This window comes from Youxingia wuxianensis (assembly GCF_014385085.1).
GTDB classification, from domain to species: domain Bacteria; phylum Bacillota; class Clostridia; order Oscillospirales; family Ruminococcaceae; genus Youxingia; species Youxingia wuxianensis.
Genome location: NZ_JACRTD010000010.1, coordinates 1 through 57,671 on the forward strand (window position 1 = coordinate 1; position 57,671 = coordinate 57,671).

Here is a 57,671-nt window from a genome sequence, read left to right on the forward strand (position 1 = left end):
TACAGTGGGATGTATTGACGGCGGGTGGAATTGTAACGATCATCCCTGTATGTATTATGTTCTTCTTCGCTCAGAAGAGACTGGTGGAAGGGTTAACCGCTGGTGCTGTCAAAGGATAACTACTAATCTCCCATAATACTAAAAGCAGCAGGGCGCCTTCCTTTTTGTGGAAGGCGCCCTGCTGCGTAAAAGGATGGTTTTTAGATGAGTTATATAAATCTTTTTTTTAATTGTGTAGAGATAAAGCGGGAGGGAGACTGGTACATACCTTACCGCTTTACCCAGGAACAAAGGGAGAGGTATGTAAAAGAACTTCCCTCTTTTTTGCCGCGGGTGATGGATAGTTCCGGGATTATACTGGATTTTATCACCGATCAGCCGGAAATTTCTTTTGAATATGAAGCGGATTATTTCACCCGGCAGTTTAGCGGACTAGATATTTATGAGGATGGAAAATTAGAAAAAAGCATATATTTCTCCCCGGAACAAAGCTGCAGGGATAAAGTTTTCTACCGGCGCCGAAGTCAGGAAAACTCCAGAATTACCATTTATCTTCCAGTGCTGGCAAGGATGAAACTGCGAAATTTTTCTTTGGGGAATTATCTTCCGGCGGTGCAGCCAAAACGAAAGCTAGTAGCTTACGGCGATTCCATTACTCAGGGGATGTGCGCTGCCCGTCCTTCCCTGAACTATGTGGCAAGAATTGCAAGAGCTTTGGACTGCCGTTTTTTAAATCAGGGGGTAGGAGGCTATTGGTTTAATGAGCAATCGCTAATGGAACCGGTGGCCGGCGCGGACATTGTCACAGTTTCTTACGGCGGTAACGACTATACCTATAAGCCGGATAACCAGGTGGTTTTCCGGGATATAAAGGCTTATTTTGAAAAGGCGGCGGCATTGTATCCGTCGGCGGATAAATATGCCATTACTCCAATCTGGCGGGAGGATCTGGACATACAGGGGCGCCGGCGATATGATCTTATTAGGGATGTGATTGCCCAAACTGCACAAGAAAACGGGTTTACAGTGATTTTAGGAAATGATCTGGTGCCGCATGACGTAAACTATTACCAGGACCTGACGATCCATCCCAATGAACGAGGATTTGCCTGGTATGCCCAGGGTCTGTTGAAAATTATAAAATAAGGTTGACGTTCCTAGAAAGCGAGCTTTCTGGGAACGTTTTTTTACAATGAAATAGTTGATTTTACCAGGGTTAGTGCTACAATAGAAATATAGTTACTCCCGATATCCCAGAAACTACTTTATATTTTACTAAGATAGGCTATGAAGGAGGACAATATTTATGCTGGAGAAAGTAAACCTTCAAAGGATGATTATGAAAGACGAATACAAACAGGAAAGTGCTGGATTAAAGCTGCAGCTGGCGAATTTGCAGCGGGCGATGAAAGAAGCGGGCTTTCCGGTAATCATTCTGTTCGACGGCTGGGGCGCTTCCGGAAAAGGAAGTATGATTTCAGATATTATTCTGACGCTGGATCCCCGAGGCTATAAGGTGTATTCCACGCTTCCCCCTACCCAGGAAGAGGCCAAACGTCCGTTTTTATGGCGTTTTTGGAACAAAATCCCAGCAAAAGGCCAGTTCAGTATTTTCGATAGAAGCTGGTACCAGGATGTCACTGTAGGCCGGATTGAAAATGGGATGACCGATGAGCAGGCTTTTAAAAAGATGGACAGCATAAAAACATTTGAACGCCAGCTTACTGACGACGGTTATTTGATTATCAAATTTTTCCTGCATATCAGTAAGAAAGAACAAAAACAGCGGTTCGACAATTTGGAATCGTCCAAAAATACCAACTGGAGAGTAACCGCTATTGATAAAAAACGCAACCGTCAGTACAGCAAATATTACGTTGCTTTTGATGATATGCTGGAATATACGGATGTGGATTATGCCCCCTGGCATGTGATCGGATGCCATAACCGCAACAGCGCGCTTTCAGAAATTTATCGCGTATTGGTAAAAGAGATCAGCAAAGGAATACAGATCAAAAAGGAAAAAGATCTGCAGGCACAAACAACTGCCTTGCCGGAGATAGACTTTCTTTCCCGGTTTCATTTGGTAGAAGCGCCCAAATTAAAAGAGATTGACCTGGACCGCACTTTGGAAGAAGAACGGTACAAGGATTTGCTGAACAAGGAGCAGAAAAACTTAAAGAAACTGCACAACCGGCTTTATCGAAAAAAGGTGCCCCTTGTAGTGGTATACGAGGGATGGGATGCGGCCGGCAAAGGGGGAAATATCAAACGTCTTGCCGCCAGCCTGGACCCCCGGGGGTATGAGGTTATTCCTATCAGCGCGCCTACAGAAATAGAAAAAGCACACCATTATTTGTGGCGCTTTTGGCAGGGCGTTCCAAAAGCGGGACATATCGCTATTTTTGACCGCTCCTGGTACGGCAGGGTTATGGTGGAACGGGTAGAAGGATTTGCCTCTCCCCAGGAATGGTCCCGGGCATACAACGAAATTAACGAATTTGAACGGGAACTGCGCAGCGCGGGGGCTATCATTGTAAAATTCTGGCTGCAGATTGATAAGGACGAGCAGCTTCGCCGGTTCCAGGAAAGAGAAAATACGCCAGGCAAGCAGTGGAAACTGACGCAGGAAGATTGGCGCAACCGGGAAAAATGGGATCAGTATGAAGAGGCGGTGGACGACATGCTCAAATACACCTCTACTGATTTCGCCCCTTGGACAGTAATTGAATCTCAGGATAAAAAATTTGGCAGAATCAAAGCGATCCGTACGGTAATCAACGCAATAGAAGAAAGGCTGCTGTAACATAGAAAAAGGGACCTGTCAATTTGACAGGTCCCTTTTTTTGGACGAAATATTATAGACCCTATGAGCGTTTTCGCAGGTGATATCCAACAGCTTTTGAATATCCACCCCTTTGATCTGGGCCAGTGTTTGAGCGGTGTACTGGATCATAGCAGACCAGCAGCGGGTGCCTCGGAAGGGTTCCGGCGACATATAAGGGCAGTCGGTTTCCACCAGCAGGCGATCCAGCGGGACAGCGGCGGCGGCCTCCAGAATTTTACGGGCGTTTTTAAAGGTGACTGCCCCAGTAAAACCGATATACATCCCCAGCTTGACAATTTCCTTTGCCATGTCCGCGCTCCCGCTGTAACAATGGACAATTCCTTTAGGGGAATATTTTTTTAACAATTCCATCGTATCCCCATGGGCTTCCCGATCGTGAACAATAATGGGCAGGTTGAGTTCTTTTGCCAGTTGGATTTGTTTTTCAAATACTTCCAGCTGCAGCGGACGCGGGGAAAAATCATAGTGGTAATCCAGCCCAATTTCCCCGATGGCCACCACCTTTGGGTGGTTTGAATATTGGGCGAGTAAGGAGAGATCCTCTTCTTTAAATTCTTTGGCGCTGTGGGGATGCACCCCCACCGAGCACCAAAGAAAATCATAACGCTCCGCAAGCGTTATGCCAAATTTGGCACTTTTCATATCGCAGGCGGCGTTCACCACTCCGCACACACCCTGTTCCGGCAGCGCGTCCAAAGTCTCTAATCGGTCCGCATCGAAGCGTTCATCATCATAATGGGCGTGGGTGTCAAAAATGTTATGAACCATGTGGGGTTCTTCCTTTCTAAAAGCCGCCCCGCCAATGGGCGGAGCGGCTTACAACTTTTATAGTTAGCGGACGGTAGAGCCGCAGGGGACAGCGTCGTCTACAAAGATAACTTTCACGTCGTTTTCGCCCGCATCCGCCGCCAAGATCATGCCGTTAGATTCTACCCCGCGCAGCTTGACCGGCTTTAAATTGGCTACCACAATAACTTTTTTACCTATTAGATCCGCCGGTTCGTACCAGGTATGGATTCCGGAAACTACCTGACGGGGCGTTTGTGTCCCATCGTCCAGAAGCAGCCTTAGCAGCTTGTCCGCCTTGGGTACTGGCTCGCAGGCGGTAACCTTTGCCACTCGGAGCTGCACTTTCGCAAAATCGTCGATGGTGACGAAGGAGGCCACACCCTGGGGTTTTTCCTCTTTCGTCTCCGGTTGGGCCGCCTTTGGCTCCTGTTTTCCAACGTCTTGGTTTTCCAACTCAGCCAGTTCCTTTTTAATATCGATCCGGGGGAATAGGGTTTCTCCCTTTTGGACGGTTACGGTTTGGGAGAGCAGACCGTATTTTCCCGCAGATTCATAGGTAGTATTGTCCTTATCCGCACCGATCTGCTGGAAAATTTTTGGCGTGGTCTGAGGAATAAATGGGGTGAGCAGAATAGAAGAAATTCGTACACATTCCAGCAGGTTATACAATACCGCCGCCAGCCGGGGAAGATTAGCCTGGTCTTTTGCCAACACCCAAGGGGCGGTTTCGTCAATATATTTATTGGTGCGGGAAATCAGCTTAAAGATTTCCATCAGCCCATTCTGGAAAGCGAATTTTTCCATCTGAGCGTCATAGCGTTCCTTTAGGGAAGAGGCCAGGGCAATTAATTCGTCGTCTAACGGTTCAGGCTTCTTTTGGGCAGGCAGGGTGCCTGCGAAGTATTTTTCCACCATGGCCACCGAACGGGAGACTAAGTTGCCCAAGTCGTTTGCCAAATCGGCGTTAATACGGTTAATCAGAGCCTCGTTAGAGAAAATTCCATCTGAGCCAAAGGGGAACTCCCGAAGCAGAAAATAGCGGATGGCGTCCACCCCATAACGGTTGCACAGTACGACCGGATCCACTACATTGCCTTTGGATTTGCTCATTTTTCCGCCTTCCAGCAGAAGCCATCCATGGCCGTACACCTTTTTAGGCAAAGGCAGGTCCAAAGCCATCAGCATGGCCGGCCAGATAATTGTATGAAAACGCATGATTTCCTTGCCTACGATATGCACATCCGCCGGCCAGAATTTTTCAAAATCATGATACTTCTCATTTCCATAGCCCAAAGCGGTAATATAGTTGGAAAGGGCGTCCACCCACACATACACAATATGACCCGGATCAAACTCGATGGGAACTCCCCAGGTGAAAGAAGTACGGGTAACGCACAGATCTTCCAGTCCGGGTTTGATAAAGTTATTGACCATCTCATTGAGGCGGGAGGACGGCTCCATAAAATCGGGATTTTCCTCGTACAGCTTTAAAAGACGGTCGCCGTAAGCGGAAAGACGGAAGAAATACGCTTCCTCCTGGGCGTCAATCACTTCCCGCCCGCAGTCGGGACATTTGCCATCCACCAGCTGGCTTTCCGTCCAGAAAGATTCGCAAGGGGTGCAGTATTTTCCTTTGTAAGTGCCTTTGTAGATTTCCCCTTTGTCATAAAGCTGTTTAAAAATCTTTTTTACGGATTCCTGATGGTAATCATCCGTCGTGCGGATAAACCGGTCGTTGGAGATGTTCATTAATTTCCACAGTTCTTTTATTCCCGCCACTACGTTGTCCACATACTGCTGCGGAGTAATCCCAGCGGCCGCAGCCTTCTGCTCAATCTTCTGACCATGTTCGTCCGTTCCGGTAAGGAACATTACATCAAACCCCTGCATTCGCTTATATCTCGCCATAACGTCGGTCGCAACGGTACAATAGCTGTGTCCAATATGCAGCTTGTCCGATGGGTAATAAATCGGCGTAGTAATGTAATATGGTTTTCCTTTTGCGTTCATTGCAAAATCCTCCTTGCATGTCCAGAGTTTGATGTTTTATTTTTCTAAAAGGGGAAGCGTCACGCTTCCCCTTTTGGATGGCAGATTTATTTTCCTTCCCTGTGGTTCAGGGCCGCCGCTACAAAGCCGTTAAATAATGGATGAGGACGGTTGGGGCGGGATTTAAATTCCGGATGGAACTGTACGCCTACAAACCAAGGATGTTGGGGTATTTCTACGATTTCAACCAGTTTGGAGTCAGGGGACAGACCGGCAATTTTCATTCCGCCCTGCTCAAAATCTTTTCTCCACTGGTTATTAAATTCATAGCGGTGACGATGACGCTCATAAACCAATTCGTCATTATACGCGGTCTGGGAGAGGGTGCCTTCTGTCAGCACACAAGGATATAAACCCAAACGCATAGTGCCGCCTTTTTCAGTGATCTCCTTTTGTTCCGGCATAATGTGAATTACCGGATATGCGCACTGTTCGTTAAACTCTGCAGAATTGGCGTCCTCAAAATGGAGTACATTCCGGGCAAATTCAATCACAGAGATCTGCATCCCCAGACAGATGCCAAAATAAGGAATATTATTCGTTCTGGCATAATGGGCAGCGGCCACTTTACCTTCAATGCCGCGGTCGCCAAATCCGCCGGGGATTAAAATACCGTCACACTCGCCTAACATATCTTGTGCGTTCTCGCTAGTAATATCTTCCGAGCTGATCAGGCGGATATCCACTTTCGCATCGTTGGTGATGCCCGCGTGACGAAGGGATTCCGCAATGGAAAGATAGGCGTCCGGCAGGGCTACATATTTGCCCACTACACCGATTGTAACGTTACGGTAAGCATTTTTGCTGCGGTCCACCATCGCTTTCCACTCCGCCAGATCAGGAGTACGGTTTTCCAGGCCTAAATGATGGCATACAGCCGCCGCCAGACCTTCTTCTTCCAGCATCAGCGGAACTTCATATAAAGTAGGGGCAGTCAGGTTTTGGATAATGTCCTGGGGGCGGGTGTTGCAGAACAGCGCGATTTTACTGCGCATCTCATCCGGCAGGGGCAGCTCGCTGCGGCAGACAATAATATTAGGCTGGATACCCTGGGAAAGCAGTTCCTTCACCGAGTGCTGGGTGGGTTTGGATTTCAATTCATTGGAACCAGCGATAAAAGGAACCAAAGTGACATGGATAAAGATAGCGTTGTCCTTTCCCACTTCGGTTACCACCTGGCGGATGGCTTCCAGGAAAGGAAGACTTTCGATATCGCCCACGGTACCGCCAATTTCCGTGATAACCACATCGGTATCGCCGGAATTGCCCAGACGGTAAACCCGTTCTTTGATTTCATTGGTAATGTGGGGAATGACCTGGACAGTGCCGCCCAGATAATCGCCCCGGCGTTCTTTATTTAAGACATGCCAGTATATTTTGCCGGTGGTGATATTGGAGTTGACTGACAAATTTTCATCAATAAAACGTTCATAATGTCCCAAGTCCAGATCGGTTTCCGCTCCGTCGTCAGTGACAAAGACCTCTCCATGCTGATAAGGACTCATTGTACCTGGATCAACATTTATGTAGGGATCGAATTTTTGCATAGTGACCCGGTATCCCCTGCATTTGAGAAGACGTCCAAGAGACGCCGCAGTAATTCCTTTTCCCAGGCCGGATACTACGCCTCCTGTTACGAAAACATACTTGACTGACATGGTTCCCTCCGTTCCGCCGACTGATACGGCAATCCAAACATTTTTATAAAAACTGCAACAAACATAAACAGTATTATCATGCCAAAAAGCCGCCGACATGATAATACATACATCTACATATTTTACTATCTTTTTAAGATAAAATCAATATGGGAAACCCACTCGCACACGGAAAACTTTTTAAAATTACAGAGGACATTTACACACATCCGCTAAAATAATATACAGCTTGGAGAATTTATCGCACAGATAATCAACCGGTTCGCAATGCACCGCATAGGGCAGAGAGGGATCATCTGTAACAGGAAGGGTAAATACCACCGTAGTACCTTCTCCACAAATGGACTGGAGAGCGATAGTACCTTTGTGGCAGGCGATTGCCTGTTTAGCCACCGTAAGTCCCAGCCCATTGCCGGAGAAAGGCTCCCCAGTATGGTCGTAGGAGAAGAACGGCTCAAATACCCGAGGCTGAATGTGGGTAGGGATCCCCAGCCCCTTGTCCGAGATAGAAACACTGACGTTATTGGTTATATTACGTACCTTGACATAAATCGCGTTGCCATTTTTGGTATAATGGCTTGCGTTGGAGATGATATTGAGCAGGGCGCAGGAAAGCTTGTCCGTATCACAAACCATAATCACGCTCTCTTCTGGAATATCATAAAGCAGAGGAATGCCCAAAGGCTCCAAAAGGACCCGGGCGGCGTCAAAGATATCCGACAGATATTTAAAGATATTGACCCGGGAAAAGGCCATCTCATTGAGTCCATTAGTATATTTGGTATATTCTGAGATGTTTACACAGCTGCGCAGCATTTTATAGGCGTTTATATTGATAGTATCGATGTAGTCCATACATTTGTTATCCACTTCCGAGGGGTCGGCACAGGAAATGTTATGCGCCAGCAGCGACAGCATAGAAAAGATCACTGTCAAAGGGGTGCGGTACTGGTTGGTAAAAGTGGAAATCACACGGGTGACCCCTTCCGGCTGCAGGGCGGTTCCCTGGTCGGAGATAGGGGAAAAAAACACACAATAATAATCTTCTCTCCCCACGATAGCGGGGGAAAAGGTCATTGAAAAATCAGAATAGGGCATACCGAGACTTTTATAAACAAACACGCCATTTTTACGGATTTCCGCCTTGATATATTCTGCGTTAAATCCAGGCATAATAGATAACACGCCATCTGGCAGCTCAATGCCGGTATGGTCCTTTTTGGCTGCATCATTACACCAAATTACCCGAAATGTGCCATCCAATATGGCAATAGCTATATGGGAAGCCTGATACATGGACTTAATGTTCTGTATGAAGCCTTTTGCGCTATTTTGTTCCATATTTAAATCCTTTCACCACGTAAGTAAATACTATTATTTGTCACACGCTTTCCTAATATTAATATCACCCCAAATATATATAGATTTATTATATAATATCAGTTGGTGGTTTTCAATAAAAACAAGGGAATAAAAGAGAGTAGTTTGAAAAAAATAAAAGAAAATCGTTTTTATTTTATCAAAGATATTGTAGTTTTATCAAAAGTGTTATAGAATAAGATTATAATAAAATACAGGAGGTTGTTTCCAATGGCAATAAAAGTGGGTATTAACGGTTTTGGTCGTATCGGCAGACTGGTTTTCCGCGCGGCGGTTGCACAGCCTGAGGTCTATGAAATTGTAGGTATCAACGATCCGTTTATTGATGTTGATTACATGGTTTATATGACGAAATACGACTCTATCCATGGCCGCTTTGACGGCGAGGTTTCTCAGAAAGACGGCAAACTGGTTGTAAATGGCAAAGCCATCAGCGTTTACGCCTGCATGAATCCGGAAGAAATTCCGTGGGGCGAATGCGGTGCTGAGTATGTGGTGGAATCCACCGGTGTGTTCACCACTATCGATAAAGCTTCCGCTCACCTGAAAGCTGGCGCGAAAAAGGTTGTAATTTCTGCGCCTTCTAAAGACGCTCCGATGTTTGTAATGGGCGTTAACAATGAAAAATACACCAAGGATATGGACGTTGTTTCCAACGCTTCCTGCACCACCAACTGCCTGGCTCCTCTGGCCAAAGTTATCAACGACAACTTTGGTATCGTTGACGGCCTGATGACCACCGTTCACTCTACTACCGCTACTCAGAAAACAGTAGACGGCCCGTCCAAAAAGGACTGGAGAGGCGGACGTGCGGCTGCTGGCAATATCATTCCTTCCTCTACCGGCGCTGCAAAAGCGGTTGGCAAGGTTATCCCGGAACTCAACGGCAAACTGACTGGTATGGCATTCCGTGTTCCTACCCTGGATGTTTCTGTTGTTGACCTGACTGTTAACCTTGGAAAATCTGCGACTTATGATGAAATCTGCGCTGCTGTGAAGAAAGCTTCGGAAAATGAAATGAAGGGGATCCTGGCTTATACCGAGGATGCCGTTGTTTCCTCCGACTTTATCACCGATCCTCATACCTCCATCTTCGATGCGAAAGCGGGTATCGCGCTGACCGATAAATTCGTGAAGCTCGTTTCCTGGTATGATAACGAGTGGGGTTACAGCAACAAGGTTCTTATGTTGATCGCTCACATGGCGAAAGTGGATGCAAAATAAGAAACCGTTAATATAAAATGGTGAAGCAAGGCCGCTGCGTTTACGCAGCGGCCTTTTGCATTTGAGTGATTAACACAATTTACCGCTTCGTTTCGACAGGAGGGGTATGATATAATAATTCGTGGACCTTTTTGGGAGCCAAGCAGGTGACTTTTCCCTGGGGGGAAAGAAGAAGGGAAATAGGAGAATAGTAAATCTTTCCAAGATTTTTTTGTGAAAAATCACAAATTGACAAACATTTTACCATTCTTTTTACTGGATATTTCACAATAAATACTTGAAATATCATAGGAATACTGATAGAATATAGAAAAAGGGAGGTGAGTACAATGGCAAAGAAGGATTTACCATTGTATTTGTTCCATCAAGGAACCAACTATAAAACATATGAGTTTTTGGGAGCACACCCCGCGAAAAAGGGGAGAGCGCAGGGCTATGTTTTCCGTACCTGGGCGCCCCATGCCCAAAGCGTATCTGTGGTAGGCGATTTTAACGGATGGAATCCACAGGCCAATCCCATGGTTATGTTGGGAAGTCATGGGGTTTGGGAATGTTTTGTACCCGGACTTAAACGATATGATCTTTATAAATTCAACATCAAGGCCGCGGACGGCCGAGAAATTTTAAAAGCGGACCCTTATGCGTTTCATGCCCAGACCGCGCCGGAAACCGCTTCAAAAATTTACGATATTGAAGGCTATGAGTGGAATGATGGAGAATGGGCTGAAAGCCATCGGGGAAAAAATCCATACCGAAGCCCGATGAATATTTATGAGGTTCATTTGGGCTCCTGGAAGCGGTATGAGGATGGAAACAGTTTCAGTTATCGCAAATTTGCGGACGAATTAGTGGAATATTTAACTCATATGGGGTATAACTATGTAGAGTTGATGCCTTTGATGGAGTATCCCTATGACGGCTCTTGGGGTTATCAGGTCACCGGTTACTATGCCCCTACTTCCCGCTACGGCACCCCCCACGATTTTATGTATTTGGTGGACAAGTGCCATCAGGCGGGCATAGGGGTAATTATGGATTGGGTACCGGCCCATTTTCCAAAGGACGCCCATGGGCTGTATGAATTTGACGGACAGCCTTTGTATGAATATGAGGAGCCCCACAAGCGGGAACATCCTCACTGGGGGACTAGGGTGTTTGACTATGGAAGAAACGAGGTAGTTTGCTTCCTGGTTTCCAACGCCATGTTCTGGGTGGAAAAATATCATATTGACGGTCTGCGGGTGGACGCGGTGGCTTCTATGCTTTATTTGGATTATGGTCGGCAGGATTGGGAGTGGGTTCCCAATATGAACGGCGGCCGGGAAAATCTGGAAGCGGTAGCCTTTTTACAGAAGCTGAATACAGCGGTGCTTACTGAACACCCCAGCGCGTTAATGATCGCGGAAGAATCCACCGCCTGGCCGTTAGTGACAAAACCCGCCTATGTAGGAGGGCTTGGTTTTAATTTTAAATGGAACATGGGGTGGATGAACGATATGCTTCATTACACCTCTCTGGATCCTATTTACCGCAGTTATAATCATGATAAATTGACATTCAGTCTGTTTTACGCATTTTCCGAGAACTTTATCCTGCCCATTTCCCATGATGAAGTGGTCCATGGAAAAGCTTCCTTGATCAATAAGATGCCCGGTGATTACCAGATGAAATTCGCCGGGGTACGTACCTTTTTAGCGTATATGATGTCCCATCCGGGCAAGAAGCTTCTGTTTATGGGTTGTGAGTTCGGCCAGTTTATCGAATGGAATTATAAACAGCAGCTGGATTGGCTGTTGCTGGATTATGAATCCCACGGAAAGCTTCAGGAGTTTACCCGCCGGCTGAATCATTTCTATCTGGAGAACCCGGCTATGTGGCAGGTAGAGGACAGTTGGGAAGGGTTTAACTGGATCGCCCATGACGATCATCAGCGCAATATTGTTGTGTATAAGCGCATAGATGAGGGGGGCGAGGAAGTGTTTGTGGTGTGCAACTTCGCGCCGGTGCTCCGGGAAAATTACCGGATAGGCGTTTCCCCCGCCAGAATGTACGAGGAGGTATTTAATACTGACGACGTAGATTTCGGCGGAAGCGGTATTACCAACGGAAAATCTATCAAGGTGCAGAATATTGCGGATCACGATATGAAACAGTCGATTTCAATTACGCTTCCGCCTCTTTCGGTGCTTTACCTAAAGGCCAAAGGCAGAAGAAACAAGGCAGGAGGAAAAAAGCTGGAGACGCTTGTGGAAAAATCTTCTGCGTCAGCGAAAAAACCGGCGGTAAAAAAACCTGCCGCTAAAAAAACGGCGGGAACAGCCAAAACGCAAAAATCCTCGGAATCGCCAGAGATAAAAACGGCTTCCGACCCAAAAGCGCCGGCGAAAAAAGCTGCTGGGCCGAAAACACAAAAGAAGACTTCAAAAGCGAGTGTGGATAAGAAATCGTCTGAAAAATGATCCTGGCTGCCCAAGAGAATTTGGTAGAGAATGGAAAGTTTGATATAAAGGGGGACCAACCATGTTTCGCAAGAAGGAATGGATAGCAATGCTGCTGGCCGGGGGGCAGGGCAGCAGGCTGTACACCCTGACGCAAAACCTAGCTAAACCGGCGGTGCCGTTTGGCGGAAAATACAGGATTATCGATTTCCCGTTGTCCAACTGTGTCAACTCAGGGATCGATACGGTAGGAGTGCTTACCCAGTATCAGCCTTTGGTGCTCAATGAGTACATAGGCAACGGGCAGCCCTGGGATTTGGACCGCAATGACGGAGGAGTATTTGTGCTTCCGCCATATCAGAAGAGTTCTGGTTCCGACTGGTACACCGGCACGGCCAACGCCATCTATCAGAACATCAATTTTATTCAGCGGTACGACCCGGAATACGTCCTTATCTTATCTGGGGACCATATCTATAAAATGGATTATGAGAAGATGCTCGCGTATCACAAAGAAAAAGAGGCGGACTGCACTATCGCCGTATTCCAGGTTCCTATGGAGGAAGCGCCTAGATTCGGTATTATGAATACCTATCCGGACGGCACTATTTTTGAATTTGAGGAAAAGCCGCCCAAGCCTAAGAGCAACCTGGCTTCTATGGGAATATATATTTTCACCTGGAAAAAACTGAAAAAGTATCTGGAAAACGACGCCAACGATCCGATCTCCTCCAAAGATTTCGGAAAGGATATTATTCCTGCTATGCTGGGGGACGGGCAGAAATTAGCCGCCTATCCCTTTGAAGGTTACTGGAAAGACGTAGGAACGATTGACAGTCTGTGGGAAGCAAATATGGACTTGCTGGACCCGAATGTTCCTTTGGATTTATATGATGACTCTTGGAAGATTTACGCCAGAAATCCGGTGATGCCGCCCCATTATATCGCGCCGGGGGCTACTGTACAGAATTCTATGGTAACCGAGGGATGTTATATTGCCGGGCATATTGATTTTTCCATCGTGTTCTCCGGGGTTACTATTGAAGAAGGGGCGATCGTCCGGGATTCGATTGTCATGCCGGGTGCGGTGATCAGATCCGGCGCTTTGGTAGAATATGCAATTATCGCGGAAAACGCTGTGATTGGTGAAAATGCGGTTGTGGGGCAACGTCCGGAAAATGCACAGGACAAATCCGCCTGGGGGGTGGCGGTCATTGGAAACGCCGTCACTATTGGCGCAGGGGCTGTCGTGCCTGCAAAAGCTATGATTGATAAAGATGTGGAGGGGGTGTAAGCTGCTATGAGAGAAAATAAGGCGTTAGGAATTTTATTTTCCAATATGCATGACAGTATTTTAGGGGAGCTTACAGAACTTCGTACCACCGGATCTGTACCTTATGGCGGCAGATATCGTCTGATCGATTTTGCTCTGTCCAGTATGGTAAACTCCGATATTATGGATATTGGTATTATCACCAAAAGCAACTATCAATCCCTGATGGACCATGTGGGCGCAGGGCGGGCATACGATCTGGCACGAAAACGGGGCGGGCTTCGGATATTGCCGCCTTTCGCTTCCACCAACGCCTCCGGGATCTACCGCGGCAGACTGGAGGCGCTGACCAACGCTACGGAATTTATCCGGCGCAACGACGCAAAATATGTAGTGTTGGGAGACTGTGACTTGATCGCCAATATCGATTTGCGTCAGGTAATTAACCAGCATATTCATACCGGAGCGTACGCTACCTTAGTGTATAAAAAAGAAGAAGTGTTTCCGGAAGATATCCGTGACACCATTGTACTTGGGATAGAGGAACAGACGGATAATATCATCGATATCCGCCATCATCCGGACGTCAAGGGAGAACAGAATGTCTTTTTGAATCTTGCTGTCTTTGAAAAGAACGTGCTGGAAAAGATTATTTCCGACGGCAAAAGCCATGGCCATTATTCTATGATGCGCAGCGTGCTTCAGCCGGGAATAGGGAAGCTTAATCTGAAAGGATATGAGTTTACCGGCTACTCCCACAAAATTTCCAGTATGAAGTCTTATTTCGCCGCCAACATGGAACTGCTGGATTTGGAAGTCAGAACCGCTCTGTTCCCGAAAAATAAGCCGATTTATACCAAAGTCAGGGATCAGGTGCCGGTAAAATATGGGTTAAACGCTCAGGTAAGCAATTCCCTGATCGCCGATGGATGCGTAATTCATGGAAAAGTGGAAAATTGCGTTGTATTCCGCGGAGCGAAAGTCGGCCGGGGAGCTACAATTAAAAATTGTATTGTTATGCAGAATACTATTATCGGCGATAACGCCTATTTGGAATATGTTATTACAGACAAAGATGTATTAATCAGCGATTCCCGGACTTTGGTGGGATACGAAACCTACCCTACTTATATCACCAAGGGCAGCAGAGTGTAAAATGCAAACGCCCGCCGCCTGTGAAAATTGTTTTTCAAGCGGTGGGCGTTTATTCATTCTCACAAGAGTCTGCCACAGCAGGAAATAATGGAGGTACACCAGTGAAAATTTTATTTGTAGCATCAGAAGCCAACCCTTTTATCGCTACCGGAGGCTTAGCGGATGTAGCGGGTTCTTTGCCCCGGGCAGTCCGCAATTACCATCAGGCGTGCAGAGTGGTAATACCGCTTTACAGCACCATCGATCCTGAACTGCGCTCCAAGATGAAATTTGTATGTAACTTTGTGGTTCCTTTGAGCTGGCGCAACCAGTATTGCGGGGTTTTTGAAGCCAACCACAATGGGGTGATCTATTACTTTATTGACAATGAGTATTACTTCAAACGGGATAAAGGCATTTATGGGTACTATGATGACGCGGAACGGTTCGCATTTTTCTCCAAGGCAGTATTGGAAATGCTTCAGTATATTGATTTTACCCCAGATGTGCTTCATTGTAACGATTGGCAGTCCGCGATGGTGCCGGTTTATTTAAATTTGTTCTACCGGGACATTGAAAAATATAAAAATATCCGCACGGTCTTTACTATCCATAATATTCAGTATCAGGGAAAATATGGGATGGAAATTGCCTCAGATGTATTGGGACTTCCTTATTATGCTGCGCCTACCGTCATGTATGACGGCTGTTTAAACATGATGAAAGGTGCGGTTGAAATGGCGGATTATGTGACTACCGTCAGCCCCACCTATGCCAAGGAGATTACAGATCCGTGGTATTCCCATGGACTGGACCGGCTGCTGCGGGCAAACCAGCATAAGCTGGTGGGCATTCTCAACGGAATTGACACCGCAAGTTACAATCCGAAAACGGATCCGGCTTTGTTTGTTAATTATGACGCCGCCTCCTTGGAGAAAAAAGCAGAGGGGAAGGTAGCGCTGCAGGAATATATGGGACTTGCCAAGAACAAGGATGTACTGCTGTTGAGCATTGTCACCCGGTTTGTTTCTCATAAAGGGATCGATCTGATCCAATATATTTTTGACGAGCTGATGCGTCGGGAAATTCAGGTAGTGGCATTGGGGTCGGGAGATTATATTTTTGAAAGCTTCTTTGAGGAGATGCAGAGAAAATATCCAGGACGTATGGCGGTAAAGATTGGATTTATCCCCGACTTAGCGCGCAAAATTTATGCAGGCTCGGATGTATTCCTGATGCCCTCAAAAAGCGAGCCCTGCGGGCTGGCCCAGATGGTGGCTTTGCGCTATGGCACTCTGCCTATTGTCCGGGAAACCGGCGGGTTGAAGGATTCTATTATCGATATGGGGGCAGAGGGCGGAAACGGCTTTACCTTTAAAACCTATAACGCCCACGATATGCTGGGCGCCATTGACCGCGCAGGCGGACTGTATTATAACCGGGAGCTTTGGCCTGGGGTGGTGGAACACGCTATGGCATGCGATTTTACCTGGGGGCGTTCCGCGGTACAGTATATTGACCTGTATAAAAATATCACCGGAAATCAATAAAATAATAAAAGCGGCAGTGCTTCTGCCGCTTTTATTATTCTTTTTTTCCGATAGTTACCCGCTCTATTCCTGCCAGATCGGGGATGGACTTAATTTGTACATACCCATTTTCTTTCAGCAACCGCCGCACCGAAGGCGCCTGCTGATATCCTGCTTCCAAGGCCAGCCAGCCGCCTGGTTTGAGGTAAGGATAATAAAGCGCCGGCAGACTGCGGTAAAAAGTAAGGCCGTCCTCTCCGCCGCATAGGGCTGATGCAGGCTCTTGTTTTACCTGCAGCGGCAAAGAAGCCATCTCATGTGCTGAGATATAAGGAGGATTGGATACAATCAAGTCTGCGGAAGGCAGCGGCGGCGGAGACAGAACATCTGCGAGAAGAGGGGAGAGGTTGGAACAGCCGCTGCGCCGGATGTTCTTTTCAAGATAAGCATACGCCTGCTCATACAGCTCCAGGGCATAGACCATAGCGTCCCGGCGATTATGGGCCAGAGAAACCGCCACGCATCCGCTGCCGCTGCACAGATCATAAATTGTCGGTCCGGTTATCCCCTGTATCAGTTTTAATCCGGTTTCCACTAAAATTTCCGTGTCCGGCTGTGGAATCAGCACGCCAGGTCCTACATAGAAAGGAAGGCCGAAAAATTCCCACTCTCCCAGTAAATACTGAAGGGGTTCGCCGTCTAAATACCGGCGGCATAAGGAGAAAAATAATTCGCAGTCCTGCTTTAAGGCGGGTCCGTCCTCTGGGGATAAGCGCCGCCGGTCCCTGTGGAACACTTTCTCAAAAAGACAGGAAATATCAAACACACAGGTATCAGCCTGTGTGTTTGTTTTTACCAAAGTTATTCCCTTTTGATACGCTTGAAGAAAGGTCATAGCTCACCATTTATCCTCATCTTGGTTTTCAGGAATACAGGGAAGCAGCGCAGCGATCGCCACTTCCAGCTGGCTGTCGTCCGGCTCAAAGGTAGTCAGGTTCTGCAGCCACAGTCCCGGCGCAGAAATCGCCCTGGTAAACGGATTGCGATAGCGTCCCGCCCAGCGGATAATTTCATAGGAGATACCGATCACCACCGGCAGCAGTAAAATTTTTAACGCCACCCGCATGGCCACGCTTTCCCAAGTAACCACGGAGAATACGATAATAGAAACGATCAATACAATTAACAGGAAACTGGTACCGCATCTGGGGTGGAAACGGGTGTATTTCCGGGCGTTTTCCGGGGTAAGCTCCTCTCCCGCCTCATAACAGGCGATGGTCTTATGCTCCGCCCCGTGGTAGGCAAAGACCCGTTGGATATCCTTCATCCGGGTAACCGCATAAAGATAAGTGATAAATATGGCAATCTTTAAAACGCCTTCGATCAGGGTAAGCACCCACGGAATGGTAACAACGCCGCTGAGCAGCTTCACTACAAAAGCGGGTAAAATCATAAACAGCCCGATTACAATAACTAAGGATAAAACGGTTACAATTGCGTTAAACAGATAGGTTACCTTATCTCCCAGATGATCATTGAGCCACTTTTCAAACTTACTTTCTTCTTCCTCGTCCGCCATCCCGGAAAGATCGGCGGAGCGCATCAGACACTTATAGCCGGTTGCCAGGGTGGAGATCATGGTGAAGATACCGCGCACTATGGGAACTTTACTATACCATTTAGGAGCGCCGGTATCCCAGACTTCCGTTTCAATCTCACCGTCGGATTTTCGCACAGCCATAGCGCTGCAGCGGGGGCCCTTCATCATGATTCCCTCGATCAATGCCTGTCCGCCGATGGTTGTCATTTTTTTGCAACTATTTTCTGACAAACTTTTCACCCAGCTTTTTCTCAAATTATTGAAATGCACACTCTGAGAGTGTGCTGTTTTACACAACAAAACTATTATACTATCCTAATTATGAATAAATCAACCTTTCATTAAAGGAAGTAAAATAGTCACTCTGGTGCCTACATTTTCCTTGGAGGTAATCTCCAAGGCCCCGCCATGCATGGAAACGATCTCATCCGCGACTGCGAGCCCGATCCCAGAACCCCGGCGGGTAGAATTTGCCTTGAAAAACTTGTCTTTTACCTTCGGCAGATCTTCCGCTTTGATACCGCAGCCGGTATCCGCCACATTGATACAGATGTATTCTTCTGTCACCGCCCCCTGTATGGTAACGGTGTCTCCTCGGTCGGAATATTTCAGGGCGTTATCAATCACATTGATAAATACCTGCCGCAGCCGATTGCGATCCCCAAAGAACGGAGCAATCGTATCCGGCTCGTCATACACCAGCCGCTTGCCCTCGTGTTTAGCCCGCTCTTCGAACATGAGCACCGCGTCGGACAACTCGGCGATCACATCCATTTTTGTTTTATTCAGCTGCATCCGCCCACTTTGCAGACGGCTGAAATCCAAAAGCTCCTCCACCATCTGGCTGAGCCGCTCGGTCTCTCCAAGAATAACTTTCATCCCTTTGTGCACCATTTCAGCGTCCGGAGGGGTAGAAGGATCATCCAAAGTTTCCCCCCAGCCTTTAATGGCGGTCAGCGGAGTACGCAGCTCATGGGAAACAGAGGAGATAAAGTCATTTTTCATTTTTTCGTTGGTGGAAAGCTCTTCCGCCATGTAATTGATAATATCACACAGCTCCCCGATCTCGTCATCGTTTTTCTTCTGCAGGCGGGCGTTAAAATCTCCCTGGGCAATTTTACGGGCGGTTTTCCCTACCTCGCCTACAGGATTTACAATAGAATTAATAAAATAGGAGCTGGAAAAAATAACAAAGAAAATAATCGCCATGCCCACAAGGGTAACCACTAAAATCAGCATTACAATTTGAGCGTCCACCCGATCCAGGGAAACGGCGAAACGCATAGCCGCCAGACTTCGGTCCACTACAGGAGACACCACCGTAATCGCCATGACATTTTCTCCATTGACCGTGCCGATATACTCCCCAACGCCGTCATTGCTTTGCAGGGCTTTGGCAAAGTCGGGCATATAGGTATCCGAATTTGGTTCAAAACCGCTGGAGGTGAAGGTAACCTTACCGTCCGGGTCCACCGCCATCAGCTCCATCTTATCCCGCTTTTCAAAATTTTCCACCAAGCTTCGCACCTGGGCGGGGAAATTAGAAGAACTGTCTTCTGAATAGCCGGTAAGGAGCGTTTTTACCACATTGGCCTGGGCCATAATGGTAGAACGCACGCTGTTATAATAAAACGTCCGAATACCCAGAGAAAAGGCGATTTCCAAAGCGATCAGGATCACCAGAATAACGCCCAGGTTATTAAACAGCCAGCGTTTGGTAATTTTCTTTACCGCCGTGGGAACCACCTCCGTTTTCTGCAATATAGTTTAGAAATTTTAGTCCTCTTTATTCCACTTATATCCAAATCCCCAAACGGTCAGCAGATATTTGGGGTTGGACGGTTCGTCCTCAATCTTCATGCGCAGCCGCCGAATATTGACATCCACAATCTTAATGTCCCCGAAATAATTGTCTCCCCACACCTTGTCTAAAATGTCCTGCCGTTCCAACGCGGTATTAGGATTTAAAAAGAAAAACTCCATAATCTGATATTCTACCTGGGTAAGATCGATGGGAACGTCGTTTTTCGTCAGGGTACGGCTTTTCTGATTGAGCACAAATGGACCGGATTTTAATTCTGCCCCCGAGGAGGCTTTTTCCGCCGCCATAGTAACCCGGCGGTGGATTGCGTCCACTCGGGCGACCAGTTCAGAAGGGGAAAAAGGTTTGGTAACATAGTCGTCCGCCCCCAGCATCAGACCGCTGACCTTATCCATCTCCTGGCTTTTGGCTGAAAGCATGATAATGCCGATGGAACTGCTGCGCTTGCGAATCTCCTTACAAACAGCAAAACCATCCATCCCCGGCATCATAATATCCAGCAACGCTACATCAAAGTCCCCGTTATTTTTATCGAATACCTCCAGGGCGGTTTCCCCATCTGGGACATCTACCACATCATATCCTGCCCTTTTCAAATTGATTACGACGAAATCTCGGATAACGTCCTCATCCTCTACTACCAGAATACGTTTCATTACACTACCGCCTTTCGTTATATAAGCTCAAACATAGATTTCAGCTCAACTGCGCTAATTTTTAAATCGCTGGTGACATTTTCCGGAATATAACCATAATAGGTAAATAAACCCTTGACGTCCAGTTCAATATAATTTTCCAGGAATTTGTCCTGGTAATCATTTTGGGAGACCACCCGAATCCGGGCTAACTCCTCCGAAATATCGTTAAGACTATGTTTTAATTCGTTGTTATAACGGATAAATCGCCATTCTCCGTTCTCCACCTGATTGACGACGGTTACGTTGTCAATCCAGTTTTCCGGAAAACGGATCATATAACCTGCCGTGCGGTTAATTACCGCGGAAAATACACGAGCAAAGCTCTCGTCTTTCAAATGGGAATATTGGGTGAGGTATAACTTGTCCGCCTCGGCGAGCTCTTCATCTTCATAGCCCGGAAGGGAGCGGCTGATGGGAATTTCAACCACGGAATCGTTGTTGATATCCGTACAGAACACTTGTTCCGAGCGTATCGTCTGCTCATAGAGGGAAAGGGTTGGCTTGAGCTCCTCCGAGGGCTGCTCTTCCTCCAAATCCAGCTCCGCCATTTCCCAGCTGATCAGAGGGATGAGGCCGTTGGAGGTGATAGTGAATACCTCTGTCGCATAAGAAGAACCAGAAATCAATTCGTCGATAAAAAGCGCTTTCTGCCCGGAATCTGAGCGAAACCGGCCGGTAATCAGGTGAGAAAACTCCACGATTGCATCCGAAAGGGAGATCTCCGAAACCACATCCACCTCATAGCCGTTAAAGCTGATCTGCAATAAGGAAGCAGAACGGGAATTACCGCTCTTATGGACGATAAATATATCATCTCGGCCGTCCCGGTCCAGATCATCCAGGATATATTCACTGTAAGTTTCCGAGTGCTGCAGAGTTAGGGTGTTATCCACCATAGAATAGACGCAGAGCTCTTTTTCCTCTTGATCCGGAGAACTCCAGCCGATAATCACATCGTCCGCAGGATTGTCTGTGATATTGGCAAAAGAGATAAACTCTACATCCTCGCTGGCCCCCGGCAGTTCGTACACCGCCACCCACTGACCTTCTTTCTGGTCCAAAAGGGAGACGCGGGTATAATCAGAGGATTCCACAGAATAAAAAGCGATGGCCTCCTGTTCATCGTCCCCGTCGATATCATGGAATACAAAAGAAGAACGGTAATCGCCGGTTTTCGGATATTTCAGCCGGATCGTGCTGGAGATAACCGATTGCTTTAGCGCATTGTTGATCGCCGTCTGCTCCGCCGTCAATTTGGGCGGATCCATCAAATCCTCAGTGACTACGGAAAAACCGGTACAGGAAGATAAGGTGACAGCCGCCCACAAAGCTGCCGCTGCCAGAAGAAGTTTCCGAAACATCAGCCCGTCCTCCTTTCCTGAAATTTTCCATAAAGGGACGGTCAAAATAAATAATTACAGGTATACTTATAGTATAGCAAAAACCCCGTTCTGTCAACGATTCCGATGATTGGCCAAAGTAAAAAAACCGGAGAAAGGCATTCTTTCTCCGGTTTGCATATTTAACAATAACAATTGAATTTTCATGTTAAATCTGCTACAATATCCCTATGTCATTTTCCCCTTCCAACTTTTGCCGGAAAAGAGATACGAGATTCGGAATTTTGGATCAGATTGAGCAGGGAAGAAGCGAACAAAGGATATTCCTCTGATAACATTTCGGTGGTTACCGATAGTTTGTCTATGTTGACAATCGCGTCCAGATCATGCACTGGTTCCCCCATGGCGATAGAGGCGGCGTTTGCAGCACAGATTTGCATGGCCGCGTCAGAATACTGTTGGGAAACCCCCTCGGGAATCGTAAACATGGCGGACTGGTTCTTCGAGTTAGCGGAATACACCAGACGGAACATCCGGTAAACCGCCAGCATCAGAAAGGAAGAAACCTCCCCTACCAGAGACTTGCAGCCGCTTTTAGCCAACAGGTCGTAAAGTATATTTAACGAATTAGCGATCAATTTCTTATTAAGAACCGGCAGAACTCCCGACTTAAAGACATTTTCCTTTCCCATAGTATCCGGTTCTGGAATGTCCTCTACTGTCAGTTTGGAGCCGGTACGATCGGGGGAGCGCCCCAGCATATAATCGCAGGAAACTCCATAGAAATCAGCGCAGCGAATTAAAAAATCCAGCCCGCATTCACGGATTCCCTTTTCATAATGGGACAGCAAAGCCTGCGATATCCCCAGTTGAGATGCGGCGTGCTTTTGGCTGATGCCGCGTTCTTTGCGCAACAAAGTAAGGACTCGTGGAAAATCAGCATTCATATGTTAAAACCCCTCAAAAACCTTATTCTATCTTTATAAAGGATCCCCTGTTACCCGGGAATCCCAAGGTTCTTTACGTAGTGTAAATTATATAATAATAAAAACGTTTTGTAAAGAGAGAAGTTGGAATATTGCAAATCTTTGTCGAATTAATACACTCTGTAAATATAAGTTTGTTAAAATTTGCCTTTTATTTGCAACAAAATTTAGGCTTTTATCTACTTAATAAAATTAAAGGGATGTGAATTTATATGCGTACCTATCGGGTCCACTTTATCCGTCACGGTCTGACGAAAGGTAACCTGGAAGGCCGGTATATCGGAAGCACTGATCTTCCCTTGTGCCAGCAGGGGGTAGAACAACTGGAGGATTTGATCGCTTTGAAGGAGTATCCTTCTGTGGATAAAGTATACACCAGCCCTCTTGTACGCTGCCGGCAGACAGCGGATATTTTATTCCCTGACCGGGCGGTGGAAGTGGTGGACAACCTGCGGGAATATGACTTCGGAGAGTTTGAAAACCGAACGGTGGAAGAACTGGAAAAAGATCCCCGGTTTTGCCAGTGGGCGGCCGCGTCCATGCAGGCCAGCGCCCCGGGAGGGGAAAGCGGTATGGACCTTTTGAAGCGGTCGGTACAGGCGATGGCATATATTTTTGGGCAGATGATGGAAAATAACATCTACTCCGCTGCAGTAGTAACCCATGGAGGATTGATTATGACCCTGCTTGCCAATATGGGACTGCCCCAGAGGGAAATGATCTATTGGAACGCCCAGCCGGGCTGTGGTTATACCGCTCTTTTAACCGCTCAGATGTGGATGCGGGATCAAAAGTTTGAAGTGTACGGAACGATACCGGTGGGCGGCGACAATTATGACGTGGACTTTTCTTATGAAATGCCGCAGGAGGAACAATGACATCCTATTTGAAAAGTGCTATAATCAACGGGAAATATATTTATAATTGAAGTTAGGGTGATGAAAGAATGGAAAGAATGAAGATATGTGTGCTTAAAGGGGACGGAATCGGTCCGGAAATTGTCGATCAGGCGTTAAAGGTGCTCAAAGCCGTCTGCGATGCGAGCGGGATAAAATTGGAACTGGATTTTGCCCTGTTGGGCGGAATTGCCATAGATCAAACAGGGGAGCCTCTGCCCCAGCAGACCATCGACAAGTGCAAAGCGTCCGACGCGGTGCTGTTAGGAGCTGTAGGCGGAGAAAAGTGGGATCATCTGCCCGCCCGGCCGGAAAAGGGGCTTCTGGGCATTCGAAGCGCACTGGGGCTGTACGCAAACCTGCGGCCGGCGAAAATATTTCCAGCCCTCAAGACAGCCTCTCCTTTAAAGGACAGCGTTATCGGAGAAGGGGTGGACATCTTAGTGGTCCGGGAGCTGACCGGCGGGATTTATTTCGGGGAGCATAACCGAAAGACTGAAAATGGGATGGAAATCGGTTATGACGTGATGCAGTACAGCACGGCGGAAGTGGAAAGGATCGCTAAGACTGCTTTTGAACTGGCTAGAAAGCGAAATCATAAAGTGACCTCGGTAGATAAGGCAAACGTCCTGGAAGTCTCCCGTTTGTGGCGGGAGACGGTAATTCGTGTCCATGAAGAATACAGGGACGTGGAGTTAAACCATATGTATGTGGACAATGCCTCCATGCAGCTAGTAAGAAATCCGGCCCAGTTTGATGTAATTGTCACCGGCAACATGTTTGGGGATATCCTTTCAGACGAAGCATCCATGATCAGCGGTTCCATCGGTATGTTGGCCTCCGCCAGTCTGGGCGTTGGTTCTCTGGGGCTATACGAACCGATCCATGGAAGCGCTCCGGATATCGCCGGCAAGGGAATTGCCAATCCCTTGGCCACCGTTCTTTCTGTAGCGATGATGCTGCGGTATACTTTCAGCCTGGAAAAAGAAGCGGACGCAATCGAAAAGGCTGTTGAGCTGAGCTTAAATCATGCCCGCACCCCGGATATTAAATCAGAGGATTTGCCAGTGTACTGTACCGAACAGATGGGGGATTTTCTTGCCAAGACGGTAAGAGAACTGCTGGCCTAATGCGAAAAAGAACAAGCATAGAAAATAATGGTTTGAAGGAGGTAAAAAAATATGGGACTTTCTAAAACATTAAAAATGAATGCCAAACGCGCTTTGGCAGGAAATTGGGGAAAAGCGATCGGCATTATGCTGCTTGCTATGCTTCCTGGGATACTGCTCAATATTTTTGAGTTTGCCTTGCGGGCGGTATTGGGAATCTCAGAATACATGGATTATAACAATACTCCGAATATTCATATAGACGATATGGCCAGCGTGTATTCGGTTTCTTTGTTGGTCTCTTTTCTGATTCTGGCGCTTACCTTTGTGATCATCATTCCCTTATCACAAGGGGAGCTGCGCTGGTATTACCGGCGCACCGGTGGGGAAAACGACGGAGTTTCCAGCATATTCTATTACTTTGAAACTTTCAAACAGTACGGAAAAGCGTTTTGGCTCAATCTCTCCATCAGCCTGCGGGTGTTTGGATGGACCTTGCTTTTATGTCTGCCGCTGATTGTACTGGTAGGCTTTATGGGGATGTACAGCGCTCGTTACGACGGGGAGCTGCCTGCTCCAGTGGCTGGACTGGGGATAATCCTTTTGATTGTGTGGGGCATTGCCGTAGTTATTTTTTCTGTCGCTATCAGTCTGCGGTATTTTCTGGCGCCTTATATTCTGGCGGAAAATCCTCAGATGAAATCCCGCGAGGCGGTCAAACAGTCGGTTAAATATATGAAAGGCCACAAAGGGGATGTGTTTGTTTTTGGGCTCTCCTTTATCGGTTGGATACTGCTTTGTGTCTTTTTCATTCCGATGTTTTATGTAATCCCTTATATGAATGCTTCTCACGCCATGTACGCCAGGTACCTAATTCAGTTGGGCAATAATGCGTTTGGCGGAGGGGAAAGCACACGGGAATATAAGGTGGAGATCGACCGGTATATGGAAGATCAGGGAGGCTGGAAAACCCCTGCCCCTTCCCAGCAGCCACCGGAGCAGCAAGGACCGGAGCTATAAAAGGACAAATAAAAAAGACGCAGTTTCCGCGTCTTTTTTATTTGTCCTTTTATACCATCAAACCTGCAGATAATAAAAATTATTTGACTTGCGGCATCAACTGCTGGATACATTCCCTACAGATATTTTTGCCTTTAAAATTAACCACATTCGTAGCGCTATTACAAAAAATACAAGCAGGCTCATACTTTTTAAGAATGACTTGATTGCCATCCACATAGATTTCTAATGAGTCCTTTTCTCCAATATCCAAGGTGCGCCTTAACTCAATAGGCAGTACAATTCTCCCTAATTCGTCGACCTTCCGTACAATACCGGTCGATTTCATTTTTCTCCCCCCTTCAAAAAATTAACATTATATAACAATATATCCCAAATTAAAAAGAAAGTAAACACTTTGGAATAAATTGTAAATGTATTTATGTAATATTCATAAATTAATTAAAAAATACTGTTCAATATATATAAATAAAAGAGGTGTTTTATTTTGATGAATTTGTTATTTGCCTTAATTATTTTGTTTTCCTTATTGTTTGCTATAATTAACGGAAGGATGCCGCAGTTATCCGAGGCGGCGATGTCGGAAAGCGCAAACGCGGTTAGTCTGGTTCTCTCCCTTATGGGGATGATGTGCCTTTGGAGCGGGCTGATGAAGGTTGCCCAGCAGTCCCGGCTGACAGAAAAACTCAGCCTTCTGCTCTCGCCTATTACCAAGCGCTTATTTAAAGATTTAAATCCCAAAGGAAAGGCCATGGAAGCAATCTCTATGAATATTGTGGCCAATTTATTGGGACTGGGAAACGCTGCTACTCCTTTGGGAATTAAAGCTATGTGTGAAATGTCCAAGGAAACCAAGGCGGGTTCTGCCGCGAGCAACAGTATGGTAATGTTTGTGGTGCTTAACACCGCCGCTATTCAGCTGATCCCTACTACCACTGCTATGCTGCGTATGAATGAGGGGAGTACCGCGCCCTTAGATATTCTGCCGGCTGTATGGATCTGCTCTATTGCTTCCGTGACTGTAGGACTGATAATGGCTAGGTTCCTTTCCCGATTTTGGAGGGATAGACTATGATGAACATTGGAACATATGCGGTCCCGGTGATTGTATGCTTTATTTTGGTATATGGGTACCTTCATGGAGTACGGGTGTTTGACGTGTTTTTGGAGGGTGCGAAAGAAGGAATCCAAGTTTCTATGAGCATTTTGCCCGCCCTGATCGCTCTTGTGACGGCGGTAGGAATGTTTAAAGCCTCAGGTGGGCTGGATGTGCTCTCTTATGCGTTGGCGCCGGTGGCCAACCTGCTGGGAATACCTCAGGAGGTTATTCCGCTGGTGCTCTTGCGCCCCATATCCGGCAGCGGAGCAATGGTGATCTTTACAGATATTATTAAAACTTATGGTTCCGACAGTTTCATAGGGCGGGTGGCCAGCGTGATGCAAGGTTCCACAGAAACCACATTTTATACGGTAGCCTTATATTACGGGGCGGCAAAGATTAAAAATACCCGCCATACCATCCCGGCCGCCTTGTGCGGAGATCTGACAGGATTTGTGATGTCCGCGCTGCTGGTGAGGCTGATGTTTTTAAATTAACTACATATAAAAAAAGGGAGCTGATCAGCTCCCTTTTTTTATTTTGCTAAAAATCCAACCTTCTTATACACTTTATCCAACGTACGCTGGGAAAGAGCCTGCGCCTTCTCAGCGCCTTTGCGGTAACAATCCTCCAAATAGGCTTTTTCCTTCATATAAGCGTCAAACCTCTCCCGAACCGGACGCAGGGTTTCGGCCACAGCCTCTCCTACCGCCAATTTAAATTCGCCGTAACCTTTTCCGGCAAATTCGTCCTCAATAACCTGGAAGGTCTTTCCGGTGACGGCGCTGTAAATAGACATAAGGTTATTGATCCCATCTTTTCCTTCCCGATAAGCAACCTGTGTTTCTGAATCTGTAACAGCGCTTTTAAATTTCTTAATGATTGTTTCCGGCTTATCCAAAATGGCTACAAACGCTTTGGGGTTGTCGTCCGATTTGGACATTTTTTTGGTGGGATCCTGAAGAGACATTACCTTTGCCGCCAGTTTGGGGATATATCCGTCCGGCAGGGTAAACACATTCCCATACAGCCCATTAAACCGCTGGGCAATATCCCTGGCCAGCTCCAGATGCTGTTTCTGATCGATCCCCACAGGCACCAGATCCGCCTGGTACAACAGGATATCTGCCGCCATCAGCACCGGATAAGTAAACAGCCCGGCATTTACATTGTCCGCGTGGCGGGCGCTTTTATCCTTGAACTGGGTCATACGGCTCAGTTCCCCAAACTGGGTATAGCAGCTAAGAACCCATGAAAGCTCCGCATGGGCCTGCACATGGCTCTGGATAAAAGCGATAGACTTTTCCGGATCAATTCCGCAGGCCAGCAACAGGGCGTAAGCGGCCAGCGTATTCTCCCGCAGCGCTTTCGCATCCTGACGGATTGTAATAGCATGCAAGTTTACAATAGAATAGCAGCAGTGATACTCCTCCTGCAAGGCTACCCAATTTTTTACAGCCCCCAAATAGTTTCCCAAGGTCATAACCCCAGTGGGCTGAATACCGGAGAAAATAATCTTTTTACGTGCAGTTTGCTGGTTTTCCATAATAGAACCTCCCATTAATACAGCTCTTTGGTCAGCTTGCCAAGAATAGAGACCCCTTTAATTATGTTCTCATCCGTGGGGGTGGAGAAGTTCATTCGGAAAGAGCGGCAAGGGGTCGTCTCATCGGCTAAAAACGCCACGCCAGGCACCACAGCCACCTTTGCCTGCACCGCCCTCTGGCAGAAATCCAGCATATCGGCCCCTTCAGGCAGAGTACACCATAAGAACAGACCGCCTTCTGGATTGGTATGGGTGACTTTGGGGGAAAACTCCCGGTCTATACAGTCGATCATCAATTGACATTTTTTTCTGTAAATATCCGAAATTTTTTGGATATGGGCGGTGAGGTCACAGGTGGCCAAAAAGCGTTCACAGATCATCTGGGTCAAGATGGTAGTGTGAACATCGGCGCACTGTTTTCCTACGGTCATTTTAGCAATCAAAGGCTTGGGAGCCACCGCAAAAGCTACCCGGAGACCAGGGGCCAAAATTTTAGAAAAGCTGCCCACATAAACTACATGGCCGTTTTTATCCATGGATTTAATGGAAGGGACCGCCTCACCAGAAAAGCGAAGATCCCCATAAGGATTGTCCTCCATCACCATAACTCCATATTTTTCCGCCAGACGCAATATTTCCTGACGTTTTTTCAGGCTGGTGGTGATGCCAGAGGGATTTTGGAAATTAGGAATGGTGTATATTAGCTTGGTGTTGGGATGATTTTTTAAGGCGTACTCCAATTTGGCCACATCCATGCCATCCTCTTCCATAGGGATCCCTACCAACTTGGCGCCGTAGGAACGGAAGGCGTTAAGGCAGCCGATAAAAGAAGGATCCTCGCAGATAACAGTATCCCCTTCGTTTACCAAAGCTTTACAGGTTAAATCCGCACCCTGCTGGGCGCCGGTGATAATAATCAATTCGTTTTCCGCCATAGGAACGCCATAATGATTTTCCACCAGATCCCTGCAGGCGGCGCGCAGGGCGGGATACCCCTCGGTGATAGAATATTGCAGAGCGCCGATAGGGTCGGAGGCGAAAATATCCCTGGTGATTTGGGAGATTTTTTCAATGGGAAATGCATCGGGGGCGGGGTTTCCCGCCGCGAAAGGAATTACACCCGGATCGGAGGTAGCCTTTAAGATCTCTCGGATCAGCGATGGCTGCAGGGAAGAGATCCGGTTTGAAAACTTATATTCCATAAACAATAGCTCCTTTTACCGCCGCACAGCAGCGGTTAGAATGAAATGATGATATAAATAGCTTTAAATTACATTCTATCACATTGTTTTTCCAAATAAAAGTATCCCAAGAGACAAAAGATTGGTTTTTTATCGCCTGGAAGTGACAAATTATTCAGAATACAATATTTACAATATATTATACATTTAGTAAACCTATCAGTATATGTACTATAACATGGAATTATTCGCCCTACCAAGGCAGATTGGATGATTGATATGAACAAACAAGAAAGTACTCTTGGGCTTTCCGTGAGAGACCGGGCAAAACAATCCCTGCGTTCCCACCGGGCTCTAATAGAGTGTGCGGTCTATACGGTTACCGGATTTGTTTCCGCCAACGCTTTTGTGCTGGCGGACCTGGCACCCTTTGGAATTGCCTTTGCCGCCGCAGCGAAACCGCAGTTTTATCCGGCGGCGGTCATCGGTTCCATACTAGGATATGTTTTGTCCTTCAGTTCGTTGGGAAATGTAAAATATGTCCTGGCCTCCATGCTGCTGTTTGCTGTCCGCTGGGCGTTTTCCTCCGGGACTCTGATGAAAAATACTACCGTTGCTCCGCCGGTTCTTACTGCGGTTTCCTTAGGGATCCCTTCCTTGGCGATTGCTATTGCTACCGGCGGGGACGTTTATGCTGTGGTGCTGGTGGTTTCTGAAGTGCTGCTGGCCTGCTGCGCCTCTTATTTCTTTGCCAGGACGATACAAAGTATTGACCTGGGTTGGGAAAATCTGCAGCAAACGGATATTACTTCCATGATTATTACCTTTTGCATTACCATTATCGCGCTGATTAATCTGCAGGTTGCAGGCTTGTCGGTGGGACGGATTATCGCGGTAATTACGATTTTGCTTGCAGCGCAGGCGGCCAATGAAGCGGGAGGCGCCATCTCCGGCGTGGCCGGCGGAGTCGCCGCAGGAGTGATCGGCGCAAACAGTTTTCTTATGGGGACCTATGGGTTTGGCGGACTGTTGGCGGGGGTGTTCGCCCCCTTGGGAAAAATCGCCTCCGCTGTCGCTTTCATTGTAGTAAACACCTTCGCTCTTTTGGCCAGCCGCCAGACGATAAACAAAGGGATATTGCTGGAAATTTTCATAGCCTCGGCAGTTTCCATATTAATCCCTTCCGCTGTAATAAAAAAGATTACCCTGCGAAAAATTACCGGCAGCGCAGTGCAGGGAGAGACTTACAGGCAGATGATCCATACAAAAATGCAGGGGGTTTCCAGCGCTTTGCGCCAGGTAGCCACCACCACCCGAAAGGTCAATGAAAAATTGGATGGGATGCGAAGCGGGGATATCTCCTGTGTTTATACCGCCGTGGCAGATAAGATTTGCCGCAAATGCAAGCGCAACTGCATCTGCTGGCAGCAGATGTATACGGATACCTCCAATGTTTTTAACGACGCTTTAGTCGTAATGCGCCAAAACGGTACCCTTACCTTAGAAGATATTCCGGATTACTTTACCCGTCAATGTCTGCGCCTGGAAGAGATGATCCCTATGCTCAATCGGGCATTTGAGGAATATACCGCTCAAGAAGCTATGAAACGAAAGGTCGCGCAGGTCAGAGGTGTAGTGACCGATCAATTTGAGGGAATGGCGCTGATGATCGACAGCATGGGCAGCGATTTGGATGAATTGGTAACCCAGGACGATCAGACCGCCGCCCGGGTGAAGGAGTATTTACATTCCCTGGCGGTATACCCGGAAACCGTCAGCTGTACAGTGAATGATCGATGTAATATGACTTTGGAGTTTTCTATTCCTATTTATAAACTGTCTCGGATTGATCTGACAGATCTGACTGTACAGATATCGGATTTGTGCGGACGGGATTTTGATCTTCCTGCCAAACGTACTACAGAAAAAACAGCGGTGCTTACTTTTGTGGAAAAGGCAGTCTACACGGTGAAATGGGGGGCTACCCAACTGGGAAACTCCTGTTCCCGTCTGTGCGGCGACAGCTACACTTATGTACCGGGAAACAACGGCAGAATGAATATAATCCTTTCAGACGGAATGGGAAGCGGCGGTGCGGCGGCGGTGGATTCCGCCTTGACGTCGGAACTGCTCAAACAGCTCATTGAAGCGGGCGTCAGTCTGGACGCAGCTTTAAAGCTGGTAAACTCCGCTCTTCTTGTGAAAACTGGGGATGAATCCCTGGCAACCATCGATATTGCCGGCATCGACCTTTATACTGGACAGGTGGATTTCTATAAGGCGGGCGCGGCGCCTACCTTCCTGCGAAAGTCCGGAAAAGGAGGTTATGTGGAATCCAACTCTCTGCCGGTGGGAATTTTAGGAGGGGTAGCCTTCGAAAAAAATTCCGTCACTTTGAAGGAGGGAGATTTAATCGTCATGGTATCCGATGGAGCGGTGGCCTCGGGATATGATTGGATATTGTCCGATCTGGAGCATTATGAGGGGAAAGATCCTAAAATCCTCAGCGAAAAAATTGTTTGTGAAGCGCAGCGCCGCCGGTTGGACGGCCATGAGGATGATATTACCGCTATTGTAATCATGCTGGAAAAAGGAATTTAAAAAACCCGGACGCGTTCTAGCGTCCGGGTTTTTAATTCTTAGTTAATAAGGAGAGGCCTCCAAAAGAACCACATAAGCATCCTCCGGTTCTAACAGAACAACTTTTTTTCCTTTGGATTTCTCCGAGTTTACCTCCTCAATGGAACAGATAAACGGCACGCAGGTAGAAACTGGGGTAAACTCTTCTCCAAAGGTAGATACCGCCCCAATTTTTGATACCCACATTCCAAGCAGTCCCTGCTCGGTAATATAGCCGGCGTAGTCCGGCTCCAAGTTGTTTCCAAAATTATCTGTAAACGTAAAGCGTCCCCCGTCTTTAAGAGGAAAGTTTAAAACCAGATATTCCACGGGGATCCTCTCCAAGGAAGGAAAATAAGTACTGAATGGGACTTTGCGCATTTTTAGGGCCTTCATATTGGTGTACTCAGTGGAGACTTTGCGCAATTTTGTTTTTTTCTCGTCGCTGACCAGGGTCCAGTTTTCGGCAATACCGTCGTCCACGATGTTTACTAGGTTCATCTCTACCTGGACTGCTACCGCGTCGCTGGTAAAGACAACAGAACTGTCCATCACCATAATCTCACTGGCATTTTCCTGCTTCATTGTGGACAGAATAGTGTTCATATTGGTTTTGGACAATAGATTGGAAGCGGTGACCCCCTCTAAGGTGGTGGTATTAATCGCCACTTTAATGGCGTTGACCCCGGCGGAGATTGCAAACAGCACCAGCAAAAACAGCACAAAGACAATAAGCAGCGCAATGACTAACCTGCGCTGATACACAGGTTTCATTCTCTTAAACTGGGCAAAAGTCATGATACTCCGCCACCTTTCCAAATTAAAATCCCTTATGAATTATTATACTAACCCCGCAAAGAATGTCAACTTTTGTCGAAACCAAAAGAAACAAAAAAGACGCCTAAAGGCGTCCTTTTTGCTTTTTTGAGATGGAATGTTATGCCTGAACGGCAGAAGTTTTCCTAATCATACAGAATTGCTTTACCCCATCCGGCAAAACAAAATCCTTGGACATATGAAACCCATAATGCTTGTATATTTGTACGTTTTGAAGATTATTGGTTTCCAACGCGGTTTCCAGGCGGTTTTCATCCGCATACCGTAAAACCGGCGCCATCAGCTTAGAAGCGATTCCCTTGCCCATCATGGACGGTTTGACCGCTAAAATATCCACATGGAGATAGTCGCCCAACGACTCCTTGTTGATCCAGGAGGTTTTTAAAGCGCCCACATGTTTAAAATAGCTGACCAAGGCAGAGGGGCCAAAGCTGTATTTAGTAATTACCTTCAAGGTTTTCCAGCAGCAATCGGCAACCGAGCGCCGATAAGATTTCAGCGGCTGGGAATAGGCGTCTTCCTTGCTGTCAAAAAGGATCACTACGCCATTGATCTGCGCACTGTCCGCATAGATATAGGAAAAGTCGTAGATCATATCAAAATAACATTCAAAAATTTCAGGCAGCGCTTTGCGTCTTAACTCATCATCCTTAATTAGCTTGCAATAAAGAGGGTCGCTGTAAAAACAGTCCGCCAACAGACGGGACACCTCTTTAATATGCCTGTATCTTACCCGATATAGTTCATCACTTAACATTATACCATTCCCCTTAAACTGCTGTCTTGCTTTGTGTCGCCTTCCGTATCGTGGAGTTAAAGCATAAATCCACTATCCGTGCGCCAGACTGAAAAAGAAGAATGTTGTTTTGATGTATTTATTATACCATACCGGCCTTGGTACAAACAAAAGGGATAGATACCGATTTTTTGAGATTTAACCGGATTCCTCCTGATCTATAAAGATAGGGGCCTTTTTTCATAGGCGTTATCTGCCGTAATCCTATTTGTTCGTCCGTCTGCCAAGGGATAAGCTATCCTTCCAAAGAACCTGGACAGGTGCGCACATAATGAAAAATATATTGCTGGGCGATACCTGCCCAGGGCAGCATATATTTAGGCAGTCCCTTGGGAAACAGACGCTCCATAGCGCGTTTAATCCAAACATCTACCGGGAAGCATTCTATCCGTCCGCACCCATACAGCAAAGCACAGTCTGCCACTTTGTTTCCTACTCCGGTGATGGCGGTAAGAACTTCTCTTGCTTGGGGAAGAGGGAGGACTTTTAGGCTCTCCAGATCAACCTGCCCACTGGCAACCTTTTGGGCGGCGTCAATAATATACCGAGCCCGAAACCCGCAGCGCAAAGGCGCGAGATCCTGCGGTGTAAGTTCCGCCAGGCGTTCCGGCCCCGGAAAAGAAAAATATCCGCCGTCCAAGGGATCGCCGAAGGTTTCGCACAACCGGGCTACAATTCCTTTGATCCGTCCTACGTTGTTATTTTGGCTGATGATAAAGGAACACAAAGCTTCCCATGGCTCCTGACGCAAGACACGGATCCCCGGGGCATAGGCGCAGGCGCTGCGCAGTACGGGGTTTTGAGAAAGGAGGGATTTGATTTTCCCGTAGTCACGGGTAAGATCAAAATAATCTTTCCAGAAATTTTCGTATTCCTCCAAAGTGGTCCCTTCAAAATAGAAGGTGGACCCTTTTTGTGAAATATGACAAGAGTGATTCTGGGAAATTCCTATGTAACTTCCGTCCGGCTGCCGATCCCAGCGAAAACATTGTCCGCAGTTTAAGGTCTGGTCCAGATCGAAATCCGGGATATTTTCCAGCATTATTCCACAGTGGGTGGAAACCGGTTGTTTTTTTTGTAAAGTTGGGGTCATTTTCAGGTTCTCCTTAGGTAAGTTTCAAACGGTTACAGTATAACAGATCAAACTTAAAAAATAAACGAAATTTTTTGGTAAATTCTTATGAAACCTCACAAATCAAAACCACACTACATAAAAAAAGATTACTCTAAGTAATTTGCAATTTGGTAAATAATTTGAAAAATTTTTACCTTCTAATAAATTTTAACAAAGCAAAAAGAACGGAATAATCAAAGTTTTCTACTCTTTCCACCGAGTTTTCCACATGATTTTGAAAAAATGGAAAAGTTTTCAACAATTCGTTAATACTTGCAGTATATTTTATTTTCTGAAATCGAACAGAATTTTTGTTAAAATTTGCACTTGACAGGAGAATAAATTAGCCCTTGTAGTTTAAAATATTACGGAAAACTCTTTGTATAAATCAGGTAAAGAACTATATCTTAAGGCGGTGCGGATAATGTTAAAAGGAGTTAGCCAAAAAGTTATTGAAGTGGTGAATACGGACAATAAATATTTTGAAAAAGCCATCTTGTTTTTGCGCCCCCAGCCTATGGGGGAAGAAAACGGACACACTATAAAAAAATATGCCAGCGAATATTTGTCGCAGATAACGTATCAGCCGACGCCCAAAAACAAAAAAAGTCTAATGATCTCCCTTGGAAAAATCATCCTTTCCGCCGGTTTTGGGGCCGCGGTTACCTGCGCATTTTTTCTGCTTTAATAAAATTTAGAGAAAAAGTGGGATTTTTGGATGGAAAAACCACAAAATAGATGAAAAAAAACGTCGAATGATGTAGAAAAGGATATAATCATATGTTATAATACCTCTATATAAAACAAATTGTATAATATTGGGCAGTGACAGGAGGAAGCTATGGGGCAGACGCAGCAACAGGAAAAGGAAGATATCGTAGTAGGCAGAAACAGTGTGATTGAGCTTCTCAAAGGGCAGCGCGCTATCGAATGTGTGTATATCTGCGACGATACTCCCGCCAAAGGTCAGCCGATTTCCCGGATCGTAGCTATGGCAAAAGAAAAAGGCATTCCGGTGAAAAGGGTGGATGAAAAGAAGCTGGAACATATGGCCCCAGGCCTTCATCACCAAGGGGTGGCGGCCTTGGCCGCTGCCTATGAGTACAGCACCTTGGAGGATATTTTTGCCCGGGCGCAGGGAGAGGCGGTATTTATCATTCTCTGCGATTCTATCGAAGATCCCCATAATTTGGGAGCGATTATCCGCACGGCAGAATCCGCAGGAGCCCATGGGATCATCATTCCCAAACGGGGAGGCGTGGGACTTACCCCGATTGTAAGCAAAACCAGCGTCGGCGCAGTTGAACACATTCCTGTGGTCAGGGTGAGCAACCTTGTAAACACGATGGAAAAGCTAAAGGAAAAAGGCGTCTGGATTTATGGGGCCGATATGGACGGACAGCCCTGGGACAAAACCGATTTGAAAGGGAATATTGCTTTGGTAATCGGTTCCGAGGGATTTGGTTTGTCCCGCTTGGTAAAGAAAACTTGCGATGTAATCCTTTCCCTCCCCAGAAAGGGAAAGATTAATTCCTTAAACGCTTCAGTGGCCGCAGGGATATTAATGTATGAAGCGGTTCGGCAAAGGGGATAGCCCCGACAGAAGATACATGGAAATTGTTGAGTACAAGAGGAGTGGAAGCAACGATGGCTCGGGACTACAATGTAGATGATATTTTGGAGGAACTGAGAACCAGGAAGGAAGGGGACCGTCCTCGATATTCCCAGGATACATACGATTATGAAAATACGCGCTCCAGGGAAAGTTCTTATCAAGCTCCCCCCCAGCGTGGATACGGGGAGGAAGGATACTCCCCCCGCCGTCCGGCGGAATATGAACAGAGACGCAGCGCTTCTCATCCGCAGAGCTATGCTTCTCGGCAGGAAGAGGACGGCCGTTTTTCAAGAAATGTAGAAGGATTTGGCCAGCGTCAGCCGGGTTCCCGCCCTCAGCGGCCCTCTCAGCGCCGGCTGCCCCGGCTGGAGGAGGACGCGCCCTTTGGCAAAAGCAATGAGCGGGGATTAAGAGGGTCCAATCCTTATGAAGGAACCACCCGCCGCAGACGGCAGGAGGAATATGGAGATTTTTCCGAATATGGGCGTACTGCGCCCCGCCGGACTGTCAGGGAGCCGGAATATCCTCCCCGCAGGTATGATGAGGAACCGTCTCGCGTCCCCCGTCAGGAAGGATATGCTCCCAGGAGGGAGCCGTCTTACGAACAGCAGGATGCCTACCATCCGCAGCAGCGGCCGGTACGGCGTACGGCTTTTGACCGGGATGACTGGCAGGAAGGGAACAGCGGCCGTTACGGGACCAATCCCATGCGGCCCGACGGATTTGGGGAAGAAGCTTCCCCGTCCTCTCGCCGCCTAAGGGAAGAGGAGAATTACCGTCGGCCGGAAAATTATGCGGCCAGGCCCGCCGCGCCGGATCAGAGCGAAACCTTGGAACAGACGATGCAGCGGGTACGCAGAGATACCGCAGCCGGCACAGAAGAAAGATTTCAGTTTGGAAACGTTCCCGCCCAGGAGGACGTTCCAAGAAAACCGTTTGACTTTGATACGGCTCCTATGGAGCCTTTGCCGTCCCGGCAGGAAGCGCCGGTACAGGAATATCCCCGCGGGAGGGCGGATTTTTTGGATCAGCCGGCCGCGGCAGACAGCCGCTCCTTCTTAGGAAATGACTATCGTCCCCAGGAACAGGACGTCCAAAGATATTCTCCCAGGGAGAGAGAATTTCAAGACTTAGCTTCTTTTACACAGGAGCAGGAGCCGCCTGCAGGCGCGCAGACGGACTTCCCTTACGAGACGGCTCAGACCCCCGCACATACTCCCTCCTGGCAAGAAGAAACGCCTTTTTCCCCTGCGTCGGAGCCGCCTGCGCAGGAGGCTGGCTTCCGATTTGATTTTGGAACCCCGCCGGGGGAGGAGGAGTCAGGGTTTTCTTTAAAAGAGGACTTTCTTTCCGAGGGATTCCAAGACCAGAGCACCCGGATGGATATTCCGTTAGGCGCCCCGCAGGAATTTGAAACGCCGCGGGTTTCGCAGGACGATTATACTCAGGTAATCAGGCAGGAAGAATATCCATCGGAACAGTTCTCCCGCAGGGAAGAAAGAGCCCGCCGGGGAGAGGCTCCGGCAGAATTGGCCCGTTCCCAGTGGCAGGCCTCTTATGCTCAGCAGGAATTTTTAGAGACGGAACCTTTGGCGGAAGATGATTTTACCGCTCCAGAGGACGCCCCGTATGTAGAAAAAGAGATCAAATCGATCAAAACCGGTTTGACGGTCAAATTAGTTATCAGCGGGATTTTGGCGTTTGTGCTTATTTACCTGGCCTTCTCCATTAACCCTCTGCCATTTACTGAAAGCGTGATGCTGCCTCTTCCAAAGCCCATCTTTCCGGAAGAGAATATGCGGTTGTTTATTGCCGCTAATTTGTTGATTACGGTGATCAGCGCTATTGTATGCAGCAATGTGATCGGCGGCGGGATCGTCTCCCTTTGTAAGATGAAGGCGGACAGCGATTCCCCAGTGGCCCTGGCTATGCTGGGGGTGCTCATTCAAGGGATCATGCTGCTGTTAAAACCGGAAATGTTGGACCCGTCCGTGGTGTGTATTTATTTTTCCGTCGCAGGCACAGCGTTGTTTTTCAACCTGATAGGGAAAAAGATGCTGATCAACCGGGTGCAGCGCAACTTCCATTTCCTCACCGGCGAGCGGGAGAAATATGCTTTCCTTCAGGTGAAAAACCGGGAATTTGCGCGGGAGTTCACCCGGGGACTGGGCGCGGATGTAGATCGGGTAGCGTTCAGTACAAAAACAGATTTTATCACGGGATTTTTAGATAAAAGCTATTCTCCCGATTACAGCGAAGGGATTAGCCGTTTGGTGGTTCCCATCAGCTTTGTAGGAAGCATTGTGGTAGCGGCGGTGACCTACATTCTTACCAAGGATATTTTCAGCGCAATCACTGGATTTACCGCGATACTTTGCATCTGCGCGCCGTTTTCCTGTGCGATTATCCCAAATCTGATGCAGGCAAAGGTCACCAAAAAACTTACCCGTATGGGAGCGATGCTGGCGGGCTACTCCACAGCGCAGGAATTGGCGGACACCGATGCGGTAGTGGTCAGCGATAAAGAGCTGTTTGTTTCCGGAAGCGTGCTTCTCCATGGGATGAAGGTGTTCGCAGAAAAGCGGATTGACGAAGCTATTTTAGATGCGGCCAGTGTAATTATCTCCTGTCAGGGGATTATGACCGACGTATTTCTTAATATGGTGGGCAACAACCGCCGGCTGCTTAAGAAAGTGGACAGCGTAGTGTATGAGGATGGACTTGGAATTTCCGCTTGGGTAGATGGAAAAAGGGTCCTGATTGGCAGCAGCCAGCTAATGCGGCATCATGGCATTGAGTGCCCCTCTCGGGATTTTGAAAGCCGTTATGTACGGGATGGGAGACAGGTGCTGTACCTTGCTAATTCCGGAGAACTGAGCGCGATGTTTGTGGTCAGCTACAACGCCGATCCGGATGTGGCGCAGGCGGTGTCCTCCATTGCGGACAGAGGGTTGTCTCTGATTGTATACTCCACCGATCCCAATATTACTTCCGAGCATATTGCGGCGGTATTTGATATCCCCCGGGATCGGGTGAAGGTATTACCTGCCAAGATGCATTCAGAATATAAAACTCTTACCGCACCAAAAGAAAAGGTATCCGCCGGAAGCGCTCATTCCGGAGCGTTGGAAGGGATCCCCGCCTTAATTAAAGGCGCCCAGGCGGTCAAACGCTCGGTTACCATCGGTACAATTACCCAGCTGATCGGAATTATGGCGGGATATGGGTTGGTAGCGTTTATGTCCTTTGCCAATTCCTTGTCCTCCATACAGTTTACGACCATGCTTATGTTCCAACTGGGGTGGTTGGTGCTGGTGAGTCTCATTTGCTCCCTTGGTAAAAAGTAATACAATTTAATGACGCGCGCCTCCCCGGAAATGTTTTCCGGGGAGGCGCGTTTTTTGGAAGGACGTGGGGAATCGCCCAAAAACAAGTTATTATGCTAACGTTTATTTAAATATAAGATGATAATTTGTGCGTTTTTTACAGTATTTTGTATGTTTTTTATACGAAGGCTAATAAGGGTTTTACTTGCTAATGAAATCAATAAACTGTATAATATCAATAGTATGCAACAGGGATTTAATTATAAGTTATATATTCTGACCAAATATTCATTGGCGAACAAAAAAAGGAGTGTATCAACATGAGACAATACTTGGCGGGCAAAATCAGAAATGTTGCCATCGCTGGACACGGCTCCAGCGGAAAAACTTCCCTGACGGAGGCGCTGCTGTTTAAATCTGCGGCAACCGACAGACTGGGAAAGATTATGGACGGCAACACCGTTTGTGATTTCGATCCCGAAGAAATAAAAAGACAGGTATCCGTTTCCAGCGCGGTGGCTCCTCTTAATTGGGGCAGCGTAAAGATCAATCTGATTGACACCCCGGGCTTGTTCGATTTTGCCGCCGGCATGTATGAAGGAATCCGTGCGGCGGAAAGCGTACTCATTGTGGTGTCCTCCCGTTCAGGGGTGACTGTGGGCGCGGAAAAAGCATACAAGCTGGCCCAGCAGATGGGAAAATCCAAAATGTTCTTTGTTTCTAAAATGGATGCGGAGCATGCGGATTTTTATAAGGTTCTGGAAGAATTAAAAGCCAGTTTCGGGCCGTCTATCTGTCCGCTGGTAGTGCCGTATATGGTAGACCATAAAGTAGAATGCTACATCAACCTGGTAGACAACAAGGCATATAAATATAACGATAAGGGCGAACCCACCGAGGTGGCTATGCCGGATACCGGTCACCGTTTGGAAGGGCTGACAGTAGCGATCAGTGAAGCGGTAGCGGAGACGGACGAAGCTTTATTTGAGAAATATTTCTCCGGCGAAGCGTTTACCCGTGATGAAATCCTCAAAGGGATCCACCAAGGGGTACACCAGGGGACGATCACTCCGGTACTGTGCGGTTCCGCCCAGACGCTGGAAGGAATTGACCAACTTCTGGATGCGCTGGTAGACCATCTGCCTTCCGCCTGGGAAGCGGGCGAGGAGAACGCGGTGGACGAAAAAGGAGAAGAGGTCCAGATTGCCTGTACCGACGAGGCGCCCTTGGCGGCATATATCTTCAAAACGGTTGCCGACCCGTTCGTGGGGAAAATGTCCTACTTTAAGGTGGTTTCCGGTAAGCTTTCTTCTGAGATTGTTCCGATTAACGCACGTACCGGTCAGCCGGAAAGATTGGGAAAACTAGCGTATGTCTGCGGCAAAAAGCAGATGGACACCTCTTTTATTACCGCGGGGGACATCGGCGTAGTAACCAAATTAGGGGATTCTGTCACCGGCGATACCCTTTGTGATCCTAAACGAATCGTGAAGTTTGCTATGGTAAACTTCCCAGCGCCAACCCTTTCGATGGCGGTGAAAACCAAGCAGAAAGGCGACGAAGGTAAGGTCGCTCAAGGAATGGTACGTCTGATGGAGGAAGATCCAACCCTCGGCTTTGAACAAAACGCAGAAACCCATCAGCAGGTAATCTCCGGTTTGGGCGAGCAGCATCTGGATGTTGTGGTTTCCAAATTGAAAAATAAATTCGGGGTAGATATCGACCTGGAAAAACCAAGAGTGGCTTACCGCGAGACCATCCGCAAAAGCGTGAAGGTCCAGGGACGGCATAAGAAACAGTCCGGCGGCCACGGCCAATACGGCGACGTTTGGATCGAGTTTGAGCCGTATGATGGGGAAGAACTGCTGTTTGCTGAAAATGTATTCGGCGGCTCGGTTCCCAAAAACTTCTTCCCGGCGGTAGAAAAAGGTCTGCAGGACTGCGTCAAGAAAGGCGTGCTGGCAGGATATCCTATGGTTGGTCTGAAGGCTACCTTATACGACGGCTCCTACCACCCGGTAGACTCCTCGGAAATGGCCTTTAAGATGGCGGCTACTCTGGCTTATAAGTCGGGGATTCCCCAGGCGTCTCCGGCACTGCTGGAACCAATCGGCAATCTGAAAGTATACGTACCGGACAGCAATACCGGTGATATGATCGGGGAACTGAACAAACGCCGCGGCCGTGTTCTTGGAATGAACCCGGCGGAGGATGGTCTGCAGATGATCGAGGCGGAAGTGCCTATGAGCGAAATGCACGACTTTACTACGATCCTTCGTTCCACCACCCAGGGCAGGGGCTACTTTACCCTGGTCTTTGAGCGCTACGAATTGCTTCCCACACAGTTGGAAGCAGCGGTGATCGAAGATGCCAAAGCAATGAACGAGGAAGAGTAATATCACTTATGCCCAAATAACTTCTATTTCCATAAAGTCATCCTTCAAACACCGCCGGAAACGGCGGTGTTTGAGTTTGTAGGAGACGGCATATAATTGCGCCTGGATACGTATATATTTATATGAAATATATGTAAAAGAGGTGGGCGGTGTTTTATGCTGACAATTTCTATAAAAATTACCCCGAAGCGGATCGGGATATTCTGCGTGGCGGTAGCGATAGCGGCTACGGGCACCTTATGGGTGAAATCCCTATTTGCCATGAGAGCGGAAAACCAGACCGCGGCTCTGCCGGAAAAAATAAAGGTAGAAAAGGCCCCGGCAAAGACGAACCAGCAGCGAGTGGAGTTCTTATCCCAGTTTGGCTGGACAGTCCAGGAGGAGCCGGATGAAATTCTAGAGGTAGTCATCCCAAAGGAGTTTGACGAGGTGTACCAGCAGTACAACGAGATTCAAAAGGCACAGGGGTGCGATTTGGAGAAATATGCCGGAAAACGGTGTAAGAGGTACAGTTATAATATTACCAACTACCCGGATCATCCGGAAAATATTCATGGAAACTTGATTGTCTATAATGGAAAAATTATCGGCGGGGATGTATGCTCCCTGGAATTGGATGGATTTATGCATGGTTTTGCGATTGCATCCGCCCAGTAAAATATGGTACAATTAGACAAAATCGTGTTAAATTCATTGTAAAAGCTGATTCCCGGCAGATGTTTTGAAAAAGATAGCCTGCCGGGAACTTACGAGGTGGACTATGGCGTTTTCAAAGGGACGGGATCGAATTGACAAAGTGGTGGCGGCCCAAACCAGCCTTTCCCGCAAGGATGTACATAAGCTGCTTAGCAAGGGGAAGGTTACGCTCAATGGAGAGGTGGTGCGAAACTTTGACAGCCGTGTGGATATGGAGAAGGACAGGCTGGAAATTGAGGGAAAAGTGCTGCATTTGCGCCGGTACTCCTACCTGATGCTCAATAAACCCCAGGGGGTGGTGTGCGCCACCCAGGACGCGGCCCTGCCTACGGTGATCGATCTGGTGCCCCAGCAGCTGCGCCGAAAAGGACTGTTTCCTGCAGGAAGGCTGGACAAGGATACGGAAGGGTTTGTGCTGATTACCAACGACGGGGAGCTGGCCCATCGGATATTGTCTCCTAAAAGCCATGTGCCCAAGACATACACCGCCCTGCTGGACAAGCCGGCGGGGGAGGAGATAGCCGCCGCTTTTCACAAAGGAGTGGTGCTGGACGGGGTGAAATGCCTGCCGGCACAGCTGGAGGTCCTGGAAGATGACGGGAAGAAAGTCAGAGTGGTGATCCGGCAGGGGATGTATCATCAGATCAAGAGAATGTTTCTGGCCTTTGGAATTACGGTGGAGTACCTGCGCCGGGAAAAAATCGGAGGACTTTCTTTGGACGAGGATTTGCAGCTTGGTAAATGTAGGGAACTTAGCCAAAATGAGGTAGAGCTTCTCCGCCTAAAATAGCGTAAAGCTGGAATTTATGGCAATGTTCAGGATTACAGGTAAAAATAACCAAAGAATTGTGAGGAAGCTGTTCAAAATTTCGACAAACTTTTTTCACATATTAGGCATGGAAAAGTAGTATTATTGGAAAAAAGTATGTTTGACAGCTATCTTTTTAAAAAAATAATCATTATTCAACAACAAATACGATAAATTGTATTGCAAATTATACAAATTTGTTGTAAAATAACGATGATAGACTTGTATTCGGGAAAAATGCAATTTATTACGAGTAAAAGAGGGGATAGAAATGTCAAACAGGCTTTTCCAAGGTATCGTTCATCAAATGCGGGATTGTATCGACAGAGTGATCGGTGTCGTAGATGACAGCGCTACGATTATCTCCTGCAGCGATCTGACTAAAATTGGTGAAACCAGCGATTTCTTTACCATCGACGTAGGTGACATGAACGAAGTTTTTGTTCGTGACGGCTATACTTATAAACCTTTTGGCAATAAGATGAAACCGGAATTTGCCGTATTCGTCGAGGGCGTAGATGATCTGGCGACGAAATATTGTAATATTTTGTCCATTTCTCTTTCTTCCATCAAACAGTATTATGATGAGAAATATGACCGGAATAACTTTATTAAAAACGTTATTTTGGATAATATCCTTCCGGGCGATATTTATGTAAAAGCCCGTGAGCTGCATTTTAATACCGATTCTACCCGTGTAGTGCTGCTGATCAGAATTGTAGCTTCCAATGATATTTCCGCTTTCGATGTGATACAGAACCTTTTCCCGGATAAGCAGAAAGACTTTGTGTTCAATATTTCCGAAAGCGATATCGTTTTAGTCAAGGAAACAAAGGCCGGAATAGAATCCAAAGACCTGGAAAAACTGGCTCGTTCCATTGTAGACACCCTGGGCAGCGAGTTCTATACCAAGGTGGTTGTGGGTATCGGCACCTCGGTGATGGGCGTCAAAGATTTGGCGCGCAGCTTTAAAGAAGCGCAGGTAGCCTTGGAGGTAGGAAAGGTATTTGACACAGAAAAGGCGATTGTAAGTTATGACAATCTGGGAATCGCCAGACTTATTTATCAGCTTCCCACCACCCTGTGCGACATGTTTTTGCGGGAAGTATTCAAAAAAGGCTCGATTGAGAGCCTGGATCACGAGACCCTGTTTACCATCCAAAAATTCTTTGAGAATAATCTGAATGTGTCGGAAACCTCCAGAAAGCTTTTTGTACACAGAAATACGCTGGTTTACCGTCTGGAAAAGATTAAAAAGCTCACCGGCCTGGATCTGCGTGAATTTGACCATGCCATTATTTTTAAAGTTGCCTTGATGGTGAAAAAATATCTGACGGCAAATCCAGTAAAATATTAATTTGTTTTGGGATTGCCACAAAAGTTCGAATATAGGGAAAAACGTAAATAGGTTTACTGTTTTTCAAACAAAATTGGCCTGTTGAAAAACGGGCCTTTTCAAAGGCGGTGTACCAGTGATCGAATTTGTCAATGTGTCCAAGGTTTATAAAACCGGGACCCATGCTCTTAATAACTTCAATGTGAGTATTGACAGAGGGGAATTTGTATTTGTTGTGGGACCTTCGGGCGCTGGCAAGAGCACCTTTATTAAACTGTTAATGAGCGAGGAAAAACCTTCTTCAGGGGAGATTTATGTCAACGGGCAGAATTTGGTTAGGTTGAAGCGAAGGAAAATCCCTTATTTTAGAAGGACCTTGGGCGTTGTGTTTCAGGACTTTAGGCTGATCCCCAATATGACTGTTTATGATAATGTAGCTTTTGCTTTGCGGGTGACTAATGTACCAAGTAAGGAAATACGCAGCCGCGTGCCATACATATTGAGCTTGGTGGGGCTTTCCAACAAGGCGAAAAGCCTGCCGGAACATCTCTCCGGAGGAGAACAGCAGCGCGTGGCGCTGGCGCGGGCGCTGGTGAATAACCCTTCTCTCATTATTGCGGACGAGCCTACAGGTAATATTGACCCGGAGCTTTCCTTTGAGATTGTGGATCTGCTCAGCGAGATTAATAAATGCGGGACAACCATTGTTATGGTGACCCATGAGCATGATCTGGTGTCGGAATTTAACCACCGGGTAATTACCATCGACCATGGTACTCTTGTTTCAGACGACTGGAATGGGGGGTATCGATGATGAGGGGAAGCAGTTTTGGATATTTAATCAAAGAGGGCGCTAAAAATATTTATGCCAACCGGCTGATGTCCTTCGCTTCCATTGGAACGTTGGTGGCATGTATGCTGCTCATAGGAAGCGCCTTGCTTTTTTCCATTAATGTAAACAGCTTTGTAGGCTATATAGAAGAACAAAATGAAGTGGTAGCGCTGATTTCTGACGACGCTACGGAACAAGAGGTGGAGGATATTTCCAATCAGTTGACCCTGATTGATAATATATTGGATTTCACCTATGTTTCCAAAGAGCAGGCGATTGAGGAACAGATGGCCTTATATGGAGAGAGCGCGTTTTTGCTGGAGGATTTTGAAGGGGAGAACAACCCGGAAAATCCTTTGCCTAACTCTTTCCGGCTTCGGATTAAGGATTTGTCCATCCTCTCCTCTACAATTATGAAGCTGGAAGCGGTGGAAGGAATAGAGAGCGTAAAAGCTCCTACGGAAGTAGCGGAAATTCTTTCCAGTATCAAACGTGCCGTGTATTCCGGCGGGATGTTTATTGTGCTCATTCTGATGGCGGTATCCTTGGTGATTATCGCAAACACGATTAAAATTACAGTTTTCAATCGGCGTAAAGAAATTAATATCATGAAATATGTGGGAGCAACCGATGGATTCATTCGGCTTCCGTTTATTGTAGAAGGCTTTTTGCTGGGAATTATTTCCGCGGTACTCGCGTTTGGAGTGCTGTGGGTAGGATACAATTACGTGCTCCAGGTTCTGGCGGAAAACCCTTCCGCCTGGATTAATCAGATTTATCAGAACACGATCCCCTTTCAAAAAGTCGCCTTACAGATGGCGGCCTGGTTTGGCGGCGGCGGTATTGGGATCGGTGTGTTTGGCAGCATGTTTTTCGTGAACAAATATTTGAAAGTTTAATAGGTGTAAGGCGCATGTCGGCAGTACTGAAGGAGGTCTTCCGTCCAGGTACTGCTGCTGCCTTCTTTCGGCGCAGATGAAATGAGCCGAAGAAGCCTTTTGGACACCGATTCCTAGCCATGCGGCTGGGATGGTAAACTGGAGATTTTGGGGGTAATGAAAATGGATTCGAAAGGAAAGCGGATATTCGCAGCAGTAATGGCGGTTTTTCTTGCTTTGAGTATACTTGTGCCGTCTTTGGCGGTAATTGTAAATGCGGATGATGATGACCACATTCTTACAGACGAAGAGATCGAGGCGGCAGAGGCTGAACGGTTAAAAAATGAAGGTCAGCAGGAGGAAGAGGACGAAGAGGAAAGTTCCTATCAGGCGGATGATTATTCGGAAGAAAAGGCGGATTTGAAGGACTTAAACGCCCGGCTCAGCGAACTTCAGAGCCAGCAGAACGCGATCCAGCAGAAAATCAATGCGGCTAAATCAGAAAAGGACAAGCAGTTAGCCCAAAAACAGCAGATTGATACAGAAATGCAGTTCACCTTGGCCCAGCTGGATGTGCTCAATCAGCGGATTACTCTTTTGGAGGAAAATATTGCTCAAAAAGAGGATGAAATGCAGATCAAGCAAAAGGACATCGATAAAAATTACGAGCTGTTTAAACAGCGCCTGCGGGCGAATTATATTGCCGGAAATTCCAGCACGATTGGCATGGTACTGGGAGCGGACAGTTTTTCCCAGTTTCTGCTGCGGGCGGAAGTGGCTACTCGGATCTCTCAGTATGACCAGGATGTAATCGATACTCTAACCCGGGAAAAAGAGGCCCTCAATGCGATTAAAGTTTCGCTGGATAAAGATAAGGCCGATCTGGAAAAAGACAAAAAAGAGATGGAAGAGAAAAAACAGCAGCTGGATACCCAGTTAAAGGAAACGCAGGATAAAATCCAGGATATCGCGGCTATGGAGCAGGAATTTTTAGCGAATAAAGAAGCGCTGACGAAGCAGATGCAGGAAGTCCAGGCGGTCATCACCGCTATTTATGATAAGATTAACGCTAACTCCAGCAATATCCCATATGTAGGCGGTGAGATGATGTGGCCTTCCCGGACGCTGGCCCAGATCACCTCTTCCTTTGGTTCCCGTTTTGGCGGCAACGATTACCATACAGGCATTGACATTTCCGGTGGCGGCGCCATGGGATCCCCTGTTTTGGCGGCCAATACGGGGACAGTGGCACATGTAACTACCAACTTTACTCCGGGCTATGGATATGGGAAGTATCTGATCATTGACCACGGCGGCGGAAAAACGACTTTGTATGCCCACTGCAGCTCAATTTCCGTTTCTGAAGGAGATACTGTGGTAAAGGGACAGGAGATTGCAAAGGTTGGTTCCACCGGATGGTCTACCGGTCCGCACATTCATTTTGAAGTGCGTATCAACGGAAAGGCAGTAAATCCGATGGGATATGTATCTGCATGATGTGTATGAGCTTAATTTGCTTTGAAGGGTTAGAAAAATGTTGGGCCATCGGCAAAGGTAGAGATCATTTTACAAGGAGCAAAAGAGATGAATAAAAAAATTCCTCTTGGCGCAGCCATTGCGTTTATGGCAATTATTGCTGCTGCTACCTTTTCAATTACCAGGGTTTACTCTATGCAAACCTTTAATGATAAGGTATACAGTATTAAAGAACGAGAATCCATGTATAGCAAAGTTGCCGAAATTGACCGTATTTCGCGGCAGAACTATGTGGAACCTATTGATGAAAATGAATTGATGGATTCGGTTGCCGCGGGGTTTGTAAACGGCCTTGGCGACCAGTATTCTCAGTACATTGACGCGCAGAAATACGCCGCGATGCAAAAGGAGTACGGTGGGAAATCGGTTTCTATTGGTATTGTAACTAAGATGGACGAAAGCGGGTATATTCTTATAAGCGAAGTCTATCCCGATTCCCCGGCCCAGGCAGCCGGGATTGAGGCGGGAGACTTGATTATTAAAGTCGATGATCTGGATGTCAAAACGGACAACTACAGCGAAGCGGTAGCGATGCTCCGGGGCGAGCCGGGAACAAAGATGACCATCGTCCTGCGTAAAGGGGTAGAGGACATCACATTGGAGATGACCAGAAGGTTTGTCGAGGTGCCGTCGGTGAACAGTATGATGTTGGAGAACAATGTGGGCATGATTGTGATTAAAGAGTTTAACGACAACACGCTGGATCAATTCAATAAGCAGGTAGACAGACTCATTGATGAAGGCGCTCTTGCGTTGATTTTTGATGTGCGCGGCACCAGTTCCGGGACTCTGCGTTCTGTAACCCAGGTCCTTGACCGGCTTCTGCCGGAAGGCCCGCTGGTATATAGTATCGATAAGAATGGAAATTCTACTATATTAGAAACCTCAGACTCCCGTGAGGTTCAGCTGCCTATGACAGTTTTGGTAAATGAAAAGACCTCAGGGGAAGCGGAACTTTTCGCGGCTGTTATTCGGGATTACCAGAAAGGCTGGATTGTTGGGGTTAAAACAGTAGGCAAAGGTTCTATGCAGACTACCTTCCCGCTGACGGATGGCAGCGCAATCCAGATTACCACTGCAAAATATAAACCGCCGGTCAGTCCCAGTTATGATGGCGAAGGGGTAAAACCGGACTATGAAGTGAAGATTACAGAAGAACAGCAAAATCTGGTAGACACCCTTGGAGTGGCGAATGATCCACAGGTAAGCAAAGCTCTTGAAATTGCGGTCGCCGCCTTAAAACAGCTCCAAAGCGGGGATAATGCAACCACTTCTTCTCAAGCCGCAGCTTCTTCTAGTAACGCCGCAGATACCTCCTCTTCGATAGAGGAGAGCTCCTCCCAACAGGAGAGTTCTTCTGAGCAGTCCTCAGAAGAAACAGAATCTCAAGGAGAGTCCAGTACTGCCCCAGCATCTTCCCAGGCGGCCGCTTAAGACAGTGTTTTTTACAAAAAAAGAACGCCGAAAGGCGTTCTTTTTATACTTTTTAACGCATAGAATAGGACTAGTATTTATGGACGTCCAATTTTATATTTTGAAAAATTTTGGGAAGAGGAGGGAGTTTGTAAATTTTACAATAAAATTTTTTACCGCTCTTGACATAATTCAACGATTTGACTATAATACTAACCATTATCAGTTGATGCCCTTATGAAAAATTCGCTTATATAAGCTGGCTATAAATATTATCAGCTAGAAGGAGAAAAAAGATGTCCACAGAATTATTAATGACAACCGAAGGCTATGAGGCCTTAAAAAAAGAATTAAATGAATTGAAAACCGTTACCCGTGGAGAAATATCGGAGAAAATCCGTGTTGCCAGAGGGTTTGGCGACCTGTCAGAAAACAGCGAGTATGATGAGGCGAAAAATGAACAGGCCGTGGTGGAGGCCCGGATTAAACGGCTGGAGGACCAGCTCAAATCGGTCAAGATTATTTCCAAAGAGGAACTGCCTAAAGATGTGGTCACCATCGGCTCTAAAGTGAAAATATTGGACCTTGAATATAATGAAGAAATGGAATATGTTATTGCCAGCTCGGTGGAATCTCATCAGTCGCTTAATACGATTTCTGATGAATCCCCTGTGGGAAAAGGCCTTATGGGTCACAAGGTGGGAGATGTGGTGGAAATTCAGGCCCCTGCCGAAACCTTAAAACTGAAAATTCTCGAAATAGGTCTTTAATTAAAAAAGCAGGCTATGCAAAGCCTGCTTTTTTTGTTATAATAGTTAAGATAAATCCCAATTAGATAAAGGATGTGTAAAAATGAGCGAAGTGAACGAGGTAATGATACCCCAGGAGGACGCCGAACAGAATTTATCGGAGGTGCTCCAGGTAAGAAGGGATAAACTTGCGGCGTTAAAACAAGACGGCAAAAACCCTTTTGAAATCACTACCTATGACCGTACCGCCTATGCCAGCCAGATTGTTGATGAATTTGATAACTATGAAGGAAAAATTGTCAGCATCGCCGGGCGGATGATGAGCCGTCGGGGGATGGGAAAAGCTTCTTTTATCGATATTGCAGATATGTCCGGGCGCATCCAGAGCTATGTAAAAATTGATATTGTAGGCGAGGACAGCTATAACGATTTTAAAAAATGGGATATTGGGGACATTATTGGGGTGGAAGGAGAATGCTTCCGTACACACAAAGGGGAGATCTCTATTAAAGCCCATAAGATTATCCTGCTTTCCAAATCATTGCAGCCGCTGCCGGAAAAATGGCATGGCCTGAAGGATACGGAACTTCGCTACCGTCAGCGCTATGTGGACTTGATTGTAAATCCGGAGGTAAAGGATACCTTTATAAAACGTTCTAAAATTATCCGCTGCATCCGCTCCTACCTGGATAATTTGGGATTTTTGGAAGTAGAAACCCCTCTTCTGCATCCGATTGCCGGCGGAGCGAATGCCCGTCCGTTTATTACCCATCACAATACTTTGGATATGGACATGTACCTGCGCATTGCTCCGGAGCTGTATCTGAAACGGCTGATTGTAGGAGGTTTTGACAAGGTATATGAATTGGGAAGAATGTTCCGGAATGAAGGGATGGATACCCGTCATAATCCGGAGTTTACCATGATTGAAATGTACCAGGCGTACACCGATTATTATGGAATGATGGATCTGGCGGAGAATTTGATCCGCTATGCCGCTCAAGAGGTGCTGGGCACCACCCAGATTGTATACGACGGAGTGGAGATGGACCTTTCCAAACCCTTTGAGCGTTTAACAATGGCAGATGCAGTGAAAAAATTCAGCGGCGTTGATTTTAACCAGGTAAAAACTCTGGAGGAAGCCAGAGCTTTGGCCAAGGAACATCACATTGAGTATGAACAGAGACATGGCAAGGGAGATATCCTAAATCTGTTCTTTGAAAAATATGGGGAAGAGAAGATGATTCAGCCTACGTTTATTATGGATCATCCAGTGGAAATCTCCCCGCTTACGAAAAAGAAACCCTCTAACCCGGAATACACAGAACGTTTTGAACTGTTTATCCTGGGAAGAGAGTATGCCAACGCATACAGCGAGCTCAACGACCCGCTGGATCAGCGGGAGCGTTTTGAGCATCAGGCGGCCTTAAAAGCAGCCGGCGATGCGGAAGCCAATGATATTGATGAAGATTTTATCAATGCGCTGGAATATGGCATGCCGCCTACAGGAGGAATGGGAATCGGCGTGGATCGTCTGATCATGCTGCTGACCGGCAGTGCTTCTATCCGTGACGTGCTACTGTTCCCCACCATGAAGCCAAGAGATTAAAATGACAGCGGGGAGATTTTTTTAAGAAAAATCTCCCCGTATCCCTGCAGCAGAGCAGTTGGAAAAAATGGGCGCTTGAGCGCAGTAAGGAGGATGGATAATGAAGACGGCGGCAAAAAATCTCCGAGGATCTCTGGATATAAAAAAAGCGGTGTCGGCAATAATCGTATTTGGAATTATTGTCGCTCTGGTTTATGTCGCGGTCTTATACGCATCTTCCAGCGACGACGACTACCAGGCGGTGATGATCGCGGTGAGGGGCTATTTATCGGAAGAGCAGAAAATTGCACTGCAGGAACAGGTGATCCGGTATCGGCCGCAAACCCAGGACGAGGAAGAGATGGAAATCACTTTTTTAGAGTTCCCAGCCTCGGAAGGGACAGAAAGTACCGTCGCTACCTCCCAGCTGTTTAACCAGCTGGTACAGGAGATCAAAACCGGAAATGCAGACTTGTACTTTCTTGATAGCTATGTATACGGGCTGCTTGGGGATGAAACCTTATTTGAGGATTTATCCCAGCTGTACCCGGATGCGCCGGGACTGTCGGAAAAATATCGGTTTAAAATTAACGGGACGGACTTTGGAGCTGTGGACAGTTTGAAAGAACTGCCGGAACTTTATGCGACATTGCGCAGCGCAGCATCCAGCGCAGTGAATAAAAATCCAGTCACGATCCAGCGGTATGAATGGCAGAAGCAACTTCTGGAGAAGATTGTGTATGCAAGGTAATTCTTGCGGATTTTCTCCATACATAACAAAAGATATCTTGTATTTGCCCCAAAAACTATCATTTTGACATCTGGACAAAAAAATGAAAACAATGTATAATTATACATACAAAGTAGGGAAGGAGAATAGGTGAAGTTGGGAACGATGGTATTACAAAAGAAGAGCCTCCCGTGTTTCCTATTTTCTTTTTTCAATCGGCCATTTATCCATTTTCACCTATCCATTTTTAATGGATAGGTATTTTTATAACCAAAAGAATAAAAATACTCTATAAAGTTGAAAAAATATGCAGAATATTGGGAGGGAAATGAATTTGAATACATTGGTGATAAAAAATGCTCATGTTATTGATCCTTCTCAAAAAATAGATGATATCTGTGATGTAATGATAATCCATGGGAAAATTGAGAAGTTGGGAAAGGATCTGCCCGACGACGGCCGGCAGACGCTGGACGCCAGCGGGCTGGTGATGGCGCCGGGGCTGGTGGATATGCATGTGCATCTGCGGGACCCAGGATACACCCACAAGGAAGATATTATTACCGGATGCAATGCGGCGGCAGCGGGAGGAGTTACCTCCATCGCTTGCATGCCAAACAGCAACCCGGTGTGCGATCATCCGGATGTGGTGAAATATATTTTGGGCCGTGCCCAGCATGCCAAAGCCAAGGTATATCCGGTAGCGGCGATTACTAAAAGCTTAAAAAGCGAGGAGCTTGCCGACATACCCGCCCTGCGAAGCGCCGGGGCGATTGGAATCAGCGACGACGGAAAACCGGTGGCAAACCATCAGTTGATGCTTCAGGCGCTGCGCTGCGGGAGCAGCGAAGGGATATGCGTTATCTGTCACGCGGAAGATTTAAATATTGTAAGTAAAGGAATTATGCATAAAGGAGAGATTAGCGCTCGGCTGAAAGTACAGGGGATTGACAGGGCCAGCGAGGACTGCGATACCGCGGCAATGGTTGCTTTGGCCGCCGCTTCCCATACGCGGGTGCATATTGCCCACGTAAGTACAAAAGGTTCGGTAGAAATTATACGGGATGCGAAAGCGCGGGGGGTGCAGGTAAGCTGCGAGACAGCGCCTCATTATTTCTCCCTTACCCATGAGATGCTGTTAGAAAGGGACGCCAACTACCGAATGAACCCGCCTTTGCGGGAAGAAGAAGATAAACAGGCGATTATCCGGGGAATACAGGATGGAACGATCGATTGTATCGCTACTGACCATGCGCCTCATACCGTCTATGAAAAAGCGGATTTTGAAAGCGCGCCCAATGGAGTAATCGGATTGGAAACCTCTCTGGCGGCAGGATTGACCTATCTGGTTCATCCGGGGCTGATCAGCCTCAACCGCCTGATTGAAATGATGACGATCAAACCGGCAAATATTCTGCGAATTAACGCCGGGTCTTTAAAAGAAGGGATGCCTGCGGATTTGGTGCTGTTTGATCCAAAGTATCCATGGGTAGTAAACAAGGAAAAGTTTTGTTCTAAATCTCAGAACACCTGTTTTGATAAAGCAAAAATGACCGGCCGGGTCCGCTACACCTTCCTGGACGGGCAGATGGTTTACCAATATACGGAGGAGGACGCGTAATTGAAAAAGCTAATAGAAAAGATCATCCAGACAAAAAATCCGACGGTGGTAGGTTTGGATCCGACCCTGGATTACATCCCCCAGTATTTAAAACAAAAGTACTTTGAAGAGTATGGTTATACTTTGAAAGGCGCGGCGAAAGCGTACTACGCGTTCAATAAAAAAATTATCAACGCTATCTGTGACATTGTCCCGGCGGTAAAACCGCAATGTGCTTACTATGAAGCTCTGGGCTGGCAGGGAATGAAAACCCTGGCAAAAACTATCCAGTATGCCCGATCCAAGGGAATGTATGTAATTACCGATGGCAAGCGAAATGATATCGGTTCTACCATGCAGGCTTACGCCACCGCCCATTTGGGACAGATATCTGTCGATGGGGTGCAAACGCCGGCCTTTGGCGCGGATGCGCTGACAGTAAACGGTTATCTGGGCACCGATGGGATATCACCGCTTCTTTCCGTCATGAATGAGGATCAGGGGATTTTTGTTTTGGTAAAAACCTCCAACCCTTCCTCCGGAGAGCTGCAGGATCAAAAAATTGGAGAAAACAGCGTATATGCGGTTATGGGAGATATGTGTGAAAAATGGGGGGAAGGTTCCATTGATCCATATGGTTATTCACAGGTAGGAGCAGTAGTGGGGGCTACCTATCCCCAACAGTTAGGCGAACTGCGAAGACGATTGCCTCACACCTTCTTTTTGGTGCCGGGTTATGGGGCCCAGGGCGGCGGAGCGAAGGATGTGGCTGGCGCTTTTGACGAAAATGGGCTGGGAGGCATTGTAAATTCCTCCCGGGCGATACTCACCGCGTGGAAAAAAGAGGGAAGCGACGGGGTAGACTTCGCAGAGACTGCCCGCCGGGAAGCGCTTCGTATGAAAGAGGATATTATTTCGGTAATTGCGCCGATAAAAGGGTAATTTACCAGGCAGGCGGAAAACCTGCTTATAGATAGGGAGGCAAGTGTATGCAGATTTTAGAAAACAGCAAAAAAGCATATCTTCTGCTGGCGGATGGAACGGTGTTTGAGGGGCTTTCAGTAGGGGCCCAGGGCACCACTATAGGAGAAGTGGTGTTTACTACCGGTATGACCGGGTATCAGGAGACACTGACCGACCCGAGCTATTACGGGCAGATTGTTACCCAGACTTTTCCGCTGATTGGAAACTATGGGGTCAATCATTTCGATGGGGAATCGAACAAGTGCTATTTGAAAGGATATATCATCCGGGAATGGTGCGAAGTTCCCAGCAACTTCCGTATGGAAGGGACGATTGCAGAGTTTTTGAAAGAAAATAATGTGATCGGCATTTATGACATTGACACTCGGGCGCTTACCCGGAAAATTCGGGAATACGGTGTGATGAACGGTATGATCACCGATCAGGACGTGTATGCCAATAAACAGACCCTCTTACAAGAGATCAACGCCTTTGAAATTAAAGACGCGATCAGATCGGTTTCTATAGAGCAGCCGGTAAAATACGAATGTGAACATCCTGAGTTTGAAGTAGCCTTGTTGGATTATGGTTACAAACGCAATATTCGCCGTTCCCTTTTAATGAGAAACTGTAATGTGACGGCAGTGCCCTGTACCACGACCGCAGCCCAGCTCAAAGAAATGGGCGTGGACGGGGTGATGCTCTCCAACGGACCAGGAGATCCTCAGGAGGACAAAGATATTATCAACAATCTCCAAGAGATTTTGCAGATGGGACTGCCGGTGTTCGGTATCTGCTTAGGCCATCAGCTTACAGCCCTTGCCAGCGGCGGGACGACGCAAAAATTAAAATATGGCCATCGGGGCGCCAATCAACCGGTAATTGATCTGGAAAGCGGTACCACTTATGTAACCAGCCAAAATCACGGCTATGAGGTAGTGGCTGCTTCCATTAAACCGGAAATAGGCACGGTCAGCCATATTAATGCCAATGATCGCAGCTGCGAAGGCGTGGAATATAAAAATAAGAATATTTTTACCGTCCAGTTCCATCCGGAAGCCTGCGGAGGCCCGGCGGATACTGGCTACTTGTTTGATCATTTTATCACTAGGATGCGCTGTATAAAGGAGGGAAAATAGAATGCCGCTTCGTGAAGATATAAAAAAAGTATTAGTCATCGGCTCAGGCCCGATTGTTATCGGCCAGGCGGCGGAATTTGATTACGCAGGAACCCAGGCCTGCCGCGCTTTGCGGGAAGAGGGGCTGGAAGTTGTGCTGATCAACTCCAATCCAGCGACTATCATGACTGACAAAGCAATGGCGGATAAAATCTATATCGAGCCGCTGACGCTGGATGTGGTAAAGCGGGTGATTGAAATTGAACGTCCAGACAGCGTGCTTTCCACCCTGGGCGGGCAGACGGGGCTCACTTTGTCAATGCAGCTTGCAAAAGAGGGCTTTTTAGAAAAAATGGGAGTCAAGCTCCTGGGGGCAAATCCGGAAACTATCGATAAAGCCGAGGATCGTCAGATTTTTAAAGATACTATGGAAAGCATCGGTCAGCCCTGTATCCCCTCCAAAGTGGTCACGACTGTGGAGGACGCTATGTCCTTTGCCCAAGAGATTGGCTATCCTGTCATTGTACGTCCGGCCTTTACTTTGGGAGGCAGCGGCGGCGGTATTGCTCAGACGCCCCAGGAACTTCATGAAATTTGCGAGGGCGGATTGCGGCTATCCCCCATTACTCAGGTGCTGATTGAAAAATGTATTTCCGGCTGGAAGGAAATTGAGTTTGAAGTGATCCGGGACCGCAAGAACAACACCATTACTGTATGCTCCATGGAAAACGTAGATCCGGTGGGCGTGCATACAGGGGACAGCATCGTTGTGGCGCCGGCAGTTACCCTGGCGGATAAAGAGTATCAAATGCTGCGCACGGCGGCTATTGATATTGTAAAGGCCCTGGGAGTGGAGGGCGGATGCAACTGCCAGTTTGCTCTGCGCCCAGATAGCTTTGAATATGCGGTTATCGAGGTAAATCCCCGTGTGTCCCGTTCTTCGGCTTTGGCCTCCAAGGCTACCGGCTATCCGATTGCCAAGGTGGCCGCCAAAATTGCGATCGGCTATACCTTGGATGAAATTGTAAATGCGGTGACAGGCAAGACATACGCCTGCTTTGAGCCAACAATCGATTATATCGTGGTGAAATTCCCCAAGTGG

The 57,671-nt window shown here is 47.2% G+C and carries 47 protein-coding genes (1 of these 47 running past the window's edge); 31 read left to right on the forward strand and 16 right to left on the reverse strand.

Annotation, left to right across the window (positions count from 1 at the left end):
* The first annotated feature begins 204 nt into the window (after positions 1-204).
* Positions 205-1,146, forward strand: coding sequence for an SGNH/GDSL hydrolase family protein (locus H8705_RS12150; protein WP_262396058.1), 942 nt, complete (start codon positions 205-207; stop codon positions 1,144-1,146).
* 160 nt (positions 1,147-1,306) lie between these two features.
* Positions 1,307-2,806, forward strand: a complete 1,500-nt coding sequence (gene pap / locus H8705_RS12155) for a polyphosphate:AMP phosphotransferase (protein ID WP_262396059.1) — start codon at positions 1,307-1,309, stop codon at positions 2,804-2,806.
* A gap of 18 nt (positions 2,807-2,824) precedes the next feature.
* On the opposite strand, the gene H8705_RS12160 is transcribed toward pap, so the two are convergent.
* The 4 genes from H8705_RS12160 to H8705_RS12175 all read right to left on the reverse strand — a co-directional run bounded on the left by H8705_RS12160 (position 2,825) and on the right by H8705_RS12175 (position 8,685).
* Positions 2,825-3,616: a TatD family hydrolase gene (locus H8705_RS12160; protein WP_262396060.1), complete on the reverse strand. Its 792-nt coding sequence runs from the start codon at positions 3,614-3,616 to the stop codon at positions 2,825-2,827.
* Positions 3,617-3,679: 63 nt separating this feature from the next.
* Positions 3,680-5,647, reverse strand: a complete 1,968-nt coding sequence (gene metG / locus H8705_RS12165; protein ID WP_392392101.1) for a methionine--tRNA ligase — start codon at positions 5,645-5,647, stop codon at positions 3,680-3,682.
* Between the two features lie 86 nt (positions 5,648-5,733).
* Positions 5,734-7,344: a CTP synthase gene (locus tag H8705_RS12170; RefSeq protein WP_262396061.1), complete on the reverse strand. Its 1,611-nt coding sequence runs from the start codon at positions 7,342-7,344 to the stop codon at positions 5,734-5,736.
* Between the two features lie 186 nt (positions 7,345-7,530).
* Positions 7,531-8,685, reverse strand: coding sequence for a sensor histidine kinase (locus H8705_RS12175; RefSeq protein WP_262396062.1), 1,155 nt, complete (start codon positions 8,683-8,685; stop codon positions 7,531-7,533).
* 249 nt (positions 8,686-8,934) lie between these two features.
* On the opposite strand from H8705_RS12175, the gene gap reads away from it, so the two are divergent.
* From gap to glgA, 5 genes are all read left to right on the forward strand, one after another.
* Positions 8,935-9,948 (forward strand): type I glyceraldehyde-3-phosphate dehydrogenase, encoded by a 1,014-nt coding sequence (gene gap / locus H8705_RS12180; protein WP_262396063.1) that lies wholly within the window; start codon positions 8,935-8,937, stop codon positions 9,946-9,948.
* 329 nt (positions 9,949-10,277) lie between these two features.
* Complete coding sequence (gene glgB / locus H8705_RS12185; RefSeq protein ID WP_262396064.1) at positions 10,278-12,407, forward strand: 1,4-alpha-glucan branching protein GlgB; 2,130 nt, start codon at positions 10,278-10,280, stop codon at positions 12,405-12,407.
* A 61-nt stretch (positions 12,408-12,468) separates the two neighbouring features.
* Entirely contained in the window at positions 12,469-13,680 is a 1,212-nt protein-coding gene (locus H8705_RS12190; RefSeq protein ID WP_262396065.1) for a glucose-1-phosphate adenylyltransferase, read from the forward strand.
* Positions 13,681-13,686: 6 nt separating this feature from the next.
* Complete coding sequence (gene glgD, locus H8705_RS12195) at positions 13,687-14,814, forward strand: glucose-1-phosphate adenylyltransferase subunit GlgD (protein WP_262396066.1); 1,128 nt, start codon at positions 13,687-13,689, stop codon at positions 14,812-14,814.
* 101 nt (positions 14,815-14,915) lie between these two features.
* A complete protein-coding gene (gene glgA / locus H8705_RS12200; protein WP_262396067.1) occupies positions 14,916-16,343 on the forward strand; it encodes a glycogen synthase GlgA in 1,428 nt (475 codons plus the stop codon).
* 34 nt (positions 16,344-16,377) lie between these two features.
* Here glgA and prmC read toward each other — a convergent pair whose 3' ends face one another.
* From prmC to H8705_RS12230, 6 genes are all read right to left on the reverse strand, one after another.
* A complete protein-coding gene (gene prmC, locus H8705_RS12205) occupies positions 16,378-17,217 on the reverse strand; it encodes a peptide chain release factor N(5)-glutamine methyltransferase (protein ID WP_262396068.1) in 840 nt (279 codons plus the stop codon).
* Between the two features lie 3 nt (positions 17,218-17,220).
* Positions 17,221-18,162, reverse strand: a complete 942-nt coding sequence (locus H8705_RS12210; protein WP_316248659.1) for a DUF1385 domain-containing protein — start codon at positions 18,160-18,162, stop codon at positions 17,221-17,223.
* 90 nt (positions 18,163-18,252) lie between these two features.
* Complete coding sequence (locus H8705_RS12215; RefSeq protein ID WP_262396070.1) at positions 18,253-19,683, reverse strand: sensor histidine kinase; 1,431 nt, start codon at positions 19,681-19,683, stop codon at positions 18,253-18,255.
* Between the two features lie 15 nt (positions 19,684-19,698).
* On the reverse strand, positions 19,699-20,400 hold the full coding sequence (locus H8705_RS12220; protein WP_262396071.1) for a response regulator transcription factor: 702 nt from the start codon (positions 20,398-20,400) through the stop codon (positions 19,699-19,701).
* Positions 20,401-20,417: 17 nt separating this feature from the next.
* Complete coding sequence (locus H8705_RS12225; RefSeq protein ID WP_262396072.1) at positions 20,418-21,803, reverse strand: hypothetical protein; 1,386 nt, start codon at positions 21,801-21,803, stop codon at positions 20,418-20,420.
* 212 nt (positions 21,804-22,015) lie between these two features.
* The gene (locus tag H8705_RS12230; RefSeq protein WP_262396073.1) at positions 22,016-22,729 is read right to left on the reverse strand and encodes a helix-turn-helix domain-containing protein; all 714 of its coding nucleotides are present in this window, start codon (positions 22,727-22,729) and stop codon (positions 22,016-22,018) included.
* 251 nt (positions 22,730-22,980) lie between these two features.
* Between H8705_RS12230 and H8705_RS12235 the strand changes: the two genes are divergently transcribed.
* From H8705_RS12235 to H8705_RS12245, 3 genes are all read left to right on the forward strand, one after another.
* On the forward strand, positions 22,981-23,646 hold the full coding sequence (locus H8705_RS12235) for a histidine phosphatase family protein (RefSeq protein ID WP_262396074.1): 666 nt from the start codon (positions 22,981-22,983) through the stop codon (positions 23,644-23,646).
* Between the two features lie 68 nt (positions 23,647-23,714).
* On the forward strand, positions 23,715-24,794 hold the full coding sequence (gene leuB, locus H8705_RS12240) for a 3-isopropylmalate dehydrogenase (RefSeq protein ID WP_262396075.1): 1,080 nt from the start codon (positions 23,715-23,717) through the stop codon (positions 24,792-24,794).
* Between the two features lie 51 nt (positions 24,795-24,845).
* Entirely contained in the window at positions 24,846-25,793 is a 948-nt protein-coding gene (locus H8705_RS12245; protein WP_262396076.1) for a DUF975 family protein, read from the forward strand.
* 79 nt (positions 25,794-25,872) lie between these two features.
* On the opposite strand, the gene H8705_RS12250 is transcribed toward H8705_RS12245, so the two are convergent.
* On the reverse strand, positions 25,873-26,121 hold the full coding sequence (locus tag H8705_RS12250) for an AbrB/MazE/SpoVT family DNA-binding domain-containing protein (protein WP_262396077.1): 249 nt from the start codon (positions 26,119-26,121) through the stop codon (positions 25,873-25,875).
* 162 nt (positions 26,122-26,283) lie between these two features.
* Here H8705_RS12250 and H8705_RS12255 point away from each other — a divergent pair, with 162 nt between their 5' ends.
* Together H8705_RS12255 and H8705_RS12260 are read left to right on the forward strand one after the other, a co-directional pair.
* Positions 26,284-26,868, forward strand: coding sequence for a nucleoside recognition domain-containing protein (locus tag H8705_RS12255; protein ID WP_262396112.1), 585 nt, complete (start codon positions 26,284-26,286; stop codon positions 26,866-26,868).
* Positions 26,865-27,389: a spore maturation protein gene (locus tag H8705_RS12260; protein ID WP_262396078.1), complete on the forward strand. Its 525-nt coding sequence runs from the start codon at positions 26,865-26,867 to the stop codon at positions 27,387-27,389. The genes H8705_RS12255 and H8705_RS12260 overlap by 4 nt, the downstream gene beginning before the upstream one ends.
* 38 nt (positions 27,390-27,427) lie before the next feature.
* Here the strand turns inward: H8705_RS12260 and trpS are convergent, their stop codons facing one another.
* Together trpS and H8705_RS12270 are read right to left on the reverse strand one after the other, a co-directional pair.
* Positions 27,428-28,438 (reverse strand): tryptophan--tRNA ligase, encoded by a 1,011-nt coding sequence (trpS, locus tag H8705_RS12265; RefSeq protein WP_262396079.1) that lies wholly within the window; start codon positions 28,436-28,438, stop codon positions 27,428-27,430.
* 14 nt (positions 28,439-28,452) lie between these two features.
* Positions 28,453-29,640: an aminotransferase-like domain-containing protein gene (locus H8705_RS12270; protein ID WP_262396080.1), complete on the reverse strand. Its 1,188-nt coding sequence runs from the start codon at positions 29,638-29,640 to the stop codon at positions 28,453-28,455.
* A 258-nt stretch (positions 29,641-29,898) separates the two neighbouring features.
* Here H8705_RS12270 and H8705_RS12275 point away from each other — a divergent pair, with 258 nt between their 5' ends.
* Positions 29,899-32,220, forward strand: coding sequence for a SpoIIE family protein phosphatase (locus H8705_RS12275; protein ID WP_262396081.1), 2,322 nt, complete (start codon positions 29,899-29,901; stop codon positions 32,218-32,220).
* 42 nt (positions 32,221-32,262) lie between these two features.
* Here the strand turns inward: H8705_RS12275 and H8705_RS12280 are convergent, their stop codons facing one another.
* The 3 genes from H8705_RS12280 to H8705_RS12290 form a co-directional block, all read right to left on the reverse strand.
* Positions 32,263-33,036, reverse strand: coding sequence for a hypothetical protein (locus H8705_RS12280; protein WP_262396082.1), 774 nt, complete (start codon positions 33,034-33,036; stop codon positions 32,263-32,265).
* A 139-nt stretch (positions 33,037-33,175) separates the two neighbouring features.
* Positions 33,176-33,832, reverse strand: coding sequence for a GNAT family N-acetyltransferase (locus tag H8705_RS12285; protein WP_262396083.1), 657 nt, complete (start codon positions 33,830-33,832; stop codon positions 33,176-33,178).
* A gap of 274 nt (positions 33,833-34,106) precedes the next feature.
* On the reverse strand, positions 34,107-34,964 hold the full coding sequence (locus tag H8705_RS12290) for a DNA-3-methyladenine glycosylase family protein (RefSeq protein WP_262396084.1): 858 nt from the start codon (positions 34,962-34,964) through the stop codon (positions 34,107-34,109).
* A gap of 445 nt (positions 34,965-35,409) precedes the next feature.
* Here H8705_RS12290 and H8705_RS12295 point away from each other — a divergent pair, with 445 nt between their 5' ends.
* From H8705_RS12295 to carB, 18 genes are all read left to right on the forward strand, one after another.
* Complete coding sequence (locus H8705_RS12295) at positions 35,410-35,673, forward strand: hypothetical protein (RefSeq protein WP_262396085.1); 264 nt, start codon at positions 35,410-35,412, stop codon at positions 35,671-35,673.
* Positions 35,674-35,826: 153 nt separating this feature from the next.
* Complete coding sequence (gene rlmB / locus H8705_RS12300; protein WP_262396086.1) at positions 35,827-36,579, forward strand: 23S rRNA (guanosine(2251)-2'-O)-methyltransferase RlmB; 753 nt, start codon at positions 35,827-35,829, stop codon at positions 36,577-36,579.
* Positions 36,580-36,632: 53 nt separating this feature from the next.
* Positions 36,633-39,947, forward strand: coding sequence for a hypothetical protein (locus H8705_RS12305; RefSeq protein WP_262396087.1), 3,315 nt, complete (start codon positions 36,633-36,635; stop codon positions 39,945-39,947).
* Positions 39,948-40,246: 299 nt separating this feature from the next.
* Positions 40,247-42,322, forward strand: coding sequence for an elongation factor G (gene fusA / locus H8705_RS12310; protein ID WP_262396088.1), 2,076 nt, complete (start codon positions 40,247-40,249; stop codon positions 42,320-42,322).
* Between the two features lie 156 nt (positions 42,323-42,478).
* Positions 42,479-42,979: a DUF4830 domain-containing protein gene (locus tag H8705_RS12315; protein WP_262396089.1), complete on the forward strand. Its 501-nt coding sequence runs from the start codon at positions 42,479-42,481 to the stop codon at positions 42,977-42,979.
* 103 nt (positions 42,980-43,082) lie between these two features.
* A complete protein-coding gene (locus tag H8705_RS12320) occupies positions 43,083-43,808 on the forward strand; it encodes a pseudouridine synthase (protein WP_262396090.1) in 726 nt (241 codons plus the stop codon).
* Between the two features lie 289 nt (positions 43,809-44,097).
* Complete coding sequence (locus H8705_RS12325; protein ID WP_262396091.1) at positions 44,098-45,183, forward strand: PucR family transcriptional regulator; 1,086 nt, start codon at positions 44,098-44,100, stop codon at positions 45,181-45,183.
* 115 nt (positions 45,184-45,298) lie between these two features.
* Positions 45,299-45,976 (forward strand): cell division ATP-binding protein FtsE, encoded by a 678-nt coding sequence (gene ftsE / locus H8705_RS12330; RefSeq protein ID WP_262396092.1) that lies wholly within the window; start codon positions 45,299-45,301, stop codon positions 45,974-45,976.
* Complete coding sequence (gene ftsX / locus H8705_RS12335) at positions 45,973-46,893, forward strand: permease-like cell division protein FtsX (RefSeq protein WP_262396093.1); 921 nt, start codon at positions 45,973-45,975, stop codon at positions 46,891-46,893. The genes ftsE and ftsX overlap by 4 nt, the downstream gene beginning before the upstream one ends.
* A 162-nt stretch (positions 46,894-47,055) precedes the next feature.
* Entirely contained in the window at positions 47,056-48,369 is a 1,314-nt protein-coding gene (locus tag H8705_RS12340) for a murein hydrolase activator EnvC family protein (protein ID WP_262396094.1), read from the forward strand.
* A gap of 87 nt (positions 48,370-48,456) precedes the next feature.
* Positions 48,457-49,842 carry a S41 family peptidase gene (locus H8705_RS12345; protein ID WP_262396095.1) on the forward strand — a complete coding sequence of 462 codons (1,386 nt, stop codon included), beginning with the start codon at positions 48,457-48,459 and terminating at the stop codon, positions 49,840-49,842.
* A 275-nt stretch (positions 49,843-50,117) separates the two neighbouring features.
* Positions 50,118-50,591 (forward strand): transcription elongation factor GreA, encoded by a 474-nt coding sequence (gene greA / locus H8705_RS12350; protein WP_262396096.1) that lies wholly within the window; start codon positions 50,118-50,120, stop codon positions 50,589-50,591.
* A gap of 82 nt (positions 50,592-50,673) precedes the next feature.
* Positions 50,674-52,179 (forward strand): lysine--tRNA ligase, encoded by a 1,506-nt coding sequence (gene lysS / locus H8705_RS12355; RefSeq protein ID WP_392392102.1) that lies wholly within the window; start codon positions 50,674-50,676, stop codon positions 52,177-52,179.
* Between the two features lie 100 nt (positions 52,180-52,279).
* Positions 52,280-52,909, forward strand: coding sequence for a hypothetical protein (locus tag H8705_RS12360; protein ID WP_262396097.1), 630 nt, complete (start codon positions 52,280-52,282; stop codon positions 52,907-52,909).
* A gap of 307 nt (positions 52,910-53,216) precedes the next feature.
* Entirely contained in the window at positions 53,217-54,509 is a 1,293-nt protein-coding gene (locus H8705_RS12365) for a dihydroorotase (RefSeq protein WP_262396098.1), read from the forward strand.
* Positions 54,510-55,430, forward strand: coding sequence for an orotidine-5'-phosphate decarboxylase (gene pyrF, locus H8705_RS12370; RefSeq protein WP_262396099.1), 921 nt, complete (start codon positions 54,510-54,512; stop codon positions 55,428-55,430).
* Between the two features lie 47 nt (positions 55,431-55,477).
* Positions 55,478-56,590: a carbamoyl phosphate synthase small subunit gene (locus H8705_RS12375; RefSeq protein WP_262396100.1), complete on the forward strand. Its 1,113-nt coding sequence runs from the start codon at positions 55,478-55,480 to the stop codon at positions 56,588-56,590.
* Between the two features lies 1 nt (position 56,591).
* Positions 56,592-57,671, forward strand: partial view of a carbamoyl-phosphate synthase large subunit gene (gene carB / locus H8705_RS12380; RefSeq protein WP_262396101.1) — the beginning only. 2,118 nt of this gene lie beyond the right edge of the window; only the first 1,080 of its 3,198 coding nucleotides appear in the window; the start codon lies at positions 56,592-56,594; its stop codon lies beyond the right edge, outside the window.

Coding starts and splice junctions, on each gene's coding strand:
- H8705_RS12280 (WP_262396082.1), bottom strand. CDS start 33,036: ATGACTTTTGCCCAGTTTAAGAGAATGAAACCTGTGTATCAGCGCAGG.
- rlmB (WP_262396086.1), top strand. CDS start 35,827: ATGGGGCAGACGCAGCAACAGGAAAAGGAAGATATCGTAGTAGGCAGA.
- lysS (WP_392392102.1), top strand. CDS start 50,674: ATGAGCGAAGTGAACGAGGTAATGATACCCCAGGAGGACGCCGAACAG.
- H8705_RS12250 (WP_262396077.1), bottom strand. CDS start 26,121: ATGAAATCGACCGGTATTGTACGGAAGGTCGACGAATTAGGGAGAATT.
- H8705_RS12305 (WP_262396087.1), top strand. CDS start 36,633: ATGGCTCGGGACTACAATGTAGATGATATTTTGGAGGAACTGAGAACC.
- H8705_RS12225 (WP_262396072.1), bottom strand. CDS start 21,803: ATGTTTCGGAAACTTCTTCTGGCAGCGGCAGCTTTGTGGGCGGCTGTC.
- H8705_RS12170 (WP_262396061.1), bottom strand. CDS start 7,344: ATGTCAGTCAAGTATGTTTTCGTAACAGGAGGCGTAGTATCCGGCCTG.
- H8705_RS12245 (WP_262396076.1), top strand. CDS start 24,846: ATGGGACTTTCTAAAACATTAAAAATGAATGCCAAACGCGCTTTGGCA.
- trpS (WP_262396079.1), bottom strand. CDS start 28,438: ATGGAAAACCAGCAAACTGCACGTAAAAAGATTATTTTCTCCGGTATT.
- H8705_RS12220 (WP_262396071.1), bottom strand. CDS start 20,400: ATGAAACGTATTCTGGTAGTAGAGGATGAGGACGTTATCCGAGATTTC.
- H8705_RS12315 (WP_262396089.1), top strand. CDS start 42,479: ATGCTGACAATTTCTATAAAAATTACCCCGAAGCGGATCGGGATATTC.
- H8705_RS12150 (WP_262396058.1), top strand. CDS start 205: ATGAGTTATATAAATCTTTTTTTTAATTGTGTAGAGATAAAGCGGGAG.
- H8705_RS12320 (WP_262396090.1), top strand. CDS start 43,083: ATGGCGTTTTCAAAGGGACGGGATCGAATTGACAAAGTGGTGGCGGCC.
- gap (WP_262396063.1), top strand. CDS start 8,935: ATGGCAATAAAAGTGGGTATTAACGGTTTTGGTCGTATCGGCAGACTG.
- H8705_RS12375 (WP_262396100.1), top strand. CDS start 55,478: ATGCAGATTTTAGAAAACAGCAAAAAAGCATATCTTCTGCTGGCGGAT.
- H8705_RS12275 (WP_262396081.1), top strand. CDS start 29,899: ATGAACAAACAAGAAAGTACTCTTGGGCTTTCCGTGAGAGACCGGGCA.
- H8705_RS12270 (WP_262396080.1), bottom strand. CDS start 29,640: ATGGAATATAAGTTTTCAAACCGGATCTCTTCCCTGCAGCCATCGCTG.
- glgB (WP_262396064.1), top strand. CDS start 10,278: ATGGCAAAGAAGGATTTACCATTGTATTTGTTCCATCAAGGAACCAAC.
- H8705_RS12345 (WP_262396095.1), top strand. CDS start 48,457: ATGAATAAAAAAATTCCTCTTGGCGCAGCCATTGCGTTTATGGCAATT.
- H8705_RS12325 (WP_262396091.1), top strand. CDS start 44,098: ATGTCAAACAGGCTTTTCCAAGGTATCGTTCATCAAATGCGGGATTGT.
- H8705_RS12295 (WP_262396085.1), top strand. CDS start 35,410: ATGTTAAAAGGAGTTAGCCAAAAAGTTATTGAAGTGGTGAATACGGAC.
- H8705_RS12290 (WP_262396084.1), bottom strand. CDS start 34,964: ATGACCCCAACTTTACAAAAAAAACAACCGGTTTCCACCCACTGTGGA.
- leuB (WP_262396075.1), top strand. CDS start 23,715: ATGGAAAGAATGAAGATATGTGTGCTTAAAGGGGACGGAATCGGTCCG.
- H8705_RS12340 (WP_262396094.1), top strand. CDS start 47,056: ATGGATTCGAAAGGAAAGCGGATATTCGCAGCAGTAATGGCGGTTTTT.
- H8705_RS12255 (WP_262396112.1), top strand. CDS start 26,284: ATGAATTTGTTATTTGCCTTAATTATTTTGTTTTCCTTATTGTTTGCT.
- H8705_RS12190 (WP_262396065.1), top strand. CDS start 12,469: ATGTTTCGCAAGAAGGAATGGATAGCAATGCTGCTGGCCGGGGGGCAG.
- greA (WP_262396096.1), top strand. CDS start 50,118: ATGTCCACAGAATTATTAATGACAACCGAAGGCTATGAGGCCTTAAAA.
- H8705_RS12285 (WP_262396083.1), bottom strand. CDS start 33,832: ATGTTAAGTGATGAACTATATCGGGTAAGATACAGGCATATTAAAGAG.
- metG (WP_392392101.1), bottom strand. CDS start 5,647: ATGAACGCAAAAGGAAAACCATATTACATTACTACGCCGATTTATTAC.
- H8705_RS12160 (WP_262396060.1), bottom strand. CDS start 3,616: ATGGTTCATAACATTTTTGACACCCACGCCCATTATGATGATGAACGC.
- H8705_RS12260 (WP_262396078.1), top strand. CDS start 26,865: ATGATGAACATTGGAACATATGCGGTCCCGGTGATTGTATGCTTTATT.
- H8705_RS12230 (WP_262396073.1), bottom strand. CDS start 22,729: ATGAATGCTGATTTTCCACGAGTCCTTACTTTGTTGCGCAAAGAACGC.
- H8705_RS12235 (WP_262396074.1), top strand. CDS start 22,981: ATGCGTACCTATCGGGTCCACTTTATCCGTCACGGTCTGACGAAAGGT.
- H8705_RS12175 (WP_262396062.1), bottom strand. CDS start 8,685: ATGGAACAAAATAGCGCAAAAGGCTTCATACAGAACATTAAGTCCATG.
- glgD (WP_262396066.1), top strand. CDS start 13,687: ATGAGAGAAAATAAGGCGTTAGGAATTTTATTTTCCAATATGCATGAC.
- prmC (WP_262396068.1), bottom strand. CDS start 17,217: ATGACCTTTCTTCAAGCGTATCAAAAGGGAATAACTTTGGTAAAAACA.
- fusA (WP_262396088.1), top strand. CDS start 40,247: ATGAGACAATACTTGGCGGGCAAAATCAGAAATGTTGCCATCGCTGGA.
- H8705_RS12360 (WP_262396097.1), top strand. CDS start 52,280: ATGAAGACGGCGGCAAAAAATCTCCGAGGATCTCTGGATATAAAAAAA.
- ftsX (WP_262396093.1), top strand. CDS start 45,973: ATGATGAGGGGAAGCAGTTTTGGATATTTAATCAAAGAGGGCGCTAAA.
- pap (WP_262396059.1), top strand. CDS start 1,307: ATGCTGGAGAAAGTAAACCTTCAAAGGATGATTATGAAAGACGAATAC.
- H8705_RS12365 (WP_262396098.1), top strand. CDS start 53,217: ATGAATTTGAATACATTGGTGATAAAAAATGCTCATGTTATTGATCCT.